46 protein-coding genes and 1 tRNA gene are annotated in these 47,866 nt (G+C 38.7%); 30 read left to right on the plus strand and 17 right to left on the minus strand.

Annotated elements, in window-relative coordinates; all coding sequences use genetic code 11:
- Window positions 1-41: 41 nt before the first annotated feature.
- The 7 genes from ACOQO1_RS03265 (at window position 42) to ACOQO1_RS03295 (ending at window position 4,304) form a co-directional block, all read left to right on the plus strand.
- Window positions 42-677, plus strand: a complete 636-nt coding sequence (locus ACOQO1_RS03265) for a M20/M25/M40 family metallo-hydrolase (RefSeq protein WP_420601429.1) — start codon at window positions 42-44, stop codon at window positions 675-677.
- Window positions 637-969 carry a peptidase dimerization domain-containing protein gene (locus tag ACOQO1_RS03270; protein WP_420601430.1) on the plus strand — a complete coding sequence of 111 codons (333 nt, stop codon included), beginning with the start codon at window positions 637-639 and terminating at the stop codon, window positions 967-969. The genes ACOQO1_RS03265 and ACOQO1_RS03270 overlap by 41 nt, the downstream gene beginning before the upstream one ends.
- Window positions 929-1,198, plus strand: a complete 270-nt coding sequence (locus ACOQO1_RS03275) for a hypothetical protein (RefSeq protein ID WP_420601431.1) — start codon at window positions 929-931, stop codon at window positions 1,196-1,198. Before ACOQO1_RS03270 ends, ACOQO1_RS03275 begins: the two co-directional genes overlap by 41 nt.
- Window positions 1,199-1,296: 98 nt before the next feature.
- On the plus strand, window positions 1,297-1,443 hold the full coding sequence (locus tag ACOQO1_RS03280; RefSeq protein ID WP_420601432.1) for a hypothetical protein: 147 nt from the start codon (window positions 1,297-1,299) through the stop codon (window positions 1,441-1,443).
- Window positions 1,444-1,535: 92 nt separating this feature from the next.
- On the plus strand, window positions 1,536-2,420 hold the full coding sequence (locus ACOQO1_RS03285) for a VOC family protein (protein ID WP_420601433.1): 885 nt from the start codon (window positions 1,536-1,538) through the stop codon (window positions 2,418-2,420).
- A 2-nt stretch (window positions 2,421-2,422) separates the two neighbouring features.
- Complete coding sequence (locus ACOQO1_RS03290) at window positions 2,423-3,427, plus strand: pirin family protein (protein ID WP_420601434.1); 1,005 nt, start codon at window positions 2,423-2,425, stop codon at window positions 3,425-3,427.
- Between the two features lie 4 nt (window positions 3,428-3,431).
- The gene (locus ACOQO1_RS03295; protein ID WP_420601435.1) at window positions 3,432-4,304 is read left to right on the plus strand and encodes a polysaccharide deacetylase family protein; all 873 of its coding nucleotides are present in this window, start codon (window positions 3,432-3,434) and stop codon (window positions 4,302-4,304) included.
- On the opposite strand, the gene murA is transcribed toward ACOQO1_RS03295, so the two are convergent.
- The 3 genes from murA to ACOQO1_RS03310 all read right to left on the minus strand — a co-directional run bounded on the left by murA (window position 4,301) and on the right by ACOQO1_RS03310 (window position 6,649).
- A complete protein-coding gene (gene murA / locus ACOQO1_RS03300; protein WP_420601436.1) occupies window positions 4,301-5,608 on the minus strand; it encodes a UDP-N-acetylglucosamine 1-carboxyvinyltransferase in 1,308 nt (435 codons plus the stop codon). The two genes, ACOQO1_RS03295 and murA, sit on opposite strands and share 4 nt — an antisense overlap.
- Before the next feature lie 15 nt (window positions 5,609-5,623).
- On the minus strand, window positions 5,624-6,277 hold the full coding sequence (locus ACOQO1_RS03305; protein WP_420601437.1) for a DUF4290 domain-containing protein: 654 nt from the start codon (window positions 6,275-6,277) through the stop codon (window positions 5,624-5,626).
- 84 nt (window positions 6,278-6,361) lie between these two features.
- A complete protein-coding gene (locus ACOQO1_RS03310; protein WP_420601438.1) occupies window positions 6,362-6,649 on the minus strand; it encodes a DUF493 family protein in 288 nt (95 codons plus the stop codon).
- 88 nt (window positions 6,650-6,737) lie between these two features.
- Here ACOQO1_RS03310 and ACOQO1_RS03315 point away from each other — a divergent pair, with 88 nt between their 5' ends.
- The 5 genes from ACOQO1_RS03315 (at window position 6,738) to ACOQO1_RS03335 (ending at window position 11,270) form a co-directional block, all read left to right on the plus strand.
- Window positions 6,738-7,301, plus strand: coding sequence for an AAA family ATPase (locus ACOQO1_RS03315; protein WP_420601439.1), 564 nt, complete (start codon window positions 6,738-6,740; stop codon window positions 7,299-7,301).
- Window positions 7,301-9,187: a RecQ family ATP-dependent DNA helicase gene (locus ACOQO1_RS03320; RefSeq protein WP_420601440.1), complete on the plus strand. Its 1,887-nt coding sequence runs from the start codon at window positions 7,301-7,303 to the stop codon at window positions 9,185-9,187. Before ACOQO1_RS03315 ends, ACOQO1_RS03320 begins: the two co-directional genes overlap by 1 nt.
- Window positions 9,168-10,133: a methionyl-tRNA formyltransferase gene (fmt, locus tag ACOQO1_RS03325; RefSeq protein ID WP_420601441.1), complete on the plus strand. Its 966-nt coding sequence runs from the start codon at window positions 9,168-9,170 to the stop codon at window positions 10,131-10,133. Before ACOQO1_RS03320 ends, fmt begins: the two co-directional genes overlap by 20 nt.
- A 176-nt stretch (window positions 10,134-10,309) precedes the next feature.
- Complete coding sequence (locus ACOQO1_RS03330; protein ID WP_073176939.1) at window positions 10,310-10,582, plus strand: HU family DNA-binding protein; 273 nt, start codon at window positions 10,310-10,312, stop codon at window positions 10,580-10,582.
- 127 nt (window positions 10,583-10,709) lie between these two features.
- Window positions 10,710-11,270 (plus strand): YqgE/AlgH family protein, encoded by a 561-nt coding sequence (locus tag ACOQO1_RS03335; protein ID WP_420601442.1) that lies wholly within the window; start codon window positions 10,710-10,712, stop codon window positions 11,268-11,270.
- Window positions 11,271-11,276: 6 nt separating this feature from the next.
- Here the strand turns inward: ACOQO1_RS03335 and ACOQO1_RS03340 are convergent, their stop codons facing one another.
- Both ACOQO1_RS03340 and ACOQO1_RS03345 read right to left on the minus strand, forming a co-directional pair.
- Complete coding sequence (locus ACOQO1_RS03340) at window positions 11,277-12,122, minus strand: aminotransferase class IV (protein WP_420601443.1); 846 nt, start codon at window positions 12,120-12,122, stop codon at window positions 11,277-11,279.
- 53 nt (window positions 12,123-12,175) lie between these two features.
- Window positions 12,176-12,559 carry an START-like domain-containing protein gene (locus ACOQO1_RS03345; protein ID WP_420601444.1) on the minus strand — a complete coding sequence of 128 codons (384 nt, stop codon included), beginning with the start codon at window positions 12,557-12,559 and terminating at the stop codon, window positions 12,176-12,178.
- Between the two features lie 135 nt (window positions 12,560-12,694).
- On the opposite strand from ACOQO1_RS03345, the gene ACOQO1_RS03350 reads away from it, so the two are divergent.
- Window positions 12,695-12,768, plus strand: a tRNA-Met gene (locus ACOQO1_RS03350).
- Between the two features lie 317 nt (window positions 12,769-13,085).
- Here ACOQO1_RS03350 and ACOQO1_RS03355 read toward each other — a convergent pair.
- Window positions 13,086-14,126, minus strand: a complete 1,041-nt coding sequence (locus ACOQO1_RS03355) for a helix-turn-helix domain-containing protein (protein WP_420601445.1) — start codon at window positions 14,124-14,126, stop codon at window positions 13,086-13,088.
- A 114-nt stretch (window positions 14,127-14,240) separates the two neighbouring features.
- On the opposite strand from ACOQO1_RS03355, the gene ACOQO1_RS03360 reads away from it, so the two are divergent.
- From ACOQO1_RS03360 to ACOQO1_RS03370, 3 genes are read left to right on the plus strand one after another with little or no spacing between them, the layout of a single operon-like run.
- The gene (locus ACOQO1_RS03360) at window positions 14,241-14,933 is read left to right on the plus strand and encodes a hypothetical protein (protein ID WP_420601446.1); all 693 of its coding nucleotides are present in this window, start codon (window positions 14,241-14,243) and stop codon (window positions 14,931-14,933) included.
- Between the two features lie 17 nt (window positions 14,934-14,950).
- Window positions 14,951-15,634, plus strand: a complete 684-nt coding sequence (locus ACOQO1_RS03365; protein WP_420601447.1) for a hypothetical protein — start codon at window positions 14,951-14,953, stop codon at window positions 15,632-15,634.
- 22 nt (window positions 15,635-15,656) lie between these two features.
- Window positions 15,657-16,019: a Dabb family protein gene (locus tag ACOQO1_RS03370; protein WP_420601448.1), complete on the plus strand. Its 363-nt coding sequence runs from the start codon at window positions 15,657-15,659 to the stop codon at window positions 16,017-16,019.
- A 517-nt stretch (window positions 16,020-16,536) separates the two neighbouring features.
- Here the strand turns inward: ACOQO1_RS03370 and acs are convergent.
- On the minus strand, window positions 16,537-18,444 hold the full coding sequence (gene acs, locus ACOQO1_RS03375; RefSeq protein ID WP_420601449.1) for an acetate--CoA ligase: 1,908 nt from the start codon (window positions 18,442-18,444) through the stop codon (window positions 16,537-16,539).
- Between the two features lie 273 nt (window positions 18,445-18,717).
- Here acs and ACOQO1_RS03380 point away from each other — a divergent pair, with 273 nt between their 5' ends.
- Entirely contained in the window at window positions 18,718-19,860 is a 1,143-nt protein-coding gene (locus ACOQO1_RS03380) for a putative porin (RefSeq protein WP_420601450.1), read from the plus strand.
- Window positions 19,861-19,884: 24 nt separating this feature from the next.
- On the opposite strand, the gene ACOQO1_RS03385 is transcribed toward ACOQO1_RS03380, so the two are convergent.
- From ACOQO1_RS03385 to ACOQO1_RS03400, 4 genes are all read right to left on the minus strand, one after another.
- The gene (locus ACOQO1_RS03385; protein ID WP_420601451.1) at window positions 19,885-21,660 is read right to left on the minus strand and encodes a sodium:solute symporter family protein; all 1,776 of its coding nucleotides are present in this window, start codon (window positions 21,658-21,660) and stop codon (window positions 19,885-19,887) included.
- Window positions 21,661-21,663: 3 nt separating this feature from the next.
- Window positions 21,664-21,918: a DUF4212 domain-containing protein gene (locus ACOQO1_RS03390; RefSeq protein ID WP_420601452.1), complete on the minus strand. Its 255-nt coding sequence runs from the start codon at window positions 21,916-21,918 to the stop codon at window positions 21,664-21,666.
- 65 nt (window positions 21,919-21,983) lie between these two features.
- Entirely contained in the window at window positions 21,984-22,940 is a 957-nt protein-coding gene (locus ACOQO1_RS03395) for a phosphoribosylaminoimidazolesuccinocarboxamide synthase (protein ID WP_420601453.1), read from the minus strand.
- 6 nt (window positions 22,941-22,946) lie between these two features.
- Entirely contained in the window at window positions 22,947-23,900 is a 954-nt protein-coding gene (locus ACOQO1_RS03400; RefSeq protein WP_420601454.1) for a PhoH family protein, read from the minus strand.
- A 121-nt stretch (window positions 23,901-24,021) separates the two neighbouring features.
- Between ACOQO1_RS03400 and ACOQO1_RS03405 the strand changes: the two genes are divergently transcribed.
- The 6 genes from ACOQO1_RS03405 to ACOQO1_RS03430 all read left to right on the plus strand — a co-directional run bounded on the left by ACOQO1_RS03405 (window position 24,022) and on the right by ACOQO1_RS03430 (window position 30,057).
- Entirely contained in the window at window positions 24,022-24,852 is an 831-nt protein-coding gene (locus tag ACOQO1_RS03405) for an SAM hydrolase/SAM-dependent halogenase family protein (RefSeq protein ID WP_420601455.1), read from the plus strand.
- The gene (locus ACOQO1_RS03410) at window positions 24,853-25,155 is read left to right on the plus strand and encodes a putative quinol monooxygenase (RefSeq protein ID WP_420601456.1); all 303 of its coding nucleotides are present in this window, start codon (window positions 24,853-24,855) and stop codon (window positions 25,153-25,155) included.
- Window positions 25,155-25,886, plus strand: coding sequence for a gliding motility-associated ABC transporter permease subunit GldF (gene gldF / locus ACOQO1_RS03415; protein ID WP_420601457.1), 732 nt, complete (start codon window positions 25,155-25,157; stop codon window positions 25,884-25,886). The genes ACOQO1_RS03410 and gldF overlap by 1 nt, the downstream gene beginning before the upstream one ends.
- Window positions 25,886-27,550, plus strand: coding sequence for a gliding motility-associated ABC transporter substrate-binding protein GldG (gene gldG, locus ACOQO1_RS03420; protein WP_420601458.1), 1,665 nt, complete (start codon window positions 25,886-25,888; stop codon window positions 27,548-27,550). The genes gldF and gldG overlap by 1 nt, the downstream gene beginning before the upstream one ends.
- A 109-nt stretch (window positions 27,551-27,659) precedes the next feature.
- A complete protein-coding gene (gene dnaN, locus ACOQO1_RS03425) occupies window positions 27,660-28,778 on the plus strand; it encodes a DNA polymerase III subunit beta (protein ID WP_420601459.1) in 1,119 nt (372 codons plus the stop codon).
- A 187-nt stretch (window positions 28,779-28,965) separates the two neighbouring features.
- Window positions 28,966-30,057 carry a hypothetical protein gene (locus tag ACOQO1_RS03430; protein WP_420601460.1) on the plus strand — a complete coding sequence of 364 codons (1,092 nt, stop codon included), beginning with the start codon at window positions 28,966-28,968 and terminating at the stop codon, window positions 30,055-30,057.
- Window positions 30,058-30,151: 94 nt separating this feature from the next.
- Here the strand turns inward: ACOQO1_RS03430 and ACOQO1_RS03435 are convergent, their stop codons facing one another.
- Window positions 30,152-30,511 carry a DUF4870 domain-containing protein gene (locus ACOQO1_RS03435; RefSeq protein ID WP_420601461.1) on the minus strand — a complete coding sequence of 120 codons (360 nt, stop codon included), beginning with the start codon at window positions 30,509-30,511 and terminating at the stop codon, window positions 30,152-30,154.
- 86 nt (window positions 30,512-30,597) lie between these two features.
- On the opposite strand from ACOQO1_RS03435, the gene mnmE reads away from it, so the two are divergent.
- Both mnmE and ACOQO1_RS03445 read left to right on the plus strand, forming a co-directional pair.
- Window positions 30,598-31,968, plus strand: coding sequence for a tRNA uridine-5-carboxymethylaminomethyl(34) synthesis GTPase MnmE (gene mnmE, locus ACOQO1_RS03440; RefSeq protein WP_420601462.1), 1,371 nt, complete (start codon window positions 30,598-30,600; stop codon window positions 31,966-31,968).
- Window positions 31,969-32,052: 84 nt separating this feature from the next.
- The gene (locus ACOQO1_RS03445) at window positions 32,053-32,793 is read left to right on the plus strand and encodes a tyrosine-protein phosphatase (RefSeq protein WP_420601463.1); all 741 of its coding nucleotides are present in this window, start codon (window positions 32,053-32,055) and stop codon (window positions 32,791-32,793) included.
- 26 nt (window positions 32,794-32,819) lie between these two features.
- On the opposite strand, the gene ACOQO1_RS03450 is transcribed toward ACOQO1_RS03445, so the two are convergent.
- From ACOQO1_RS03450 to ACOQO1_RS03470, 5 genes are all read right to left on the minus strand, one after another.
- Window positions 32,820-34,238 (minus strand): phytoene desaturase family protein, encoded by a 1,419-nt coding sequence (locus ACOQO1_RS03450; RefSeq protein ID WP_420601464.1) that lies wholly within the window; start codon window positions 34,236-34,238, stop codon window positions 32,820-32,822.
- A 319-nt stretch (window positions 34,239-34,557) separates the two neighbouring features.
- Complete coding sequence (locus ACOQO1_RS03455) at window positions 34,558-36,936, minus strand: GumC family protein (RefSeq protein ID WP_420601465.1); 2,379 nt, start codon at window positions 36,934-36,936, stop codon at window positions 34,558-34,560.
- Between the two features lie 19 nt (window positions 36,937-36,955).
- Window positions 36,956-37,744 carry a polysaccharide biosynthesis/export family protein gene (locus ACOQO1_RS03460; RefSeq protein WP_420601466.1) on the minus strand — a complete coding sequence of 263 codons (789 nt, stop codon included), beginning with the start codon at window positions 37,742-37,744 and terminating at the stop codon, window positions 36,956-36,958.
- Window positions 37,745-37,804: 60 nt separating this feature from the next.
- A complete protein-coding gene (locus ACOQO1_RS03465) occupies window positions 37,805-39,742 on the minus strand; it encodes a polysaccharide biosynthesis protein (protein ID WP_420601467.1) in 1,938 nt (645 codons plus the stop codon).
- Window positions 39,743-39,744: 2 nt separating this feature from the next.
- Window positions 39,745-40,869, minus strand: a complete 1,125-nt coding sequence (locus ACOQO1_RS03470; protein ID WP_420601468.1) for a DegT/DnrJ/EryC1/StrS family aminotransferase — start codon at window positions 40,867-40,869, stop codon at window positions 39,745-39,747.
- A 231-nt stretch (window positions 40,870-41,100) separates the two neighbouring features.
- On the opposite strand from ACOQO1_RS03470, the gene ACOQO1_RS03475 reads away from it, so the two are divergent.
- The 5 genes from ACOQO1_RS03475 to ACOQO1_RS03495 form a co-directional block, all read left to right on the plus strand.
- Entirely contained in the window at window positions 41,101-42,129 is a 1,029-nt protein-coding gene (locus tag ACOQO1_RS03475) for an NAD-dependent epimerase/dehydratase family protein (RefSeq protein WP_420601469.1), read from the plus strand.
- Between the two features lie 123 nt (window positions 42,130-42,252).
- The gene (locus tag ACOQO1_RS03480) at window positions 42,253-43,656 is read left to right on the plus strand and encodes a UDP-glucose 6-dehydrogenase (protein ID WP_420601470.1); all 1,404 of its coding nucleotides are present in this window, start codon (window positions 42,253-42,255) and stop codon (window positions 43,654-43,656) included.
- 155 nt (window positions 43,657-43,811) lie between these two features.
- Window positions 43,812-44,789, plus strand: coding sequence for an SDR family oxidoreductase (locus tag ACOQO1_RS03485; RefSeq protein WP_420601471.1), 978 nt, complete (start codon window positions 43,812-43,814; stop codon window positions 44,787-44,789).
- Between the two features lie 4 nt (window positions 44,790-44,793).
- Window positions 44,794-46,074 carry a nucleotide sugar dehydrogenase gene (locus tag ACOQO1_RS03490; protein WP_420601472.1) on the plus strand — a complete coding sequence of 427 codons (1,281 nt, stop codon included), beginning with the start codon at window positions 44,794-44,796 and terminating at the stop codon, window positions 46,072-46,074.
- Window positions 46,075-46,732: 658 nt separating this feature from the next.
- Window positions 46,733-47,866: Ig-like domain-containing protein (locus tag ACOQO1_RS03495; RefSeq protein ID WP_420601473.1), on the plus strand; the 1,134-nt coding region annotated here is incomplete at its 3' end.

Below are 47,866 nucleotides of genomic sequence, written 5' to 3' on the forward strand. Positions count from 1 at the left end.
ATACTTACCTCCACAATTCGGACTAATTCAAATTATATAAAATGAAGTATTTCACAACCCTAGTACTGCTATGTATGGTTTCATTCAACCTGACGGCGCAAAAAATGAGCTCTAACAAAAAAGCGATCATTGCCTCCGTTGAGGCCCACAAAGAAAACCTGATTCAAATAAGCGATTCTATTTGGGCTTTGGCTGAAACGGCATTCAATGAGTCAAAATCAGCTGAAGTGTTGGCGGATTATGCAGAAAAAAATGGGTTAAAGGTAACTAGAGGCGTTGCCGATATCCCAACTGCATTTACTGCCACATACGGTTCTGGAAAACCGGTGATCAGTGTTTTGGGAGAATTTGATGCGCTACCCGGCCTTTCCCAAAAAACAGAACCTACCAAAAACCCAAGGATAGATGGAGCACCAGGCCATGGGTGTGGGCATAATATGTTTGGGGCAGCAAGTTTGGGAGCCGCCATTGCCATAAAAGAGCAAATTGAAGCTGGAAAACTAAAAGGAACGGTCAAATTCCTGGGCACTCCTGCCGAAGAAAAATATTTTGCCAAGGTTTGGATGGTCGAAGCTGGTCTTTGGGATGATGTTGATGTAAACGTAAGCTGGCATCCTGGGGCCAATATTGAGGCCGATGTGCAAAGTGGACTTATCATTGATCGATTTTATTGTTGAATTCTATGGGCAGGCAGCACATGCATCCGCAGACCCATGGAACGGGCGTAGTGCTTCAGATGCACTGGAATTGTATACCACTGGTATCAACTATTACAGAGAGCATATTAAACCCACCTCGCGTATACATTATCACATACAAGATGGCGGCCAAGTGGTCAATGTGGTTCCTGATTATTCCAAAATTTGGGTTCGCGTACGTGACCCAAAACGAAAAATAATGCTTCCCTACTTACGAGCGAGTGAAAAAAATGGCAGAAGGTGCGGCCATAATGGCCAATGTGGATTATAAAATTTCACTGGTATCCGGAATTTACGAAGTATTGGTGAACAGAGCCGGAGGTGAAATCATGCAGAAAAACTTGGAACTTTTAGGTCCAATTACCTATACCGAAGAGGAAACCGCTTTCGGAAAAGCCATTCAAAAAGCCACTGGAAAACCTGAGGTGGGTATGGATAGCAAAATTGAAGCCTTTACGGGAAACGGAAAAGAATCCCTGGTGGAGGCTCAACCGATGTAGGTGATGTAAGTTGGAATGTTCCCAACATCAACCTAAGCGTTACGGTAGCTCCTAAGGACACCCCTTGGCATTCTTGGGCCGTTGTAGCCTGTGGGGGGATGAGCATTGGACACAAAGGAATGATATATGCCTCGAAGGCAATGGCCATGACCATGACAGACCTTTTTGAAAATCCAAAATTGGTCACCAAGGTCAAGGAAGAATTCAAAACTAGGAAAGGAGAAGTGAAAAATATGAGGCCATGATAGATGGTCCTCCACCTATTGGAAGTAACTAAATAGCTGATATTTAAATCAAACAAAACGGACAAAAACAGATTCTTGAATAATAATTGAAAATGATAAGAAAATTAATGCTGCTACTGGTCTTGGGTAGTTTCATCCAAGGTCAAGGACAAGAACCATTGTCCGTTTTTGAAAATTTGATGGAGAAAACCTGGTTCGCCGAAGGGGATTGGGGAAACAATACAAAGTTCAAGCAGGAAATTGAATTTGAATACGATTTGGGAGGAACTTTAATCATTTCCAATGCAAAAGGCTTTACCAACCAAGAACAAACAAGCTATGGTCCCAGAAACCATGGAATCCGAAAATTTGACAAAGAAAGTAATACCATCAAATTTTGGGAGTTCGATGTTTTTGGAGGCGTTACAGAAGGTACGGTCAAGGCTAATGGTAAGGATATAATTTATACATATGCCTATGGAGAATCAGTTGTTACCGATTATTGGGAGTTTGTGGATGACAACACCTATAACTTAACCGTTGGTAGTTATGCTGATGGAGAGTGGAAACAAGTCTATCTTAAAACCCAGTTTAAGGCGGAAAATAAATCAAAATCCAATTTTGTTTTTGACCATCAATCATTGGTTGTTACCAACTTGATGAAAACCGGCGATTTTTATAAAGAAGTCTTTGGTTTTGAGGAAATTCCACACCCCGAAAACAAGCCCGGTTTCCGGTGGTTCAATATGTATGGGAATTCACAATTGCATTTGATCAAAAAGGATTTTACCGAATTCGAGAAAAACAAGAGTATGCATTTGTGTTTAGCGGTAAATGATTTGGAGAGTTTTATAGAAAGATTGGTTTCAAAAAACATTGAATTTTATGATTGGCCCGGTAATAAAGGCTCCGTAACGGATCGCGCAGATGGGGTAAAACAAATCTACATTAAAGATCCAGAAGGTTACTGGGTTGAAATCAACACCGCAAAACATTAACTATGAACAATGCTATACTTCAAACATTTCCGTTAGGTTTTCCGTGGCAAACCCAAGATCCGTTTTTGTTCTGTGTGTATCATTTGGATCACTATCCAAAAGGAAATGACGAAATGGGACCTGACCCTTCCATGCTAAAAGGACGTAACATTGGAAATGACTTTACCATAAAAGATGGTTGGCGCATGTACCATGGACAAACCATTCCCGGATTTCCTTATCATCCACATCGCGGTTTTGAAACCATAACTATTGTCAACAAAGGATATTGTGACCATTCCGATTCCCTGGGAGCTGCTGGTAGATTTGGAGAAGGTGATGTGCAATGGATGACGGCAGGCAGAGGAGTACAGCATTCGGAAATGTTTCCTCTGCTCAATACTGACCAAGACAATCCACTAGAGCTATTTCAAATTTGGTTGAACCTTCCAAAGGCCGACAAGTTTGTAGAGCCCCACTTTAAAATGTTATGGCATGAGGATATTCCGATAATTGAGGAGGAAAATGCCAAAATAAAAGTAATTGCAGGAAACTACAGAGGCGCTCAAGCTAATGAACCAGCCCCCAATTCCTGGGCTGCCAAGGCCGAAAATGAAGTAGCCATTTGGAACATTCATATAGATGCCAGCAGTACTTTTACTTTGCCCAAATCAGATACACTCGTGACCCGTACCCTTTATTTTTATGAAGGCGATGAAATCCAGATTGGTGATAAAAAAGTAAGTTCAAATTTTGGGATTGCCCTTGATCCATTTCAAGATGTGAACATTCAGACGGGAAATGAAAAAGCCCATTTGTTACTATTACAGGGCAAACCCATTGATGAGCCGGTTGCCAAATATGGCCCCTTTGTAATGAATACGGAAGAGGAGATACAACAGGCTATGGAGGAATATCGTTTAACCCAATTTGGAGGATGGCCCTGGCCCTACCCTGATAACGTGCATGACAAAGAAAAAGGGCGTTTTGCCTTATACCCAGATGGTAATTTGATAGAAAAGGGTTGATTAAATGCATCTAGCTAAAGAACTAGGGTATCCTGAAAACACAAAACTGTTGATGATTCATGCAGATGATGCCGGATTGTCACATTCCGAAAATCGAGCTACTATCCAGTCGCTCCAAAATGGAATAGTGAATTCCTACAGCATCATGGTTCCCTGTCCTTGGTTCTATGAAATTTCACTTTTTGCGAAAAACAATCCGGAGTTTGACAATGGTATCCACCTCACCCTTACCTGTGAATGGGAAAACTATAAATTTGGGCCCGTTTTACCCATTTCCGAAGTTCCCAGCCTAGTAGATGAAAACGGTCACTTCTTCAGAAGCAGAGAAGGAGTTAGAAATAACGCTCGTCCTGATGATGTGAAAAAAGAACTTACAGCGCAAATAGAGAAAGCGCTTAAATTTGGTTTAATACCCACCCATCTGGATTCCCATATGTACAGTGCCGGTTCCAAACCTGAATTTCTTCAAATTTACAAGGAGCTGGGAAAAAAATATGACCTGCCAATTTTACTAAGCCACCAATTGATAGAAATGGCAGGTATGCAAGGGAATCCGAATATAGAAAAGAATGACCTTTTGGTTGATAAGGTCCATATGGGGAAAGATTTCTTTGGAAAAGAAGCGCTTCAGAATTATTATAATGGAATCTTTGGAGAATTGGTTGAGGGACTAAATATTATTTTGATTCATCCAGCTTTTGACGATGCCGAGATGAAAGGAGTCACAATCAACCATCCCAGCTTTGGTTCTGAATGGAGGCAAGTTGATTTTGACGCTTTTACAGGTACCTATCTTAAATCCGAACTCAAAAAGAGCAATGTAAAATTGGTTACTTGGAGGGATATTGGAAAAGTAACAGGCAACGCTGCCGGCTAAACCCTATCAATTTTGGCTCCAATCGCCCTTAAGCGTTCATCAATATTTTCGTAACCACGGTCTATCTGCTCAATATTATTGATAATTGAAGTTCCTTTGGCCGATAATGCCGCTATCAACAATGAAACCCCTGCTCTAATATCGGGAGACACCATGGTTGTGGCCTTTAAAGTTGATTTAAAATCATGGCCAATAACTGTAGCACGGTGAGGGTCACATAAAATAATCTTTGCACCCATATCTATTAGCTTATCCACAAAGAAAAGTCGACTTTCGAACATTTTTTGGTGAATAACCACTTCGCCTTTAGCCTGAATGGCAACTACCAATAGAATGCTTAACAAATCCGGAGTCAATCCCGGCCATGGAGCATCAGCAATGGTAAGGATAGATCCATCTATATAATTTTGTACTTCGTACCCTTCTTTATGTTTGGGAATAAATATATCATCTCCCTTACGTTCTAACTGGATGCCCAATTTTTGAAAGGCATTGGGGATTTGCCCCAAGTCATCCCAACTCACATTTTTAATGGTCAGTTCGCTCTTTGTCATGGCCGCCAATCCAATCCAACTACCAATCTCGATCATGTCGGGTAACATGGTATGCTCCGTTCCCCCAAGAGATTCAACTCCTTCAATGGTTAAAAGATTGGAACCAATACCTGATATCTTTGCGCCCATCCTGTTCAACATCTTACACAGTTGTTGTAAATAAGGTTCACAGGCAGCATTATAGATAGTGGTGGTTCCTTCAGCTAACACAGAAGCCATTACAATATTTGCAGTTCCTGTTACAGAAGCTTCGTCCAAAAGCATATAAGTGCCTTTCAACTTTTCCGCCTCTACCCCGTAGAAATGCTCTTCTCTGTTATATCTGAACTTGGCACCCAAGTTAATAAAGCCTTCAAAATGGGTATCCAAACGCCTTCTTCCAATTTTATCGCCGCCAGGCTTGGGAATGTACCCCTTTCCAAATCGGGACAATAACGGCCCCACCAACATAATGGAGCCCCGTAACCCACGACCATCTTGTTTAAACTGATCGGATTGTAGATAATCCAGGTTGATATCATCCGCCTTAAAAGTGTAGGAACCTTTTCCTTTTTTTTGGATTTTCACCCCCAAATCTTCCAATAAAGCAATTAGCTTATTGACATCAATTATATCTGGAATATTGTTGATTGTTATTTTCTCCGCGGAAAGTAGTACCGCACAAAGAATCTGTAATGCTTCGTTCTTTGCACCCTGAGGTGTAATTTCACCATGCAGTTGGTGTCCACCCTCTATTCGAAATGTTCCCATGAATTCCTTTGGAATTTAATACCTTTTTTTGCCTCTATTGTTTCGTTGTCCCTTTTTATGACCTCCACCATTCCTATTGGATTTAGCAACTCGGTTTTTAAGGAACTGACCACTATCCGTCAAATTCTCACCAGCAGGTGCCAAATCAATTTCTCCATCACTCAACTCCTTTAGATGGGCAAAAATTGCAGAATCTTCCACAGTATCCTTGTTCCAGTTCAGATAACATTTTTTCATGTGGTTTGCAATGGCGTATTCCAAACCAGAGCGCATATCCCCCTTCTCCCATTTTATGGCAACATCTATCATTCTTTTGATATTGTTACCGTAAAATCTGTATTTGGGAAAATTTTGAGGGTATTCCAAAGGTTCAGGCCTTTGTTGTAAGACCTCTTTTGGAGTAATTGGAAATGGAGAATCAACATCCAATTTAAAATCGGACATGATAAAGAGTTGATCCCATAGTTTATGCTGAAAGTCAGGGACATCACGCAAGTGAGGCTGAAGATTGCCCATTACACTAATAATGGACTTCGCCACCTTGTTTCGTTCCTCCCTGTCAGCAATGGAAACGGCATGATCCACCATTTTTTGAAAATGACGTCCATACTCTGGAATGAAGAGCTTAGGACGCTCTGTATTATATTCTAAGTTTTCTACTAGATTCAAATTAAAGTATTTAATGAAATTAAATTATCGGGAAGTATATCCAATAACGTCTGCAAATTAATAAAATTATGGCAATCAGCCATCTTACAAGGAAATTACCCCTTCTACGGAAGAAACTTCTTTATATTTTGCTATTACTTCATCTGGATTATCCAGGTGTACCGTTATGGAAATACTGGTATAGGTACCTTTCTTTGATTTCTTGGATTCAATGACCGCTCCGGTATTGTCAAAAATATCATTGATTTGTCCTATTTTCCCTTCATCTGTTGGAACAATGAATTTATATAGGTAATTGGAGGGCCATCTGGTGTTTTCCAAAAGCTGCTCCTTCAATCTAGCATAAAACTCATCGGATTTCTCCTTCTCCATGTTGCTATTTTTTACAAATATATGGGTAAGTATCCAATTTTTTTTCCTTCCTCCTATTTCATTACTTTGCGGTCGTAAATATTTGTGTTTGAACAATACCAAAGTAGTTATCACGGGTGCTCCAGGAACTGGAAAAACCTCCATTGTGAATGGGTTGGAGGATAAAGGATTTCATTGCTATCATGAGATCATCAGGGATATGACCTCCAAAGCAAAAAAAGAAGGCAACCCGGATATTTTGGTTTCAAACCCCTTGGTCTTCGTTGATGATGCATTACAATTCAATAAAGACCTATTATATGGTAGGGCAGCACATTTTAAGCAATCATTGACTTCAGCAGCTCCTGTCAATATTTTTGATCGGGGAATCCCGGATGTATTGGCCTATATGGATTTTTTTAATCAGGAGTATGGAGAGGAATTCATCACTGCCTGTCAAGACAATCGCTATAACATTATTTTTATAGCACCGCCATGGGAAGAAATTTACGTTTCGGACAATGAGCGATTGGAAACCTATAAAGAAGCCCAAGAAATACACCACGCTTTAATGGGCACCTACACCAGGTTTGGGTATGACCCTATTCTTATTCCCAAAAAACCGGTGGCAGATAGAGTAACCTTTATCCTAGAAACACTTAACAAAGTTTAGTGCAACAAACCAAAGTTATATTAAGGAAATTCTGGGGTCATGAAGATTTTAGGGGCTCTCAAGAAAAAATCATCAATGCCATTGTTAAAGGTGAAGATGTCCTTGCCTTAATGCCCACTGGAGGGGGAAAATCTATTTGCTATCAAGTTCCTGCATTGGCACAAGAGGGAATTTGTATTGTGGTGTCTCCTTTGGTTGCCTTAATTCAAGATCAAGTAAACCAATTAAGGGAAAGAGACATTAAAGCAATTGCACTTACTGGTGGAATTTCTTTTGAGGAGGTTACCAACCTATTGGACAACTGCATTTACGGCAATTACAAATTCCTGTACCTCTCCCCTGAGCGTTTGCACCAATCCCTGGTTCAGGAAAGAATACGGGAAATGAATGTAAACCTTCTAGCCATTGATGAGGCCCACTGCATCTCCCATTGGGGTAACGATTTTAGACCAGCTTATCTTGATTGTGCCATTCTTAAAGATTTGGCACCAAATGTTCCGATGATAGCTCTAACGGCTACGGCCACTCCAAAAGTGGTTGAAGATATTATTGGAAACCTGAAGTTAGATAAAGTAAAAGTCTTTAAAGACTCTTTCTCCCGTGCAAACATTATTTTCAAAGTAAAGAAAACCGAGGATAAGCTTTATCAGTTAAAAAAGTTAATTCAAGAAAACCCTGGGAGCAGCATCGTTTATGTGCGCTCCCGTAGAATGACGCTATCCATAGCAGAGTTTTTGAACAAGAACGGTTTTAAAGCTTCTTTTTTCCATGGAGGTATTTCCAAAACCGATAAAAAAGAAAAATTGGATCTCTGGCTAACTGGAAAGGTAAATATTATGGTGGCCACAAATGCCTTCGGTATGGGAGTGGACAAGCCCAATGTTAGACTGGTGGTACACTACCAAATTCCCGACAGCTTGGAAAGCTATTTTCAAGAAGCTGGAAGAGCGGGAAGGGATGGAAAAACTTCAACAGCCGTTCTGTTGACCAATAACGAGGACAAGGAACGGGCAAAACAACAATTCTTATCCACCCTGCCAGACGTTAGCTTTATAAAAAAACTCTATGTCCAACTGAACAATTATTTTCAGATTCCATATGGAGAATTTGTTCAGGAAACATTGGAGTTTGAATTCAATACATTTTGCAAGCGCTACGAATTGAACCCGAACATGACCTATCATGGTCTTCGGATTTTGGATCAGAATTCGGTAATCTCGCTATCTGAAAATTATAACGAGAAGACCACTTTAAAATTTGTTGCTTCCAAAGTCGAAATCTTTGAGTATTTAAGAAAACAAAGTAATTCAGCATCTATAATTCAAACCATATTGCGGACTTATGGTGGAATTACAGACCATGACACCAAAATAAACACCCTCCTACTCTCCAAAAAAACTGGTGAAAGTGAAAATCGTATAAAGCAACTTCTTCAGCAATTACATAATGATGGCATTGCGACGTATAAAAATGCTGAGAGCGATATAGAAATCACTTTCTTGGTCCCAAGAGAGGATGACCGTACCATAAATCTCTTTGCAAAAAAGATAAAAGACTTCAACAAGGTAAAGTATACCAACTTGCAATCCATGTTGGACTATATTGATTCGACCATTACATGCAGAAGTGTCTTTTTGCTCAATTATTTTGGAGAAAATACCAAAGATAAATGTGGCACATGCGATATTTGTACCTCAAAGGATGATATAGAACCAAGTAGCTTAGAGGGTAAAATAGTTTCGCTTCTGAAAAAATCACCACTTACTTCAAGGCAGTTGATACAATCAACAGCGAATAAAGAAGAAATTGTATTGGAAATTTTGCAAAGATTGCTGGAAGACGAAATAATACAACTTAATCAAAGGAATGAGTACAAAATCAAATAAAGAAAAGCTTCGCATTGTTTTTATGGGTACTCCCGACTTTGCAGTGGGAAGCCTACAAAGTATCCTAGATGCGGGATTTAATGTTGTGGGAGTTATCACAGCTCCAGATAGACCTGCAGGCCGCGGACGGAAAATTCAAAAATCGGCGATAAAGCAATTTGCTGAAGAAAATAACCTTAAAATACTACAGCCCACAAACTTGAAGGATGAGGGCTTTTTGCGTGACTTGGAAAGTTTAAAAGCCAACTTGCAGGTTGTAGTGGCTTTTAGGATGTTACCCCAAGCTGTATGGCAAATGCCGAAATATGGTACCTTTAATCTTCATGCCTCCCTCCTTCCCCAATACCGTGGTGCGGCTCCTATAAACTGGGCCATTATAAATGGAGATACGGAAACCGGTGTGACCACATTTTTTATTGATGATAAAATTGACACAGGAAACATTATCCTGCAAAAAACGGAGCCCATATTACCTGAAGACAATGTAGGGACCTTACACGACAGATTAATGAGCTTGGGTGCTGAGCTCGTGGTTGAAACCTGTGAACAGATTGAAAGTGGAAATGTTTCAAGCGCGCCACAAAAACATTTTCAAAACTTAAGGCCCGCCTATAAAATCCATAAAGAAACCTGCAAAATAGATTGGGAAGCTCCCTTGAAACAAATCCATGATCACATAAGAGGGTTGAGTCCCTATCCAGCGGCTTGGACCTATTTTATAAATAATGGGAAAGAGGAAAGCATCAAAATCTATAAAACCAAAACAGAGGTTACAAATCATGATCTTTCTTATGGAAAATTGATACATGATAAAAAGAGTTTGAAAGTTGCGGTAGATGGGGGGTATTTGGAGTTATTGGAAATACAATTACCAGGCAAACGAAAAATGACCGTGAGAGAGATTTTGAATGGTTTAAATCTTGATGAAAATGCCCATCTGCGCTAAACCCTTACTACCACTAGGCTAACAAAAGGCGCTATTTTCATCCAACTTTATCAACAAACGTTTCAAGTTATCAACAAAAAGCTGGATTTCCCTTGGTTTTACTTGCGTTGCACGCAAATCCGTATAAATTTGTTCAGCATTAAAATTATTTTAACAACAATTAATTTAATTCCATTATGAACAAAACAGAGTTAATCGATGCTATGGCAGCTGATGCAGGCATCACTAAAGCAGCGGCTAAAAAAGCATTGGAGTCTTTCTTAGGAAATGTTGAGGGATCACTTAAAAAAGGAAACAGAGTTTCTTTGGTAGGTTTTGGTTCTTGGTCAGTATCCAGGAGAAATGCAAGAGAAGGTAGAAATCCACAAACTGGACAAACTATCAAGATTGCAGCTAAGAACGTTGTAAAGTTCAAAGCAGGAGCAGAATTGAGCGGTTCAGTAAACTAATCAATTAGGTTTTTAAAATATACCGAAGCGTCCCTTTAAAAGGGGCGCTTTTTTATTTTGGGGAATTCTAGAAGGTTTTTGTAATTAACATATAATATGTTACATTTAGTAATAAGAATCATGCATTATGGTTAGCGACAAGCCAAAAAAAGGAAAGTTATTGGTAGCGGAACCAACACTTACGGGTGATGTTTCCTTTAACCGTTCCGTGGTCTTGTTGGCAGAGCATAACCATGAGGGTTCCGTTGGTTTTATCCTTAACAAACCATTGGACTATACTATAGATGACCTTATTTCTGAAATCACCATTCCCTTTAAAGTTTTTAACGGTGGCCCCGTGGAACAGGACAATCTATATTTTATTCATAAAGTTCCACACTTAATTGATGATAGCATCGAAATTTCCGATGGTATTTTTTGGGGTGGCAATTTTGAGAAGACCGTAGAGCTTATAAACAACGGAACCATTACCGAACAAGATATCCGTTTCTTCCTTGGCTATTCCGGTTGGGATTCAAGCCAATTAGATCAGGAGCTTTCTTCCAAATCTTGGGTGGTTGTACAAAATGAATATGAAAGCAGTATTCTGGAAAAATCCTCTAATGCTTTTTGGAAAGAAAAGATGGTTGAATTGGGCGGAGATTATTTGTTATGGTCCAACGCTCCTGAAAATCCTTCCCTAAACTAACTAGGGCTATCCTATTCTTGCCTTGGCATTCAATTTACCCAACAAGCTTTTAGCAACGGTATTTTCGTATTCTTTTTTTCTATATTTTGATATTGGAATTATTCCCCGGATACTGTTCGTAGTAAAAAGTTCGTCCGCTTTTTGAAGTTCAAATGGAGAAATTGATTCTTCCAAGAGCTCAAGCCCTTCAGATGAAGTTATGATTTCCATCAACTTCATTCTAATAACCCCATTTAAGCAACCATCACTTAACGGTGGAGTTTTTACCACTCCATCCTTAACCAAAAAGAGGTTTCCGTTGATGGTCTCCACTACATTTTTATCGTTATTGATCAAAAGACAATTCTGGTATCCGTTTTCCTCAGCATACACACTGGCCACCACATTCAAAATTTTATTGGTAGTCTTAAGATTGGAAAGCATGTCCTTGTTTACATAGTAATCTTTGAAAAGCTCAACTTCATAATCCTGGTCATCAATAAGATAGAAAGGAGATTCCAGTTTACTTGTTTCAATAAGGTAAGACACCTTGTTGGTTTCTGGATTATATAAGCCACCATCATTTCTAAAAACGGTCAACCTAACACGTACCCCATCTTTCCCCATATTGTTTTCCCTAATGGTTCTCACAATCTCTTCCTCCAAAAATTCCAAGGTAAATTCCATTGGAATTTCCATACGAAGAATACGCATAGAGGCCATCAATCTAAAATAATGGTCCTCCCAAAAGAATATGGTTCCATTTACGCAACGTAATGTTTCAAAAAGGGCATCTCCATATTTTAGACCTCGGTTGGTATGATTAACAATATTTGTATCCCTGGAAAAAAAATTACCATTAAAATTGACCATAAAAAAAGCCTTGAAAAATCAAGGCCAAATATACGTTTTAGTTCAGAATCCTTCTATTTTGAACCAAGTACTTGTTTTAAATCCGATACTTGGTTTTCCCAGAGCATTTTAGCTTCATCCACTTCATCCTCATCCGCAAAATCGGTAATGAACAGAGAGACATCTTTTGTGATTTCATCTACAATAATGCGCATTTCAAAATAACTATCATCATCATTTTCCTCCCAAGCAAACTTCACAAATTCATCGCTCTTTCGCTTTAGCATTTTGGCATTCTCTTCCGCACCATCCCAAATAAATGTAAATAACTCACTTCGAGAGTTAACGTTGTCAGCATACCATTCAGATAGGCCAGATGGGGTGGATATATATTGATAAAGCAACTGTGGAGAAGCTTGAATCACAAATTCTATTTCAAATTTAATCTTATCACTCATTCTAATGATTGGTTTTTCCTTTCGACATTTATATTATTCGGGAAGATATAAAAATAAATATCAAATAATAAATTAATTTGAATTTTGATTGAGCAAAAATTAAGCTATATATTTGCACCCGCTTAACCGCACCATGGCGAGGTAGCTCAGGTGGTTAGAGCGCAGGATTCATAACCCTGAGGTCGGGGGTTCAAGTCCCCCTCTCGCTACAAAGGAAAACCCAAGATTTAAGTCTTGGGTTTTTTGTTTCTGTACAACAAATCAATCTCTTTCCAAGACTTAAATTTATGTTCCAACTTTCTTCTTTTCCTTTGAAGATTTTTCAATCTCAGTCAATTTTGTGTCTTTGAGAAATTCTCTATATTCCTCATTAGTTATTACTCCATTCTCTTTAGCTGAAGAGAGTAATTCAAACAAATTCTGCTCATACTCTTCGGTTGAATTAATCACCTTAACTACCTCTTCACTATAATTTGTAAAAAGATACTTGAATACATCCTTTGTTCATTTTCATTGCATCACCAAGTTAGTTAATCATACTATATTTTTTCCTATACTCTGCAGGCGTAAGCTTGTTGTATTTTTTGAAATTACTGTAAAAAACGGAAAGGCTATTGAAACCGCTCTCAAAGGCGATAGCCTCTATACTTAAATTATGGCTGTTCATGTCTTTAAGCAATAGTAGCGAATATTCAATTCTAAAATGGTTTAGCAGTTCTGGAAAACTCTTGTTTTCAAAATTGTTTAGGGCCATGGAAAGAGTATGCCTATTGGTTCCCATTTTGTTGGCAAGAATAGATATGGAAAGGTCATTTTTGGTATATAGCTTGTCTTTTTTTAAAATGATAATCGCATTTCTTGCTAGATTTTTTAACTCTGAATTCCCCAGCAATAGTGTGTTAGCTGATTTTACAATAAAACCATAATCTCGCATAGCAATCCATGCAATACCAAAAAACACAAGTGCCTCCTCGAAAGTGATAATGACATAGAGCAATTTATCCTTTAGCACTGCCTGAAGCACAAATCCTATCCAGATAAAAATCATTGAAACCGTTAATTTGGAAACCCATTTTACCTTCCTGTGCTGTCCATTAGGGCTTGACATGTTGGTTTTGCGCATTGTCCAAATACCCATAACAAAATAAACCAACATATGCGCTAGGCTAAACAGATATATAAAAAACAGAACTCGATGCCCCATGGTAAATGGACCGTTATGGGCAAGCCACGGCAAAATCATTAGGACCAAAAACATTGGGCCCAAATGCCAATAGTTGATTTTTACCCTTACCAAAATGGCATTTACGTAAAACCAATATAGTGGTCCAATGGCCAACATCCCAACAATCCCCATTGATGTTAATGTGCTGGAGTACTCGGGAAAGAGGATATAAATTACCGACTTTGCAATTCGCAAGGCAAAGGCCAATAAGATAAAGGCCAGAACATATCTAATAGTCCTGTACTTCCGATTTCTTTTATCCATAAATAGATACAGGGCAAAAAAAACGGAAAGTCCCAGCAAAAGGGAACTGGCCATAACCATTAAATGTGTATAGTCCATATGGATGGTTTCTACAAAAGTAATCACCCATTTTGAAATTCTATTTCATGATTTGCAAATCAGGAGGAGGAAGAGCTCTAAAATCATCAAATTTGACTCATTACAAATAAAATCATGAAACAATCCCTGTTTATATTTCTGTGGTTTCTGCTAACGTCTTCACACCATATTTGTTCCCAAGAAAAATCGGTGGAGACCGTGGTACAGGAATTCATTGAAAACATGGGTGGAGAAGAACTTTGGAGCACCACCAATTTCATCTATTTGAAAGAGAAAATGTGGAACAAGCAAACAGACGCAATAGATATGGAGGTGTGGCTGGACCTAACCACTCCAAAATCAAAAATCAAACTAAAAAATGAAACCTTTGACCGAGTGAGGGCATTTACTTCCCATAGAGGTTGGGGAAAGCTTGAAAATGGCAGACAATATGAATTTGATTCGTTGCGGTTAAAACAAGAGATAGCTAACTGGAAACGAAACATATATGCAATTTGTAGAAGAATTGCTGTAGACAAAGATGAACTGACCTTTAATCTTAGTCCAAACAACATCTTAGAAATTTATGAAGACACCAACAAACTGTTGTGCATTGTTGAGCTTAATGCAAACAATATCCCCATAAAGTGGAACATGAAAAGTAGATATGGGGAGGAAGTGACAATACATGGACCCTTGGGCACTTTTGGAAGGTACAGTTTACCTAGATGGAGTACTTCCCTAGATGGTCATTGGCAATTTGAATATGTTGAGGTGAAAGGGTTCAAAACCGCACCCAAAATCTCCTTTGAGCCAGAAAATCATTAATACTGAAATAGAACGTTATGAAGAAAATTTTGATTCTTTTCCTTTCAACCGCTATGTGCTGGTATGGAAATAGTCAGGAAACAAATACCCAAAGACCAGGATATATTGATAAGCTTATGAAGGCTGTTGGTGATGAGAACTCTTGGCGCATGGCCAAAGGTTTTCATATGCTGGAAATTGCCCATATAGGTGGATATAAATTGCCTTTGGTCAGGGAATTCTGGATTGATTTTGAACAACCGCGAATCAAAATGACAAACCGAAATGCGGTACAAAACCAAGAAAGAGTCTTAAACATTGACCAAGGTTGGACCTTGGAAAATGATGAAATAACAGAATGGGAAGAGCGAACAGTTGATGGTTTCCGTTCTTTTTGGCCAGGAATACCCACACGAATTTTCCAACTCATTGCTTCCAATAATCCCGGTCTCAGCTATACTATGGAAGAAGATAGAATCAATTTTTATATTGATGGGGAATTTGCAGTTTGGATAGCCACCGATCTAGAGGGGAATCCAGTCGCATATGGGCGGTCTAACAACCATGCCGAAACCCATTTTCTAGGTGAAATGATGGCGTATGGCCCAGTTCGGTTGTGGAAAGAAGCTTTTGAACCCGGAGGTCAGTGGAGCGTAACCATGGTGGATTATAAGCTACTAAATACGATGTCCAATATATCATATTCAAAACCAAAAAATTAAAGGTTCTCTCAATATCTTCCCAATGCTTAAGAATAAAGCTCTTATCTACATTTTCTTTATTTTTTGCTGCGTAATCGGTTGCAAAAAAACTGGTGAGTTCCACCATGTTTTGCTCTACTCATGGTCAGAAGACGCAGCGGACCAAAACAAGGGAGCATTTCTCGAAATCTTTGAAAATTTGCCTTCGGCAATCAAGGGTTTGGAAAATGTACACATTGTAAAGCTCGAAAACTCTTTAGATCGCCACGACATTTTAATTGATATGACATTCTCATCCAAGACAATTTTAAAAAGTTATCAAAACCACCCAGATCACCAAAAAATTGAACAATACGCCATTAAGGTAATTCAGGATTACTCTTACTTCCAATATACCATGAAATAATCAATTAAGATAAAATCCTCACTATCCACATGATGGTATATAGATGATCTGAGGCTCCAAAATCATCATAAGCAAAACTAATGTTAGCCCCATATAGTAAATCAGTATTTTTTAAACTTTCCGCCACTTCAAATACCCCCTTACCATTAGTACAAAGTTGGTAAAGTGCATGATTGCCAAAAACCACAATTGGGTAAAGACACAAATAACGGCAGCTAACAATTGGCCTACCGCCATGGTAACAAACCCTTTAATGCTCCTTCGATTAATGAGTTCAAAAGCTATAAGGATTAGAACCGCGGAAGCAATTTCTATAATGGTCTTATAAGGTTCCGCTATTTCCAGAAGGATCGGATTATTATGGTTTTATATTAATCAATAGTTTACACATTGATTATAGCTTTGGTTGCAAATATTTTTATTCCTAAAGTTACCATCAACTAATGGTCCTTTTTATTTTTAGATATCTCACAAATCATCTGAGAGTTCCAGGTTTTACAATTTCTTTGAAATCCGTTTATAGACTCTCCTCCATTATTTTCTCTACCACTTCTGGATTCAACAAAGTAGAAATATCTCCAAGGTTTTTAGTATCCTTTGAAGCTATTTTTCTTAGGATTCGTCTCATGATCTTACCGCTACGCGTTTTTGGGAGTCCGGGGACAAATTGAATTTTATCCAATTTGGCTATGGGTCCAATATGTTCTGTGATCACTTGGTTGATTTCCTTTTTTAGATTATCCCTATCCCTAGATTCACCTGTTTCCTTTAAGATTACATATCCATAAAGGGCATTTCCTTTAATGTCATGAGGGAAGCCAACAATAGCAGATTCCGCCACCGCTGGATGTTCGTTAATGGCATCTTCAATAGGTGCTGTACCCAAATTATGTCCAGAAACTATGATTACATCATCCACTCTACCGGTGATACGATAGTATCCCACCTCATCTCGTAAAGCACCATCTCCGGTAAAATACTTCCCCTCAAACGCTGAGAAATATGTGTCTTTATAGCGTTGGTGGTCTCCCCAAATGGTTCTGGCCATGGATGGCCAAGGGAATTTAATACAAAGTCGCCCATCCACTTGGTTTCCATGGATTTCTTTTCCATTTTCATCCATCAATGCGGGCTGAACTCCTGGCATGGGCAAGGTAGCGTAAGTGGGTTTGGTTGGTGTTGAAAAAGGTACCGGCGAAATTAATATTCCACCAGTTTCCGTTTGCCACCATGTATCCACAATGGGGCATTTCTTTTCCCCAACATGATCATTGTACCAGTGCCATGCTTCTTCATTAATAGGTTCTCCAACCGTTCCCAATACTTTAAGACTAGAAAGGTCGTGATTGGTCACAAAATCCAAATTTTCCTTTGCCAACGCTCTAATTGCAGTTGGGGCGGTATAAAACTGGGTAACTTTATGTTTTTCAACAATGTCCCAGAACCTTCCAAAATCAGGATAAGAAGGTACCCCTTCAAACATTACCGTAGTAGCACCATTGGCCAACGGTCCGTAAACGATATAGGAGTGTCCTGTAATCCAACCAATATCAGCTGTACACCAATACACATCATCTTCGCGGTATTGGAATACATTTTTGAACGTATAGGCAGTATAAATCATATAACCCGCCGTGGTGTGCATCATTCCCTTAGGGCGACCTGTAGACCCCGAAGTATATAGAATAAACAAAGGGTCTTCGGCATCCATAATCTCAGGGGGACAATCTGCGTATGCCTTATCCAACAATGGCTGTAACCAATGGTCACGTCCACTCTTCATGGAAATATCGGAATTGATACGCTTAGCGACCAAAACCGTTTTTACATCAGGGCATTGTTCTAGAGCATCATCTACTATACCTTTTAAATCAATGGTTTTTCCTCCCCTATAAGAACCATCTGAAGTCAACACCATTTTTGCTCCGCAATCATTTATACGAGTGGCCAGGGCTGTAGATGAGAATCCTGCAAAGACCACGGAGTGAACGGCGCCAATTCTAGCACAGGCCAAAACAGAAACCGCCAGTTCAGGAATCATGGGCAGGTAAATTACCACCCTATCCCCTTTTTCAACTCCATTGTCCCTTAAAACATTGGCAAATTTGCAAACACGCTCATGAAGCTGTTTGTAGGTGATGTGCTCCGCTTCCTCATCAGGATTGTTCGGTTCAAAAAGTATAGCTGTCTTATCTCCTCGTATCTGCAAATGTCGGTCGATACAATTTTCCGTAATGTTGAGCTTTGCACCATTAAACCATTTAACTTCGGGTTTGGTAAAATCCCATTCCAACACAGAATCCCATCGCTTGCGCCAAACAAAATGTTCTTCTGCAATTTCTTCCCAAAATGCCTCTGGATTTCTTACTGATTTTCGGTAAACCTGAAAATACTCTTCTAAATGTTTAATGTGATAATTACTCATAGTATCTGCTCCAAAATTTATGAAGAACTAAAAATAGCAAAAAAGTGATACTGGCCGAACGCTCTTCAAACTAATCTTAACAAAATTGCGCATCTCATATTTTCATTCACCAAATTCTGATGAATAACCAAATAAAATCCAAAATAATTTAGAATCTTATTGTTTGGGACAGTACCAAAGATGACCTACATTAGCATTGTACTAGGATTGAAGCTTATCTACTTCTTCCTGACGATTACATAGCAATAATTGAACAATGCAATCAACCTAATTTTGAAACTTATACCCAAAAAACTCATTCATATCCTACTGCTTTATCCGGCTTTAGGAATGGCACAAGAAGAATCCAAAACCAAAAAATTTAGCATTGAAGGTGATTTCCGATTTCGAGTTGAACAGGATTGGAACTCTAGAAAATCAGATGGAACATTTAGGGAAGATCGTTCCCGTTTAAGATACAGACTCAGGGCAGGGGTTAGATATCAACACAATGATTGGGCCAGTGTAGGGGCAAGAATTCGCACTGGGGATCCCAAAAAACAACAGGACCCTCAATTGACTTTGGGAGATGGCTTTAACGAGTTCGGAACTCTGCCTATTGCCCTTGAAAAGGCCTATTTTAAAGCTCAAAAGGATGGATTCACTGCATGGTTTGGCAAGAATACATTTCCCTATGAAAAAAAGAACGAACTTTTTTGGAGCGACAATGTATACCCCGAAGGAGTTTTTCTAAAGAAAGAGTTTCCATTAGCATCCGGCATTGTTGATGAGGTTTCTATAAGTGGAGGTCATTTTATCATTAATGCCCGCGGTACTTCATTTGATGAGGACAGTTATTTTCAAGGGTTTCAAGTTATCTCTAATCTATGGGGTAAAAGATGGCGGCTATACCCTGGCATTTATTTGTTCAAAAACATTCAGAATATTCCAGATGGGGCAGCTACATTCCTTTTTGATTATTCCATTGTTCATTTGGGAACTTCGCTCAAACCTTTTAAATCAACTCCCATCAATGTTGAAATAGATTATTACCAAAATCTTGAAGACTACGATAACAACAATTCAATTCCCACAGACTTTAGAAATCAAAAAACGGGCTGGTCACTAGCTGTTGGTTATGGAAGTCTAAAAAAGAGAAAAGATTGGTTGGTAAAAGCAACTTATACCCATCTTGAAAGATATGCCGCTGTTGATTTTCTTGCTCAAAATGATTGGGCCCGGTGGGATTATTCTTCTTTTGACTCCCCCGATGGTAGATTGACCAATCTCAAAGGCTTGGAATTTGTTTTGGGCCATATGATTGGCAAGAACATGTCGTTAAAAATGAAGTATTATTGGGTCCAGCAATTGGTTCCTATGGGGGCAGCTACTGAAAATGGTCAACGTATCCGATTCGATTTTGATATTAAGTTGTAATCAACCTTAAATACCCATAAAGAATCAATGATCTATAGCCTCCCCCGCTCCACTTGGAATTCTTATGTTCTCCACAATTTCCTGAACCGATTCTGGCGGAGCGGCATAAAATCTTGATACTACTAGCGCTATGGCAAAGTTGACCAACATTCCCACGGTTCCAAAACCTTCGGGGGAAATTCCGAACCACCAATCGTTTGCAGTACTGGTTTCTGGATCTCCAATCCAGCCCAATTTGAATCTTGCAATATAGTACGTCGTAATGGCCAAACCTGCAATCATTCCCGTGATAGCTCCTTCCCTATTCATTCGTTTGCTAAAGATTCCCATCACAATGGCTGGGAAAAATGAAGATGCCGCCAAACCAAAGGCCAAAGCCACCACAGAGGCTACAAAGCCCGGAGGATTTATTCCAAAGTAACCTGCAACAATCACCGCAAGAACTGCAGAAAGACGGGCAATCAACAGTTCTTTCTTATCGGAAATGTCCGGAGCAAATTGCTTTTTGATCAAGTCATGCGAAATGGATGTGGAAATCACCAAAAGCAATCCCGCTGCGGTTGAAAGCGCTGCGGCCAATCCACCTGCGGCCACCAAAGCAATAATCCAATTGGGTAAACCGGCAATTTCCGGATTGGCCAACACGGTAATATCACGGTCTACATACAGTTCATTGGCTGTACTGCTAGCATTCGATATTTTTCGCTGTCCATGGGTTCCTTTTCCTTGCACAAACAAAGGTTTTTTACCCTCTATTGCAGAACCAGGCAGGTATTGAATCTTCCCATCACCATTTTTATCGGTCCAGGCTATGAGCCCTGTATCTTCCCATTTGGTAAACCAAGATGGAATTTCTTGATATGGCGTATCCTCAACCGTTTCCATCAGGTTGGTACGTGCAAAAACAGCAATTGCAGGAGCTGTGGTATACAAAATGGCAATAAACAATAATGCATAGCCGGCTGACTTACGGGCATCCCTTACCTTAGGTACGGTAAAGAAACGGATGATAACATGAGGCAAGCCAGCAGTGCCCAACATCAAGGCAGCTGTGATAAAAAAGACATCGGTTGTTGATTTGGTACCATCAGTATAGGCTGTAAAACCAAGATCGGTCATCAATCCATCCAACTTATCCAATAAATAGATTCCATCTTCACCTGCAGAACCAAAACCCAATTGCGGAATTGGATTCCCCGTTGCCATTATCGAAATAAAAATGGCCGGAACCATAAAGGCAAAAATCAACACACAATATTGTGCCACTTGGGTATAGGTGATTCCCTTCATCCCGCCCAAAAAGGCATAGAACAAAACCACCGCCATTCCAATATAAACTCCTGTATTGACCTCAACATCAAGAAATCGTGAAAAAACTACACCAACTCCTCGCATTTGTCCAGCTACGTAAGTGAATGACACAAAAAGGGCAGCAATCACCGCAACGGTGCGTGCCACATTACTATAGTAGCGGTCCCCAATAAAATCCGGGACGGTAAATTTTCCAAATTTTCTTAAGTATGGAGCTAGTAAAAGGGCCAAAAGTACATAACCTCCCGTCCAGCCCATAAGGTAAACCGAACCATCATAACCTGAAAAGGCAATGATTCCCGCCATCCCTAAAAAGGATGCAGCCGACATCCAATCGGCTGCTGTGGCCAAGCCGTTGGCCAAAGGAGAAACTCCTCCGCCAGCCACATAAAACTCTTTTGTTGAACTGGCCCTGGACCAAATAGCAATACCTATATATAATGCAAAAGTGATTCCGACGATGATAAACGTCCAAGTTTGAATTCCCATATCTTATTCGTTTACCTTGTATTTTTTATCCAATTTGTTCATCAACCGAACGTAAACAAATATGAGGAGTACAAAAACATAAATTGAGCCTTGTTGGGCAAACCAAAAGCCCAGTTTAAAGCCGCCCAACCGAATAGTGTTCAACTCATCCACCAGAAGAATTCCGAATCCATATGAGACCAAAAACCATATACAGAGAAGTATGGCGAGGTATTTTAGATTTTCCCGCCAGTATTTTTTGCGTTGTGATGCGTCCATTTCAAGGTTGGTTTATTCTTGAAATATATGAAAAACACCCCTAAAGTCCCCTTCAGGGGACAATTTTAATGAATTGAACTCAAATATGAAGATACATTTTCCCCTATCCGTTCTTGAATGTTTGAAACATCGGCCTTCTCAAAAGTTTCTCCAGTGATACTTTCATATAACTCAATGTAGCGGTCAGAAACGGTTTCAATGTATTCATCACTCATTTCTGGCAAGGTTTGACCTTCCAGTCCTTGAAAACCATTTGAAATGAGCCATTGCCGTACGAATTCCTTGGACAATTGTTTTTGAGGCTCTCCTTTTGCCTGTCGTTCTTCATATCCATCCGCATAAAAATACCGGGAAGAATCTGGGGTATGGATTTCATCAATCAAAACAATCTCCCCATCCTTGGTCTTTCCAAACTCGTATTTGGTATCAACGAGAATCAAACCTCTTTTGGCTGCCAATTCAGTTCCTCTTTGAAAAAGGGCTTTGGTGTATTTTTCCAAAACTGCATAATCTTCTTCCGACACGATTCCCCTTTGCAAAATCTCTTCTCTGGAAATATCCTCATCGTGATCCCCTTGCTCCGCCTTTGTTGCTGGGGTAATGATAGGCTCTGGAAATTTATCGTTTTCCTGCATACCTTCGGGCATGGGCACTCCGCATAAAACTCTTTTTCCAGCCTTGTATTCACGCGCCGCATGACCAGACATATAGCCCCTGATAACCATCTCGACTTTAAAAGGTTCACACGCTTTCCCAACAGCAACATTGGCATCTGGAGTGGCCATTAGCCAATTGGGAACAATATCCGCTGTGGCCTGCATCATTTTGGTGGCAATCTGGTTCAGGATTTGTCCTTTATATGGAATTCCTTTGGGCATGACCACATCAAAAGCTGACAAACGGTCTGTGGCGATCATCACCAAAATATCATTTTCCAAGGTGTAGACTTCCCTTACTTTTCCTTTGTAAACCGATTTTTGTCCGGAGAAATGGAAATTGGTATCCATCAATGTGTTTGGCATGCTAAGCTAGTTTGTGTGCTCAATATTTTTGTAAGCGTCAATGACTTTTTTGACCAGTTTATGTCGAATCACATCCTTGTCATCCAAATAAATTATGCTGATGCCCTGTACGTTTTTAAGAATCAAAAGGGCTTCTTTAAGACCTGAAATCACTCTACGAGGTAAATCTATTTGGCCAGGATCCCCAGTCAATAAAAACTTGGCATTCTTTCCCATACGTGTCAGGAACATCTTCATTTGGGCATGGGTGGTATTTTGGGCCTCATCCAAAATTACAAAGGCATTGTCCAGCGTTCTTCCACGCATAAAGGCCATCGGCGCTATTTGGATTGTTCCATCCTCAATATATTTCTCCAATTTTTCTGGAGCAATCATATCTCGAAGTGCGTCATAGAGTGGTTGCATATAAGGATCCAACTTTTCTTTTAAATCTCCTGGAAGGAATCCCAAATTTTCACCTGCCTCTACTGCCGGACGGGTCAAAATAATCCGTCTCACCTGTTTTTCTTTTAAAGCTTTTACCGCCAAAGCAACACCAGTATAGGTTTTACCTGTTCCTGCAGGGCCGATGGCAAAGACCATATCGTCTTTTTTACAGGCGTCCACCAGTTTGCGTTGGTTAACAGTTTGCGCCTTGATCAATCTTCCACTGACCCCATGTACCAAAACATCTCCACTACTTTTGGATGAACTGTAATCTTCCTGGCCATTACTGGTCAATACACGTTCTATGGAATTTTCATCCAACTTGTTGTATTTGGCAAAATGGGCAGTGAGCATATCAAAACGCCTGTCGAACTCCTCCAGTAACGCTTCATCTCCGTATACCTTGATTTTACTGCCCCGGGCCACAATTTTAAGCTTGGGGAAGTACTTTTTCAGTAGCTCAATATTCTCATTCTGCTGCCCAAAGAATTCCTGTGGGCTTATCTCCGTGAGTTCAATAATAAGTTCGTTCAATAAAAATGGGATGTTTAAAGGTTATTTTGAAGAATTTTTATTCTTTCTTTTTACTTAATTTTACCCCACAAACTTAACCAAAAATCGATTTGAACGGGGAAAAACATATCAACAGTATTGCATGGCTATAATAACCTTAACTACTGATTTTGGCCATAAAGACCACTTTGTTGGTGCAATAAAAGGGACCATTCTCAATAACTTACCAGATGTTAGGATTGTTGATATTTCACATGAGATAAGCCCGTTCAACATTCAGGAGTGCGCTTATATCCTTAAAAATGCATATCGTTCTTTCCCAGAAGGAACTGTCCATGTTGTTGGGGTCGACTCTGAGCAGTCACCGGAAAATCAACATATTGCGGTTCAGGTTGATGGACACTATTTCATTAGTGCGAACAATGGGGTTATTTCGTTGATCACTTCAGAAATAAACCCAGAGAAAATTGTGGAAATAAGTATTCCGGATTTTAGCCCGAGTTCATTTCCGGTCATGAATGTCTTTATACAAGTTGCTTGCCACATTGCCCGGGGCGGAACTTTGGAGGTCATCGGAAAACCTTTTGAAAGCTTAAAGGAACTTCGTGAGTTTGAGCCACGTATTTCCAACAATGGAAAGACCATTACGGGCAACGTAGTGTACATCGATAATTATGGCAATGTCATTACCAATATCCAAAAAAATCTTTTTGAAGCCTACCGTAATGGTAGAGACTTTGAGGTAATTGCACGAACCAATAAAATAACTGCTATTCACAACAGCTATAATGGCATTATCAATTTTAATCTACAAAAGGGCCAACGTAAAGGCCCAGGTGATGCCCTGGCGCTTTTTAACTCGGCCGGATATGTTGAATTGGCCATTTATAAAAGTGACCTAAATACTGTAGGTGGTGCCTCTACCCTACTTGGATTGAATTATAGGGATACTGTGACCATAAATTTTTTATAAATGCTGATACGTATCGTTAAACTCACTTTTAAACCCGAAAATATTCCTAGTTTTGAACAAATCTTTGAAACAACAAAATCAGGGATTACGGATTTTGAAGGTTGCAATATGGTAGAATTGTACCAAGATCTTAAGAATCCATGCATCTTTTTTACGTATAGCTTTTGGGATAACGAATCGGATTTGGAGAATTACAGGACATCAGATTTTTTTAAAGAGGTTTGGGGCAAAACCAAACTATTGTTTGCTGAAAAACCCGAAGCTTGGAGTGTAACCAAATTACAATCTTCAACCCCACTTTAATGTTTGCAATTTTTAAACGAGAGGTACGGTCCTTTTTTACATCGCCAATCGGCTATTTGATTGTGGGATTGTTTTTACTGCTCAACGGACTGTTCTTATGGGTTTTTAAAGGAGATTATAACGTTTTTGACTACGGCTTTGCCGATCTAGGCAATCTATTTTTGCTGGCTCCATGGATTTTTATCTTTCTGGTTCCTGCAATTACAATGAAAAGTTTTTCAGAAGAACGAAAAGTGGGTACATTGGAATTACTGTTGATAAAACCTATATCCATTTGGAAATTGGTATTGGGCAAATTTTGGGGTGCCTTTCTCCTTTGCGTTATTGCCGTAATCCCTACCATTATTTATGTCTTTGCAATTTCCAATTTGGGAATGGTTGAAGGAAATTTTGATTCAGGGGTTATGTTGGGTTCCTATTTTGGACTCTTCTTCCTGATTGCGGCATACACGGCCATAGGGATTTTTGCATCAACAATATCTGATAACCAGATCATTTCTTTCATCATTGGCATTCTCATTTGTTTTTTGATGTTCAACGGGTTTGACGCCATTTCTTCCCTATTTTCTAGTGGGGAAACCCAGCAGTTTGTGCAAAGTTTGGGAGCAAAAGCCCATTTTGACAGTATTGCCAGAGGTATTGTGGATACCCGGGACCTTATATTTTTCGTTTCCGTTTCGCTGCTCTTTTTATACCTGACTTTTCAACGCTTAAAACAATTGCCGCGCTAATGGGAAAATTCCTGATTTCAACCTTAAAAGTCCTTGCCGCTGTCATTGCTTTAAACGTGGCTGGAAACTTTTTCTATGGTAGGTTCGACTTAACGGAGGACAAACGATTTACATTGTCCCAAGCTTCTATTGAAACAGCCGAAAAGTTTGATGCACCCGTAATTGTTGATGTGCTGTTGGACGGAAATATTCCGCCTGAGTTTGCCAAACTAAAAGTTGAGACACTCCAATTACTCCAATCTTTTGCAGCTAAAAACAATAATATTCAATACAACTTGGTAAATCCGTTAGCGGATGAAACCCAAACCCAACAAACTATTGCCGACTTACAGCGAATAGGCCTAAAACCTGCCGAGGTGACTATAGAGGAAAATGGGAAAGTGTCACAGGAACTAGTTTTTCCCTGGGCCATGGTCAACTATAATCACCAAACGGTTAAGGTATCCTTGCTCAAAAACAAATTGGGTTCTTCCATGGAAGATCGCATCAATAACTCCGTACAACAATTGGAGTATGCCTTTGCAGATGCGTTCACCAAATTGAACATCACTGAAAAGAAACGCGTAGCAGTCATCAAAGGGAATGGCGAACTGGAAGACATTTATATTGCGGATTATCTGACCACCATTCGTGATTATTACAACATAGGTGCCATTACTTTGGATTCAGTGGCTTCAAACCCGCAAAAAGTGTTGGATCAACTGAACGAATTTGATCTTGCTTTGATTGCAAAACCAACCGAAGCCTTTTCTGATGAAGAGAAATACGTGATGGATCAGTTTGTGGTTAATGGTGGAAGGTCAATTTGGCTGTTGGACCAGGTGGCCATGGAGGTGGACAGTATTTTTAGCGGAGGCGGTAGTGCAATGGCCATTCCACGTGATTTGAACTTAAAAGATTTCTTTTTCAAGTTTGGTCTACGGATCAATCCCGTTCTCGTCAATGATCTATATTTTACGCAAATTGTCTTGGCTTCCGGTGAAGGGAATGATTCACAGTACAATCCTGTTCCCTGGTATTACAATCCCATGGTTTTTTCAAGAAACAATCATCCTATAAACACCAATATTGAGGCAGTACGTTACCAATTTACCAGCCCAATGGATGTGTTGGAAAATGATTACGACAAGACAGTGCTGCTACAAAGTTCTCCATTGTCAAAAACCGAAGGTACTCCCAAACAAATAGGATTGGATATATTGAATAATCCACCTAACAAGGAGTTGTACACTGACGGAAATCAACCTTTAGCTGTTTTGGTAGAAGGCAATTTCAGCTCAACATTTAAAAATCGGATTAAACCCCTTAACCTGAAAAACACCTTGGAAGAAGGGCCTGAAAATAAAATGATCGTGATTTCGGATGGTGATGTCATCAAAAACCAGTTACGTAACGGAAGACCATTGGAATTGGGTTACGATAAATGGACCAGTAGCTCCTATGGCAACAAAGAATTTTTGGTGAATTGCATCAATTATCTTCTAGATGATACCGGACTTATAAACATTAGAAACAAAAGAGTTACAATCCCATTGTTGGATGTTGAAAAAATTGCTTCACAAAAAACCAAATGGCAACTTATAAATATTGGGGTTCCCGTACTTTTAACTATAGTTATTGGCATTTTCTTTAGCTACTACCGTAAACGAAAATATAGCTTATAAGTGTTGATAAATTTGTTTCGTTGCTAAGACGTTTTGGAATATATTTGTTTTTATCGTTTTTAATAGCTCCGTTTGTTGAACGGAAATCAATTCTAAAAGAATTTCTTTAATGAAGTTTATCGTATCCAGTACATATTTATTAAAACAATTGCAGGTTTTGGGAGGTGTTATCAATAATAGCAACACGCTGCCCATTTTGGACAATTTTCTTTTTGATCTCAAGCAGACCAAACTAACGGTTTCCGCCTCCGATTTGGAAACCACGATGAGCTCGGTCTTGGAAGTTGATTCTGATGCTGAAGGCACAATTGCCGTTCCTGCCAGATTGCTGTTGGATACGTTAAAGACTTTCCCAGAACAACCTTTGACCTTTGTTGTTGAGGATAATAATACGGTTGAGATAAGTTCCAACCACGGTAAATATGCCTTGGCCTATGCTGATGGTGCAGAGTTTCCAAAAGCCGTGGAAGTTTCAAATCCGAGTTCCACTACCCTTTTGGGCGATATTTTGGCAACTGCCATCAACAAGACCATCTTTGCAGCTGGCAATGACGACCTTCGTCCGGTAATGAGCGGTGTTTTCTTCCAGTTTTCAACTGAAAACCTAACGTTTGTTGCCACAGATGCACATAAATTGGTAAAATACCAGCGTAATGATGTTTCTGCCTCAGAAGTTGCGGAATTTATCATGCCGAAAAAACCTTTGAATCTATTGAAGGGGATTTTGGCGGGTTCTGAATCTGAAGTTACCATTGAATATAATGACAGTAATGCCAAGTTCATTTTTGATAATTCAGAATTGATCTGTAGGCTAATCGATGGGAAATATCCTAACTACGAAGCTGTTATTCCAAAAGAAAACCCAAATAAACTGTCTATCTCCAGAAATCAATTTCTGAGTTCGGTACGTAGGGTTTCCATATTCTCCAACAAGACCACTCATCAAATCCGATTAAAGATTGCCGGTGCCGAATTAAATATTTCTGCAGAGGATGTGGATTACAGTAACAAGGCAGAGGAGCGCCTTTCTTGTTCCTACCAGGGTGACGATATGCAGATAGGTTTCAATTCAAGGTTCTTGGTTGAAATGCTTAATAATTTATCTTCAGATGATGTGTCCTTGGAGATGAGTTTGCCCAACAGAGCTGGAATCTTGACGCCAGTTGATGGATTGGACGAAGGCGAACTAGTTACCATGCTGGTAATGCCTGTAATGTTGAATGGCTAACTCACTACAAGTAAGCCACTTCCTGTATCTTGTTGAACTTGTTGATTGAATCTATAGTCCTTTAGAGATTCTCTCCGCGTTTTGGCGATTTTCTTAACACTTTAACGTCATTTTTAAGGGTGTTGGCCCACTATTTCTACATTTAACACTATTCCCCAATTAAACATTAACTAAATTATCGAAAAACATGAAAAAATTACTTTTCGCCATTTCGGCTGTATTTATTATTGGCCTGTATTCTTGTGAGACAGAGCCAGTGGGAGAACAAGCACTGGAGAACATTGAAGGAAAAGGGAAAAAGAACCAAAAAAATAGTTCCGTTCAGTTTGATTTATCTGAAGATTGCACGATGAACGAATCCACGCTTTTTGCGGGGCAGCATACAGAGGTTGGCAAGGTCAGTGTAACAGAATCTGGAGGAAACTACATTGTTACGTATGAAATTACCAATAGTGAATGGTGCATTACCGAAACCCATTTATCAGTAGTAAATACTCCGGAGGATTTTCCAATGAACAATGGAGGTAATCCAAAAATTGGAAACTTTGAGTATAAAGGGGACCATGAATGTGAAAAAACCGTAACCTACGAAGTACCCATTGAAAAAGGGCCATATATAGCGGCCCATGCCGTAGTAGAATGTGTATCCAGTTCGGTTGAAAACATAGTTGCCAACTTACCCGACGTTATAGATTTTTGTACTACGGCCTTCCGTCCCAACAATGGTGATGATGGTTATTTTTCACTGACTATTGAAGATGGATTCTTGTCGGGTGACTATGGAGCTTGGTGTGTTGATGTAGATCAAAGATTAAGAATTGAATGTATTGAAGCAGCATCTGTACACTCCTCTTTAGGGGATTTACCCGATGAGGCCTTTGAAATGCCCGAGAACTTCGGTGCCGTAAACTGGTTGCTGAACCAAAATATTATTGGGCAACCTAGCGAAAATGGCTCTCTATATACTGGCGATGATCTTCAAATGGTAATATGGTTATTGATAGATGACCTAACCGATTTGGATGCATTGGCACAGGGTGGTGCATTATCCAACTGGGATGAAGATAGGGTCAACGAGCTTATGGCCGCCTCAATGGAAAATGGATCATTCCAACCAGAATGTGGTGATTACATCGGTATAATTTTGGTTCCTGAAGGAAAACAGCCAGTAATTATCCCTTATCCTTTAGAATGCTCCGAATGTGAAGAAACAGCATGGGCTGATGGTTGCGATTTCCCTGGCGGAAGTTGGGCCACATATTTTACAGTGGGCAACTAGTAATATATTAGCAACAATTATTTGACCTTGAAAAAGGGGCAGGAAATCCTGCCCCTTTTTTCTAGAACAGCATTTTCTTTCGTTTATGTATTGGCTAAATAAATTTGATAGTCAAAAAATAAGATGGCAATTCCCCATTAGATGCTTTAACAGCATTTACTATAGGCAAAACAAATCCTAAAATTCCAACGCCGATCAGCCCAAGGATTCCTAATCCAAATAATAAAATAGCCGGAATACTAATAATAATGTACAACAAAAGGCTAAGTTGAAAATTGATTATTGATTTGCCATGCTCATCCATTCCCTCTACACTTCTTCGAGAGGTGAGCCAAATGACCAGAGGCACAATAAAGCCTCCAAAACCAGTTATATAATGCAATAATTGTGTGAGATGCGCAATGGATAAGAGCGTGTTGTCCTTTCTAATTGCATTTTGATTGATGACTTCCATTTTTGATTGATTTAATGATTGTACTATATCAGTATATAAATTCCGTCTAATGTTACACCATTCAACGAATTCGTATTTTTGCCAACATGCATGACCAAGACAACATAATTGCCTTAGCCACTCCCTCCGGTGCAGGTGCAATAGCCGTAATAAGGGTTTCAGGACCAGATTCCATAACCGTCGTGGATTCGTACTTCAAATCCATTGCTGGCAAAAAATTGAACGAACAAAAAAGTCATACCATACACTTAGGTCATATAATTGATGATGGCAAAACATTGGACAAAGTGTTAGTGTCCATTTTTAAAAATCCAAATTCGTACACCGGTGAAAATGTTGTGGAAATATCCTGCCATGGATCCCCTTACATTCAACAGCAGCTCATACAACTTTTTTTACGGAAAGGATGTCGAATGGCTTCCGCTGGGGAATTTACGCTCCGTGCTTTTTTGAACGGAAAAATGGATTTAAGTCAGGCTGAAGCGGTTGCAGATCTTATTGCCAGTGATAGCGAAGCTTCCCACGAAATTGCCATGCAGCAGATGCGTGGTGGTTTTAGTAATGAAATCCAACAGCTCCGGGAAGAGCTATTGAATTTTGCATCCCTTATTGAATTGGAGCTTGATTTTTCCGAAGAGGATGTAGAGTTTGCTAATCGGGAGCAGTTTAACCAACTTTTGAACAAAATCAGTGAGGTCTTGAAAAAACTCATTGACTCTTTTGCCTTGGGCAATGTTATAAAGAATGGAATTCCCGTAGCCATTGTTGGAGAACCCAATGTGGGCAAATCTACACTTCTGAACGCATTGTTGAATGAAGAAAGAGCCATTGTAAGTGATATTGCTGGTACTACACGTGATACCGTTGAAGACCAGATAAGCATCAATGGAATTAATTTTAGGTTTATTGATACGGCTGGGATTCGTAAAACTACAGATGCTGTAGAAAAAATTGGCATTGAACGTACTTTTGATAAAGTTGAAAAGGCCAGATTGATTATCTATCTTTTCGATGGGTCAACTAATGATACCTCTCAATATCAAGCCATAAAACATAAATATCCAAATAAAGAGATCTTGCCCATTTGCAATAAGGTAGATATGTTGGATGATTCGAAAACCGATTCCATTAAGCAAAAACTACCAGAAACCTTATTTCTTTCTGCCAAAATGGGGACTGGGATATCCAATTTGGAACAAAAGTTACTTTCATTGGTAGATTCTGGAAAATTGAGCAGTGGTGAAACCATTGTAACCAATAGTAGGCATTATGATTCACTTTTGAAGGCTCTGGAAGAGATTCAAAAAGTAAAAGAAGGGTTGGATACGGGACTATCAGGTGATTTAATGGCCATAGACATTAGACAAGCACTCTACCATTTGGGAGAGATTACTGGAAGTGTTACCACGGATGATTTATTGGGCAACATTTTTTCTAATTTTTGCATCGGGAAATAATAGCATAATTCCGTATTGGATTTACTATTTCAATCAAAAGGCCACAAACATTAATGCCTTATCTTTGTTTTCCAAATTTTAAGCATGTTCAGTTTTTTCCAAAAGAAAGTGTTTTTGGTAGACTATCTTCATGGCTTGGTGGACATCCATAATCATATCCTACCTGGTATTGATGACGGGGCTAAAACCGTCGAGGAATCCATAAGTCTAATTAAGGGGTTTTCAGAAATTGGAGTGACAAACTTTGTTTGTACCCCCCATATCATGAACAACTATTACCCAAATAACCCCGAGACCATTAAGAACTCATATGACTTATTAAAAAAGGAATTGGAACATATGAAGATTGGGAATACAACTGTAGATTTTGCCGCTGAACATATGATTGACGATAATTTTGAAAACATTCTGGAAAAGGGAGAGGTCTTGGGATTGAAAAAAAATTATTTGTTAATTGAAATGTCCTATTTACAGGCATCAATCAATTTTAATCCCGCCATACATGAAATTGCCTCTCACAAATACTTTCCCATTCTAGCCCATCCAGAGAGGTACGTTTTTCTCCAAAAAAAACTTGATAAACATAAGAAATATAAAAGTCAAGGTATTCTGTATCAACTAAACTTGCTTTCACTAAGCAATTTTTACGGTAGCGAAGCTCAACAAACCGCTCAGAAGTTACTGGAAAATAATCTTATTGATTTTGTAGCTTCAGATATTCACAACATGAATCAGTTGAATCACCTAAAAGAAGTTAAAATATCAACTAAACAATTGAAAATGCTTCTTGGTTTAATTGATAATACAATCTATACATTTCATTAGTCACAAAAGCGGAGCTTGGACCAATATTATAATGACTCCAACACGCTTTTGGCTGCATAAAATCCACACATGCCATGTACACCTCCACCAGGCGGGGAAGAAGCAGAACAAATGAAAATATCCGGATTTGCAGTTTTATAAGGGTCTAGTTTGGCGATAGGTCTGGAAAATAATTGAAAAATGTCGGCAGCGCCCCCTGTTACCGCTCCACCAAAATAGTTAGGGTTATAATTATAAAAATCATGAGTGCTCATAATTTTCCTATCAAGAACGATATCCTTGAATCCAGGCGCAAATCGTTCAATTTGATTCTCAATTTGGGAGGTCATATCTTTCTGTGATCCGTTTGGAACATGGCAATATGCCCACCCCGTATGCTTACCATAAGGTGCTCTACTATCATCAAACTGGCTTTGTTGTGCCATCATCACAAAAGGTTTATCGTTATGTCTTCCATTCCATGCATCCTTTTCACTTTGTGCAATTTCCTTTAACGTTCCACCGACATGGACCGTGGATGCTTTTAGGCAATTATCATCATACCAAGGTATGGGGCCATCAAGGGCAAAATCAATTTTAAAAACTCCAGGACCAAATCGATAGCGATTTAATCTTTTTTTATACAAGGCCGGAAGTTGATCTTCGGCTATTTTTGCCAGTTGAATGGGATCGGTATCAAAAATATATTTTTTAGCAGAGGGCAGTTCTTTGAAATTCTTGATTTTGGTTGAAAAGAGCATTTCACCTCCTAAGCTTTCAAAATACCTGACCAATGCATTTGTTATGCTCATGGAACCACCTTTGGGAACGACCCAATTTTCAACATGTCCTGTTGTTAAGAAAATCAGTCCAATCGCTGCCGTAAACAAATTGCTCAACGGTAAAACGCTATGTGCGGCACAGCCAGCAAACAAAGCCTTTGCGCGTTCTCCATTAAATTTTCGATTGGCGAAAAAGGTAGCGGGTTGGATTGCTTTTAGTCCAAAGTTCAACATGAGCAAAGGATGCTTAGGTAAACCCAAGGGTTTTAAACTTTCCATAATTAGCTCATCCGCTTTACTTAAAAGAGGTGACATCAAATCCAAATATTTTTGCTCATCAAGGCCTAATCCAGCCGCAGTTTCCTCAATGGATTTTGTTAGAATAACAGCTTCTTCACCATCCAAAGGGTGAGCTGCTGAAGCTTCAGGAACAATCCATTCCAAACCGAATTTTTCCAACGGAAGTGTCTTAAAGTATGGAGATACATAGGCCATTGGATGTACGGCTGAGCAAATATCATGTCTGAATCCAGAAAGTGTCATTTCGGAGGTTCGCATGCCTCCTCCCGGAGAATCAGAGCCTTCAACTATCAATACTTTTAGACCTTCTTTTGCAAGCATTATTCCCGCACTCAATCCATTTGGGCCGGAACCAATGATTACCGCATCATATTGTTCACTCATTCTTATTAATTAGCCATATTTGGTTAGCACATCCATAGCTTTCCAGTTTTCACTTGGGACTAAAGCCTATACCCTTCAATTCGAACCTAGAAACATGACACACTTAATTAACTTCAAATATCCAAGATTCAAGTCAGAATTTTTAAAAGAACACGGTAATCTTTACCCCACTCCATAATTTGCAAAATCTACCATGTAAAGAAACTAAGAAATCCTGTGTAGGTTGCCCAAATCAACTGCCTGATCCACATAATAAAAACAGACAGAAAACCAATATTTCCATATTAGGCAATACGAATGGGGCAATTACATTTATTGCCTAAAACCTCCACCATTTTTTTGAAGCCTTTCCATATCCATATCCATACTTTCCGCCATATCCCAAGTTAGTTTCCTTAACATCATTGACTACAAAGGAAAGTCCTTTAAGTTTTCCTTCTTCTTTAAGTTTTAAAGGAAATTCAAGGGCCTTGGTCTCCGTAACACCTGCTCGGGTTACGTAGATAATTTGGTTGGCATTATGGCTAATCAGCAAGGTATCCGTAACCACCATAACAGGGGCAGTATCAACAATTACATAATCATATTTCTGAGACACTTCCGAAATTAAGTCACTTAATCTTTCACTCAATAATAATTCCGCAGGATTAGGTGGTGTCTTCCCAGAATAAATCACATCGATATAATTGTCGTTTACAACCTCTGAACTGATAATCTGTGTCGAATCTAAAGTATTATCATACAAATATTCCGTTAGACCAAAATTTCTTCGCAAACTCTGTTCTGTCGTTGAACGTTTCGTATTTCCGTCAGCAAAAAAATTGTGGAGCTTGGGGTTTCTTATATCCGCCCCAATTAATATCACTTTCTTATTTGTACTACTTAAAATCATGGCCAAATTGGAAGAAACAAATGTTTTTCCTTCTCCCGGAACACTAGAGGTAACAAAAATCACATTACCCTTTTTGCCGTTCTTTTTAGATTTCATGAGATAATCCAAATTAGTTCTCAAAATCCTTAAAGATTCAGCCAGAACCGACCTATCATTCTTTACAACGTACATATTTTGTTTTCTGCCAACCTTTGGAAGCTCAGCTAGTACAGGAGTATCTTTGATGGTTTTTTCCAGTCCTGCCTTATTATGAATTTTATTATCCAGCAAATCCTTTACATATATGACAGAAAACGGAACTAAAAAGCCCAAAACCAGAGATGCCATGTAAACAATGGGGATTTTAGGACTCACAGGAATGGACGACGCATAGGCCCTATCCACTATTTTAGATTTTGGAGCTGCAGAGGCGTAAGCTATTTGCGATTCCTCTCTTTTTTGCAGAAGATATAGATAGAGTCCTTCCGTAGTTTGCTGCCTTCTAGTTATATCACGCAGGGCCCTTTCATTCTCTGGAACCGCATAAATCCTTGAGTTAATCTGGGATTGCTGTTTACTTAAGCTATTTACAGTCAGTCCAAGGTTGTTTGTAACTCCATTCAAACTAGATTGTAGAGAACGTCTCAATCCATCCAACTGTTGGTCAAGGTTAACTATTATAGGGTTTTTCTCGTTTGAACTTTTCAGCAATCGCTTTCTTTCTAAAGCAAGTTCATTATATCTTGCCGTAGTGTTCGCTATAGAAGCATCTGTTAATCCAATATTTACAGGAAGTACTTCATATCCATCCTGACCATCTACCAAATCTTTCATAGATGATGCTATGTTCAGCTGTACATTGGCATTTTGTAGTTCCTGTCTATTGTTAGCTCCAATATTCAAGTTAATATTGGCCTCCGAAGCAATATCAGTGATACCTCTCCCCGCTTTAAACTCCTCAGCAGATTGGTCTACCGAAGTTAAACTGGAAGAAATGGAAGTTATTCTTTCGTTTATAAAATCCGAAGTTCTATCCGCTATCTCCTTCTTATCTGTTACGGCATTTCTATTATAGGTCAGTATTAAAGAGCTTATAATATCCACTCCTCTTTTTGATATGGGATCTTCAAAAGAAAGATTTACAATATTTGATTGTTCACCAACTCCTGATACGATTAAATTATCTTGATTCAACTCAGCAACAAATGAAACTGGAGAGATTACAATTTTACATCGCTTCCCAATGTATTTTCCCAGCTGATCCGGATTTGGAATAATTACAATGTCACCAAGGGTTGTTTTTATATTTTGCCCAAATGCATATTGTCTTTCTGGACCATCTTCTTGTTCCGATAAACTGAGTGTTGTGTTCGTGGAGACGGTAACATAGAATTCATAGCTGGATTCACTAATTAGTGAATCAACTTCAATAAAGCTTATGTTGAAGGGTCTGGATTCATATAACTCTGTATTCTTTATATTCCCTAAAAGAATGATTTTTTCATTAAGCTTTAATTTTTTTACCACCTCGATGTGATTGGATCGAGAATTTATAATTTCGATTTCATCTTCAACCTGCCTTGTTGCCCCGGTAAAAATTTCCAGATCTTGAAATAAGCTCAAATCGGATGATGAGCCTTGTTCATCCAGTATTTGAATCTTGGCCTGTGCCTTATATTTGGGTACTACATACCTCACATACAAAAAGGCACCAACAATTGCCATAGCCCCACAAAACACAAACCACTTCCAGTTTCTGGTGTATGGTCTTAAAGCATCTGCCAATGTATTTCCCTGGATAGAGAATTTTTCCAATTTACTTTCCATAATAAGATCTGGTTCCTTTTTAATTGCTAAGTCGTGTAATCAATAGAACGGTTGTAGTAATAAGGGTAGAGGCAATTGTAATACCAATGTTGGTTCGCTGATCTAAACTAGATGACGAAACCGCAGACTGGTTGGGCTCAACGTAAACAACATCATTTTGGGTTAGATAATAAACTGGTGATTGAAAGGCTTTTTTACTGGTAAGGTCAATTTTATAATACACTTTTGCTCCATTAAACTCCCTTATTACCATAACATTTTTCCGTATACCTTTAATGGTTAAATCACCTGCCAGTCCCAAAGCCTCCATAATAGTAATCTGTTCTCCGTTCACAGGATAAGTACCAGGTCTATTTACCTCCCCTAAAACCGTAACTGTAAAATTTCTAAGCCTTATGTTGATTATAGGGTTTTTTAAGTATTCCGAAAGTCTATCCTTTAAAAGGATTTTCGCTTCTTCTTGGGAAAGTCCCGCTATTTTGACCTTTCCTATTACCGGAAAGTCGATTTCACCTTCTTTATCAACCAAATAGTCAACCTGTTCACCTCTAATTCCTCCTTCTTCGGCACCTCTAACCGGGTTAAATGGTGCGCTCGCTTCCGGGTTGAGTGTGGAAACAAAAATACTTACCAGGTCATCCACCTTAAACTTTGGAGATGATTCAATGGTATTGACCAAAGATTCGTAAGGAAGTGTATCTTGAAAATACACTACATCTTTTTTGTTTGCACAAGAACTTAGTAGTATGGCAGTAATAGCCAAATACATAAACTTAAGTTTAACCGTGTTATTCTTTTTAATAAACATGTTTTGCTATTTGAATAGTTGATTTTACAAGATTAAAGAAAAAATAGGATTCTGCAATTTTTAATTAAGCAAGGTTTTTAAACTTTCCTTTTTCTCTTCTACTGATTTGTCATCATCATCAAGTTTGCAAAATCTTGAATTTTTGGAAACATATTCCGGTACGATTTCCTTCATTATTTTTACTATATCGTTCTGAAGGAACAAATTGGAAACACACAATTCATCAATCTTGTTTCTCATGTACACATAATCATATTCCCTTGATTTCCCAATCATTATTTTCTTGTTATATGTAGGTAAGGTATTTTCACCATTGGCAAGAAGTTCTTCATAAAGTTTTTCGCCAGGCCTCAAACCGGTAATCTTTATATCAATATCCTCTGGATATCTCAATCCTGAAAGCTTGATCATATTCTTGGCCAAATCAAAAATCTTAACCGATTCTCCCATGTCAAAAACAAATATTTCACCTCCCTTGCCCATTGCAGCAGCTTCCAAAACCAACATAGAGGCCTCTGGAATTGTCATAAAATATCTCGTAATATCCTTATGGGTTACGGTTAATGGCCCACCATTTTCAATTTGTTTTCTAAACAAAGGAATAACGGAACCATTGGAGCCCAGTACATTACCGAATCTGGTCGTAATAAACTTAGTCTTATTGTCCTGTTGGGCACAACTGACATACATTTCAGCAATTCGCTTGGTTGCTCCCATAACATTGGTAGGGTTCACCGCTTTGTCAGTAGATACAAATACGAACTTTTCCACTCCATAATTCAAGGATAGATCGGCAAGCACCTTGGTACCGGCTACATTAATCTTTATTGCCTCATATGCATTATACTCCATTAATGGTACATGTTTATATGCCGCGGCATGAAATACCATTGTTGGTTTATGCTCCTGGAAAAAACAGTTCATCCTGTTCTTATCCCTAATATCGGCAACAATAGGAATAAAGTTATGACACCCATTCTGTTTAAGTTCCTGTTGAAGATCATATAATGCTGATTCAGCTTGATCTAGTACGATTAAGGATTTGTATCCATATTTAGAAATTTGCCTTACAATTTCACTACCAATTGAGCCAGCTCCGCCTGTCACCAAAATAGTTTGGTCTTTTAACTCGTCTGAAACCTTGGACTTCTTAATGTCTATTGGAACCCTATTCAGCAAATCTTCAATCTGTACTTGCTTTATTTGTGAAACTTTGAGTTCGCCATTGATCCATTTTTCAACTGGAGGGACAATTTTTACCTGTACAGGAAAATCCATTAGTCCTTCCACCAATCCTTTTAACTTTTGAGGTTTTATATTTTGAATTGAAAAAATAACCTCGGATATATTGTTCTTAACAAAAAAATCTTTAGTCAGAATTTCCGAATGGTATACCTGGACACCATTGATCTTTTTTCCTGTTTTTTTGTTATCCCTGTCCACATAACCCACTACCCTTACCTTACTTTTGGAATGGTTGGTAATTGCATTTTGAGTTAGAATACCAGATTCACCAGCACCATAAATCAATACATTCTTGTATGTCTTAAAATCCATGCTAAGCAAATTGTTATAGAGTGCTTTAAACAAATACCTAGATACGGTCAATGCTAAAAATCCAAGAAGGCTATGGATGATAATGATGGAGAGTGGAATGGTGAAACCACTGTATATCTCAAACACACGATTGAAAATAACCACCGCTATCATAGCGATACTTGACAAACATATGGCATTAAAAATATGGTAAACATCCCTTACGCCCGTGTGCCTTACAACACCTTTATATGACCCTGTTACCATAAATGCAAAAAGAGAGATTGATGCAACTATAGGTAATTGCCCAAAAAGTTTGGTGGTATCAAAATCGAAGGTTAAATTAAAACGAATAAGATATGACAACACAAAAGACATAGAAATCAAAATAACATCGATGGTCAACACCAACCATTTTGAAGCATATCTTTGAACATTGCTGATAAGATAATTTTTAATCATTTTTAAATGTTTTGCAAGATTAGGGTCGTAATTCTTTCCAAGTCTTCGGTACTTAGGTTGGATCCGCTTGGTAAGCACAATCCCCTCTCAAATAAGTCCTCGGAAGTACCATCAGTATATTTTGGATATTTCTCAAAAATTGGCTGTAGATGTAATGGTTTCCATAGCGGTCTAGTCTCAATATCCTCTTCTAAAAGACCTAATCGGATTCTTTCTCTTACATCATAGGAAGGTGTAAGCAAACAGGTTAGCCAGCGATTTGAAAAATACCCTTCAGGTTCAAACAAAAATTCAAATCCAGCAACATCTGACAATTTTTGTACATAATAGTCAAAATTGGCCCTACGAGCAGATACTCTTTGATCCAAAACCTCCATTTGACCTCTGCCAATCCCTGCCAGTACATTACTCATTCTATAATTGTATCCAACATGTGAATGTTGATAATGAGGAGCATTGTCCCTAGCTTGTGTGGCCAGAAAAATAGCTTTTTCCTTAACTTTTTTGTCTTTCGTGACCAACGCTCCTCCACCCGAAGTGGTAATTATTTTATTCCCATTAAAAGATAGGATGCCAATGTCACCAAAACTGCAACATTTTACACCGTGCAAAGAACTTCCCAAGGCTTCAGCACTATCCTCAACAATGGGTATACCGTACTTATCTGCGATCTCTCTAACTTCCAATGCCATATAGGGCATTCCATATAAGTGGACAGCTATTATGCACTTTGGTCTTTTTCCTTTTGAGATCCTTTGTAAAATTGCTTTTTCTAGAAGTTCGGGAGAAATGTTCCAAGTATGCCTCTCGCTATCAACAAAAATTGGTGTTGCCCCCAAATACATTATTGGGTTAGCAGATGCCGAAAACGTAAAACTCTGACAAATCACCTCATCTCCAGTGGAAACACCTAGCAGTTCTAAAGCCAAATGCAAAGCTCCTGTACCAGAGCTAAGTGCCGCAACGTGAACGTCATTCTCTAAATATTCTTCTATGGATTCCTCAAAATACTTAACATTTGGACCCAAAGGAGCAATCCAATTGGTATCAAATGCTTCTGCAACATATCTTTGTTCATTTTCTCCCATGTGTGGAGATGATAACCAAATTTTTGTCTGTGTAATCAAAATGCAAGTTTTAAGGTTCAATTCGGATTCCGAAATTAAACATCTTAGTCCCATCCCATCCCAAAATTTTTCGATTTTCGTTTTAACACAAAAAAAATCGGTTAACGGGCAAATTTCATTTAAAATGCCATTGTATATAGCTGGGTTAAAGCCAACAGAAGATTGAATCTGTAGTATCCCAGAGCCCTTATTTGAATAATTTTATAATATTTGTATCGGTAAATAGTTTTCATGAAAATTTTAGTTACGGGAGCTGCAGGTTTTATAGGATACCATCTTTGCGAGGCACTTATAAAATTGAATCATTCTGTCGTTGGTTTGGACAACATTAATGATTATTATTCTGTTGACTTGAAGTATGACAGATTAAAGCAGCTTGGCATTGTAACAGAAGAGGCCGGAAAGTTCCATCAGATAAGTAAAAGTAGCATTCACGGTGAGCAATTTCAATTCATTAGAATGAATTTAGAAGACAGAGATAAGCTTCCCGCGCTTTTTAAAAACGAAAACTTTGGCATTGTTTGCAATCTTGCCGCTCAGGCGGGCGTCCGGTACAGTTTGGAAAATCCTGAATCCTATATAGACAGTAATGTTGTTGGTTTTTTAAACATTCTGGAGTGTTGCAAAAAGTTTAGTATAAAACACCTGCTATATGCAAGCAGTTCCAGTGTTTATGGCCTAAACAAAAAAATTCCATTTGAGACCTCGGACAGAACCGACCAGCCTATAAGTCTTTATGCCGCAAGTAAGAAAAGTAACGAGTTAATGGCGTTCACTTATAGCCATTTATACAAAATACCTACCACTGGTCTACGTTTTTTTACCGTTTATGGACCTTGGGGCCGACCAGACATGGCAATCTATATCTTTGCCGACGCTATTGCCAACAAAAAACCTATCAATGTTTTTAACCAAGGTAAACTAGAAAGGGATTTTACTTTTATTGGAGATATTGTAGAAGGGTTGGTTCGAATCATTGAAAAGGACGTTAAAAAGAATAGAGATGAAACCCAATATTTTAAGTTATATAATATTGGCAACAGTAACAGCGTTAAGCTTATGGATTTCATCAAAGAAATTGAGGTAAATTTGAACAAAAAGGCAGAAAAAGTTTTTTTACCAATGCAACCCGGCGATGTTGAAAGAACCTGGGCCAATGTTGATGAATTAATCAAGGACTATGACTATTCTCCTAACACTCCTATTTCACAAGGTGTTAAATCTTTTGTTGAGTGGTATATAAAGTACCATCAATTATAACGGTTAACATCTTTAATCCAACTAGGAATAACAACTTAAAGAGCAACAAAATTAAAGTTAAACCAAAAAAGTGACTATTCTCCTCCCAAACTTTCAAGAGGATCCACAAAAATCAAAAAATTAATGAAAAAAATCTCAAGTATTTGCTGCATAGGAGCTGGTTATGTAGGCGGTCCTACCATGTCGGTTATTGCAAAAAAATGTCCGCATATAAAAGTAACCGTGGTAGATATCAATCAAAAAAGAATTGATGCATGGAATGATGACAACCTTGATAATTTACCAATTTATGAGCCAGGTTTAAAAGAGATTGTGGCTGAGACAAGGGGGGTAAATTTATTTTTCTCCACCAAGGTCGATGAATCAATTGCCGAGGCAGAAATGGTTTTTATTTCTGTAAATACACCTACCAAAACCTTTGGGAAAGGGAAAGGACAGGCAGCAGATCTAAAATATGTGGAACTTTGTGCCCGTAATATAGCCAAGGTGGCAAAAACGGATAAAATTGTTGTGGAAAAATCAACATTACCCGTAAGAACAGCTCAGGCCATCAAAAATATTTTGGATAATACAGGAAACGAGGGAGTTAACTTTGAAATACTTTCAAACCCTGAATTTCTTGCTGAAGGAACAGCCATTCAAGACCTGCTTCATGCCGACCGAGTTCTAATTGGTGGAGAAGAAAGTCCTTCTGGACAAAAAGCGAAGGACTTACTCAGTGAAATATATCAAAACTGGCTGCCAAAAGACCGAATTCTTCAGACGAACGTTTGGTCCTCTGAATTATCAAAATTGGTTGCAAATGCTTTTCTGGCCCAACGTATTTCATCAATAAATTCAATGTCTGCCCTATGTGAAGCAACAAATGCAAACATTGCAGAAGTCTCAAGGGCCATTGGAATGGATTCCAGAATCGGTTCAAAATTTTTGAATGCATCCGTTGGTTTCGGTGGTTCATGCTTTCAAAAAGATATTTTAAATCTTGTATATATTTCAAAATCTTACGGGCTTCAAGAAGTTTCGGATTATTGGGAACAGGTCATAATCATGAATGATTATCAAAAAAGAAGGTTCGCTGATAATATAATCAGCACGCTTTACAATACCGTCTCGGGCAAGAAGATTGTATTATATGGATGGGCATTTAAAAAGGATACAAATGATACCCGGGAATCGGCGGCTATCTATATCGCCGACGCATTATTGAATGAACAAGCCGAAGTAGTTGTATATGACCCAAAGGTTCCCGAAGAAAAAATCTATGCGGATCTTGATGCTTTAAACACAAGGAGCGAGGAAGAAAATCGAAAAAATCTGACTGTGGTAAAAAATCCATTGGAAGCTTCCAAAAATGCTCATGCAGTTGCCATTTTAACAGAATGGGATGAATTTAAAACATATGATTGGAAGGAAATATATCAACAAATGATCAAGCCTGCATTCATCTTTGATGGAAGACGAATCTTAGATAAACAAGAATTGCAAGGCATTGGTTTTAAAATGTACAGTATAGGAGAAATGGACTGATCATTGTTCTGTCCATGCTCCGCACATATAAATAGTCTTATTTTGTAAAGGTTTTACATTAACATTTTGTAAAAGTCACAGTATCTTTCAATTAAAAGACATAGGGTTATTTTTTGTGATATTTATTATTAATTAATACAACCTCAATTTCCATAATGCTCAAGGATTCTAAAATATTAGTTACTGGAGGTGCCGGTTTTATTGGCTCCAACCTTTGTGAAAAGTTGTTAGAACTTGGAAACAAAGTAACATGTCTGGACAATTTTTCTACAGGAAAAAAAATAAATTTAAAATCTATCCTGAATGACCCAGATTTCAAACTTATTGAAGGCGACATTCGGGATATTGATACCTGTATGGAAGCTTGTAAAGGTCAAGATTTTGTGCTTCACGAAGCTGCATTAGGTTCGGTTCCCAGATCTATAAACGACCCAATCACTTCAAATGAAGTCAATGTTAGTGGATTTCTTAACATGTTGGTTGCTTCTAGAGACCAAGGAGTTAAACGTTTTGTTTATGCGGCCAGTTCTTCCACTTATGGTGATTCCAAAAACCTACCCAAAGAAGAAGATATCATTGGCAAACCACTTTCACCATATGCAATAACTAAATATGTTAACGAGTTGTATGCTGATATTTTCAACAAAACATATGGTTTGGATTCAATTGGACTTAGATACTTTAATGTATTTGGAAGAAAGCAAAGTCCAGATGGGGCTTATGCAGCCGTAATACCAAAATTTGTTAGCCTATTAATGAAATATGATTCACCCGTTATAAATGGAGATGGGTCCTATTCTAGGGATTTCACCTATATTGACAATGTAGTTGAAATGAACATATTAGCACTTACCACAACAAACAAAAAAGCCCTTAACACAGTATATAATGTAGCTTTTGGGGAAAGAACAGACTTAAACGAGCTGGTAGCCCTGCTAAAAAAGCATTTGGGCTCTTTTGATTCCAGAATAAATGATGTCAACATTATCTATGGTCCACCTAGACAAGGTGATGTTCCGCATTCTTTGGCATCTATTCAAAAAGCAAAAGATTTACTGGGTTACGATCCAAGGTTTAATATAGATTCCGGTTTAAAAGAGGCCATAAATTGGTATTGGAAAAATTTAAAATAAAGAAATGCATCATACAAAAATAGCGGTTGTTGGATTGGGATATGTTGGGTTGCCCTTAGCTCGTTTGTTCGGGACCAAATACCCCGTCATCGGATTTGACATTAATCAGCAAAGAGTTGCCGAGTTAAAAAAAGGTACGGATTCAACATTGGAAGTTGAGGATGAAATATTAAAAGAAGTACTTAAAGAGCAACCTGATGACGAGAACGGTCTTTATTGTTCTTCCGAATTGGAAGATATCAGGGATTGTAATTATTATGTAGTAACAGTTCCTACGCCAGTGGACAAAAACAATCGACCAGACCTCCGACCATTGCAAAAATCAAGTCAATCAGTTGGTCATGTGCTAAAAAAGGGAGATATCGTAATATATGAGTCCACTGTATATCCTGGAGCCACGGAAGAGGAGTGTGTTCCCATTTTGGAGAAGGTCAGTGGTTTAATCTTCAATCAAGATTTTTATGTGGGATACTCCCCGGAGCGTATTAATCCAGGAGATAAAAAACACACCGTGGATAAAATTCTGAAAGTAACATCTGGTTCTACTCTTGAAATAGGAAAAAAGGTAGATCAAATTTATGCTTCAGTAATACCCGCTGGCACTCATTTGGCGCCAAGTATTAAAGTTGCAGAAGCAGCAAAAGTTATCGAGAATTCCCAACGTGACATTAATATTGCTTTTGTGAATGAACTGGCCAAGATCTTTAACTTAATGGATATTGACACACATGATGTATTGGAAGCCGCTGGAACCAAGTGGAACTTTCTTCCATTTAAACCGGGCCTGGTAGGAGGACATTGTATTGGAGTTGACCCATATTATTTGGCCCAGAAAGCACAGGAGTATGGCTATCATCCTGAAATTATTTTAGCTGGTAGGAGATTAAATGATAGCATGGGTGAATATGTCAGTTCAGAAATAGTTAAACTGATGATAAAAAGTGATATCAAAGTTAAGGGTAGCTCTATCTTGATTCTTGGCATTACTTTTAAAGAAAATTGTCCAGATGTACGAAATACAAAGGCAGTGGATGTAATCCACAATTTAATGAACTATGATGCAAACCTTACCATTTATGATCCATGGGCCTCTCCAGAGGAGATTAAGGAAGAATATGGATTGGTTGCTACCAAGAGTTTGCCAAAAACAAAGTTTGACGCCATTGTATTAGCGGTAGCTCATGATTCTTTTAAGTCGTTGGATTTGCAGAGTATGTTGAACCAAAATGGTGTGATTTACGACGTCAAGGGTATTTTAAAGGATAAAGCCAATAGACAACTCTAAACTATTCCAATAATTACTTACTAGGATTATTTATTACAGTATCCCGATGCCATACGCAATCTAAGATAACATTGCGCATAGTAGCGGGATTTTTTGAATACTAAAGTTATCTTTCAAATTCAAGGATTCCCATATAGTAACTCCCTATTTCCCATTTGTAGTTCTACATTACAATCAAAGGTTGTTAAGACATTTAAAATATAAAAACAGTTCGGAGTAACTTTTTTCAACATGTTCACTTTGGGACATATACTCTTTCTGAAAACTTAAGGTCGACCATATCATCCACAAAATTCAGTACATGGAAGTAATTTTTCTTTTTCCAAATCAAAAGCTCCATTTCCAGGTTATATGCGAATATATATCATTAAAAGCGAGTTAGTTAGAAAAAAAACTTGTTGATTGGGTGCAGAATCACTTAGCTGTACCTTTTAGCAAAAGGGTCACATATTTAGGATATTTCTTAAAATTTGATGCAGTTCATCGAATATTTGAAATCCCGAAATCCAAAAAAAACATTCCTGCCGTATTTACCCTCGTTTTATTGAAATAGTGCAGTTCATCGAAAATTTCATTCTTTTCATCGGACTTTGACAATTTAAAAGTAATTTTATTTTCCCAAATGGTGAAATATAACCCGCAATACTTAACCTCGCTTATGAAATTTAATTTTCCCAAAACCACCACAACCTTTTCATTTCTTGTTTTTATTGTTTGTTTGTTCTCATGTAGTAAGGATTCAGATCTACTGTCAGACCCTTCATCCTCTAAAGAAGACCCTATCGCTGTAGGAGAAATAGAAATCCTTGTATCGGAAAACGGACCTGTAGTAATTGATGCACCCCAATTAAATCTTGAAGATGGAGAGGTTATCGTTGAGGTCTCCGAACCCTCTATGGGGTCGGTTACAATCAATGATGGAAATTCAATATCCTATACGCCTGACGAAGATGCTGAAGGAGTAGATCAATTTAGCTATACTACAGAAAGTACCGATGGTAATGCCACCCCACAGACTGGGACCATTACGGTGACCATTCAAGAAAAGGTCATTGGTGAAGATGTCAGTTTTTGGAAGGAACAGTTCGACTCTGCCTGGGACAACCCCAGTACTGCGATAAATGCTTTTGGTATGGCCAGGGCCATGTTCTATGCTGAATCTGGCGGAAACAGCCAAGAATATTACTATCTGGCCTGGCAATTGGATGGGGTCATCCAGATATGGCAGGCCACGGGCGACAACGAATATCTTGAAGATGCACTGACCATCATAGAGACTTGTATTGGGAAGGCAGTTAATGTACGAGGAGGAAATTACAAAGGCTGGCCTGTTACAGATTTAGACAACAACGACTATGCAAGAAACGGTGCTGTTCTCTACGAATCTTACCTTTTCAGGTATGTTGCCACACTGTTGAGGGTGATGTACCAATCCCCAAACCTGAGGGACACTGAAAGATACCAAGAAAGGTACGAGGCCATTCTTGAGTTCACCAAAAAACATATTTGGGAAAAATGGTACACAAAGTCCAGTAACCAAAGTGATATTTACCGTGTTAACGCCCACATGACCTCGCACTGGGCAAGGATTGCCATGGAACTCCATATCATCACGGGGGAAAACATATACAAAGAGGTCTTTGACAACATATCCTTTGCCGGCCTGCCCATTTATCCGGGAGCAAGCCTAAGGAACAAGTTGAAGAGCAACCCCAATTTCCCAACAGCATATACCTGGTCTTCCAAATGGGAGGGCTCAAGGGTGCAGGACACCTCACATGGGGCCGACATT

This window comes from Flagellimonas sp. (genome assembly GCF_965222555.1).
Taxonomy (GTDB): Bacteria; Bacteroidota; Bacteroidia; order Flavobacteriales; family Flavobacteriaceae; genus Flagellimonas.

Excerpts from the sequence above, each read along its gene's own strand:
- ACOQO1_RS03265 (WP_420601429.1), top strand. The coding sequence starts at position 42 with ATGAAGTATTTCACAACCCTAGTACTGCTATGTATGGTTTCATTCAAC.
- ACOQO1_RS03270 (WP_420601430.1), top strand. The coding sequence starts at position 637 with ATGTGCAAAGTGGACTTATCATTGATCGATTTTATTGTTGAATTCTAT.
- ACOQO1_RS03275 (WP_420601431.1), top strand. The coding sequence starts at position 929 with ATGGCAGAAGGTGCGGCCATAATGGCCAATGTGGATTATAAAATTTCA.
- ACOQO1_RS03280 (WP_420601432.1), top strand. The coding sequence starts at position 1,297 with ATGAGCATTGGACACAAAGGAATGATATATGCCTCGAAGGCAATGGCC.
- ACOQO1_RS03285 (WP_420601433.1), top strand. The coding sequence starts at position 1,536 with ATGATAAGAAAATTAATGCTGCTACTGGTCTTGGGTAGTTTCATCCAA.
- ACOQO1_RS03290 (WP_420601434.1), top strand. The coding sequence starts at position 2,423 with ATGAACAATGCTATACTTCAAACATTTCCGTTAGGTTTTCCGTGGCAA.
- ACOQO1_RS03295 (WP_420601435.1), top strand. The coding sequence starts at position 3,432 with ATGCATCTAGCTAAAGAACTAGGGTATCCTGAAAACACAAAACTGTTG.
- murA (WP_420601436.1), bottom strand. The coding sequence starts at position 5,608 with ATGGGAACATTTCGAATAGAGGGTGGACACCAACTGCATGGTGAAATT.
- ACOQO1_RS03310 (WP_420601438.1), bottom strand. The coding sequence starts at position 6,649 with ATGGAGAAGGAGAAATCCGATGAGTTTTATGCTAGATTGAAGGAGCAG.
- fmt (WP_420601441.1), top strand. The coding sequence starts at position 9,168 with ATGAGTACAAAATCAAATAAAGAAAAGCTTCGCATTGTTTTTATGGGT.
- ACOQO1_RS03330 (WP_073176939.1), top strand. The coding sequence starts at position 10,310 with ATGAACAAAACAGAGTTAATCGATGCTATGGCAGCTGATGCAGGCATC.
- ACOQO1_RS03335 (WP_420601442.1), top strand. The coding sequence starts at position 10,710 with ATGGTTAGCGACAAGCCAAAAAAAGGAAAGTTATTGGTAGCGGAACCA.
- ACOQO1_RS03340 (WP_420601443.1), bottom strand. The coding sequence starts at position 12,122 with ATGGTCAATTTTAATGGTAATTTTTTTTCCAGGGATACAAATATTGTT.
- ACOQO1_RS03345 (WP_420601444.1), bottom strand. The coding sequence starts at position 12,559 with ATGAGTGATAAGATTAAATTTGAAATAGAATTTGTGATTCAAGCTTCT.
- ACOQO1_RS03355 (WP_420601445.1), bottom strand. The coding sequence starts at position 14,126 with ATGGACTATACACATTTAATGGTTATGGCCAGTTCCCTTTTGCTGGGA.
- ACOQO1_RS03360 (WP_420601446.1), top strand. The coding sequence starts at position 14,241 with ATGAAACAATCCCTGTTTATATTTCTGTGGTTTCTGCTAACGTCTTCA.
- ACOQO1_RS03365 (WP_420601447.1), top strand. The coding sequence starts at position 14,951 with ATGAAGAAAATTTTGATTCTTTTCCTTTCAACCGCTATGTGCTGGTAT.
- ACOQO1_RS03370 (WP_420601448.1), top strand. The coding sequence starts at position 15,657 with ATGCTTAAGAATAAAGCTCTTATCTACATTTTCTTTATTTTTTGCTGC.
- acs (WP_420601449.1), bottom strand. The coding sequence starts at position 18,444 with ATGAGTAATTATCACATTAAACATTTAGAAGAGTATTTTCAGGTTTAC.
- ACOQO1_RS03385 (WP_420601451.1), bottom strand. The coding sequence starts at position 21,660 with ATGGGAATTCAAACTTGGACGTTTATCATCGTCGGAATCACTTTTGCA.
- ACOQO1_RS03390 (WP_420601452.1), bottom strand. The coding sequence starts at position 21,918 with ATGGACGCATCACAACGCAAAAAATACTGGCGGGAAAATCTAAAATAC.
- ACOQO1_RS03395 (WP_420601453.1), bottom strand. The coding sequence starts at position 22,940 with ATGCCAAACACATTGATGGATACCAATTTCCATTTCTCCGGACAAAAA.
- ACOQO1_RS03405 (WP_420601455.1), top strand. The coding sequence starts at position 24,022 with ATGGCTATAATAACCTTAACTACTGATTTTGGCCATAAAGACCACTTT.
- ACOQO1_RS03410 (WP_420601456.1), top strand. The coding sequence starts at position 24,853 with ATGCTGATACGTATCGTTAAACTCACTTTTAAACCCGAAAATATTCCT.
- gldF (WP_420601457.1), top strand. The coding sequence starts at position 25,155 with ATGTTTGCAATTTTTAAACGAGAGGTACGGTCCTTTTTTACATCGCCA.
- gldG (WP_420601458.1), top strand. The coding sequence starts at position 25,886 with ATGGGAAAATTCCTGATTTCAACCTTAAAAGTCCTTGCCGCTGTCATT.
- dnaN (WP_420601459.1), top strand. The coding sequence starts at position 27,660 with ATGAAGTTTATCGTATCCAGTACATATTTATTAAAACAATTGCAGGTT.
- ACOQO1_RS03430 (WP_420601460.1), top strand. The coding sequence starts at position 28,966 with ATGAAAAAATTACTTTTCGCCATTTCGGCTGTATTTATTATTGGCCTG.
- ACOQO1_RS03435 (WP_420601461.1), bottom strand. The coding sequence starts at position 30,511 with ATGGAAGTCATCAATCAAAATGCAATTAGAAAGGACAACACGCTCTTA.
- mnmE (WP_420601462.1), top strand. The coding sequence starts at position 30,598 with ATGCATGACCAAGACAACATAATTGCCTTAGCCACTCCCTCCGGTGCA.
- ACOQO1_RS03445 (WP_420601463.1), top strand. The coding sequence starts at position 32,053 with ATGTTCAGTTTTTTCCAAAAGAAAGTGTTTTTGGTAGACTATCTTCAT.
- ACOQO1_RS03450 (WP_420601464.1), bottom strand. The coding sequence starts at position 34,238 with ATGAGTGAACAATATGATGCGGTAATCATTGGTTCCGGCCCAAATGGA.
- ACOQO1_RS03455 (WP_420601465.1), bottom strand. The coding sequence starts at position 36,936 with ATGGAAAGTAAATTGGAAAAATTCTCTATCCAGGGAAATACATTGGCA.
- ACOQO1_RS03460 (WP_420601466.1), bottom strand. The coding sequence starts at position 37,744 with ATGTTTATTAAAAAGAATAACACGGTTAAACTTAAGTTTATGTATTTG.
- ACOQO1_RS03465 (WP_420601467.1), bottom strand. The coding sequence starts at position 39,742 with ATGATTAAAAATTATCTTATCAGCAATGTTCAAAGATATGCTTCAAAA.
- ACOQO1_RS03475 (WP_420601469.1), top strand. The coding sequence starts at position 41,101 with ATGAAAATTTTAGTTACGGGAGCTGCAGGTTTTATAGGATACCATCTT.
- ACOQO1_RS03480 (WP_420601470.1), top strand. The coding sequence starts at position 42,253 with ATGAAAAAAATCTCAAGTATTTGCTGCATAGGAGCTGGTTATGTAGGC.
- ACOQO1_RS03485 (WP_420601471.1), top strand. The coding sequence starts at position 43,812 with ATGCTCAAGGATTCTAAAATATTAGTTACTGGAGGTGCCGGTTTTATT.
- ACOQO1_RS03490 (WP_420601472.1), top strand. The coding sequence starts at position 44,794 with ATGCATCATACAAAAATAGCGGTTGTTGGATTGGGATATGTTGGGTTG.